Raw genomic sequence first — 57671 nt, 5'->3', positions numbered from 1 at the left:
AAAGCATAACGAATTGAGCGATGAATACCCGCTTTAGGGTCAGTTAAAGTCCCATCTAAATCAATCAGAATATTTTTGATCGTCATTCGTTCAATCTCTTAAAGCCTTACATAACATAGTCGAGAGTTTCTCGAAACTCCCATATACTAGCTTAAATGAGAGAATAAAAGGAAATGGCTGTGCGTCCTAGCGTACTATGTTTTTCAGGTTTAGATCCATCAGGCGGTGCTGGCTTACAAGCAGATATTGAGGCAATTGGGCAAAGTGGCGCACATGCAGCAATTGCCTGCACAGCATTGACCATTCAAAACTCGCAACAAGTGTTTGGTTTTGAAGCCACTTCAAAAGAGTTACTACTTGCTCAAGCAAATGCAGTAGTGGGTGATTTACCGATTAAATGTGTAAAATCAGGCATGCTGGGCACAACCGATAATATTGCTGCATTAGCTGAGTTTTTACGTCAACATCCAGATTATCAATATGTACTCGATCCGGTATTAGTCGCGAATAGTGGGGGTTCACTCGGTGATCAAGCAACATTAGTTAAAGCATTTGTTGAGTTAATCCCTTTAGCTACAGTCATTACCCCAAATACAGTTGAATTAAGAGCCTTAACAGGTATTGATGATATTGAACAAGCCACTCAAAAATTATTTGAGATGGGCGCAAAAGCTGTACTAGTGAAAGGTGGACATGAAGATACACCTGATCATATTCGTAATGTACTTTATGCTGACGGCAAAATGATTGCTGAAAGTCATTGCCCTCGTTTAGACGGACAATATCATGGTTCTGGCTGTTCTTTGGCAAGTTTTATTGCAGGGCGTTTAGCCTTAGGTGATTCACTTAAAATTGCTGTCCAACATGCTGAAACGTGGTTATTTGGTGTATTAAAACAAGCTGAGACACCTGTACCCAATGGGCAAAAGATTCCAAAGCGGTTTTAAGACTTAAATAATAATGAATAGAAATACATATATTTCTATTCATTTATTCAACATGATCTAACGACAATTCACACCATTATTCAAATCAAATACCTCACCACTTAAACAATTTGGAGCTGCTTGCGCCAGCCAAAAAGCTGTTTCTGCAATTTCTTGTGTTTGGCAGAATTGCTGATTTAAAGTCGCTTCTTTTAACCGCTTTTGTCTTTCAATAGGAATCTTTTGCATCATCTGTGTTTCAACAGGGCCAGGTGCGAGACTAAAGATTTGAATATTATGCTGAGCATGGCTACGAGCCAAACTACGCATCCCATTGATCACACCCGCTTTTGAGATGCCATACCAGATATCAGGATGACCAATTTGTCCAGCAATAGATGCCATACTAATAATGCGTCCAGATTTTTGTTTTTTAAAAATATTTTCCGCCACATCAATACTCAACTGCATCGTATGAATCAGATTTACATGCATAATTTTTTGCATTTCTTCCCACGAATATGAAGCGGCTGTAAGTGTATTCATATAGCCTGCATTATTAATCAGCACATCAAACTGCCCAATCTGCTGAATCACCTTCTCAATTTGATCATAATGCACCATATCCGCTTGCCAATGATGCAAATGAAGATGTGAATATTGTGGAGTATGTCGAGAAATATTATGTACCTCATAATTCTCATTCAGGAATTTTTGGGCAATCGCTTGCCCAATTCCTTGACTGCCTCCAGTAATCAATACTTTTTTCATGCCTAACCTATTATTCATCTAATTCAATAAAACGAGGCAATTGTTGAAAACGTGTTAACCAAGCCTGAACATATGGATATGGGTCTAATTCTATTTTTCCTTGATGCGCTAAAGCGATGTAAGGATAACAAGCAATATCTGCAATCGTGGCTGATTCACCAACCAACCAATTTCTTGTTTTCAAATGTTGATTTACAACTGCTAATGATGCATGTGACATTGCAGTCGCATTTTCGATATCAATATTTGGTTTTTTAATCAGATGAAATGCTCGTGCTGCCGATAAAGTAGAAGCAATTCTTTGATTGGCAAAAAACAACCACTCTAGAACATGCGTCATTGCAATTGTTTCTTGAGGAAACCAAAGCTGATGAGCATCATATGTTCTAGCGAGATAGCACAAGATTGCTTGAGAATCATGAATATGCCTCCCCTGATCTTCTAGCACAGGAATCTGCCCTAAAGGATTCAGTTTTAAAAAATGCTCTGTCTTTTGCTCTTGGTCAGCTAAATTTATAGAGACTTTTTCGTAGTCTAAATTCAGAAATGAAAGTAATAATCTGATTTTGTAACAATTTCCTGAGATTACAGTATTATAAAGTTTCATTGTCATCTTCTTTTGTGGTTATATAATTTTAATGTACCGAACGATCGGTACAAAATCAAGTGATATGAGTAATTTTTATGGATAAACCGACTTTAATTCGATCTTTATTAAGTATTTTCAGAGAATATGGTTATGAAGGCGCTTCTTTATCCAAAATTTCTGAACGGACAGGTTTAGGTAAAGCCAGTTTGTATCATCACTTTCCAAATGGAAAACAACAAATGGCACAAGATGTTTTGAGCTATTTAGAACAATGGCGCGAAAATCATATTTTTATTCACCTACAAAGTAACGCATCACCTATTGAACGTTTAGAAGCTTTGACCTATTCATTAAAGCAAGTTTATGAAAATGGCCATGTAGCGTGTATTTTGGCAGTTTTAACCTTAAGTGAAGCGCACCAAACCTTTTTGCCTCAAATTCAACCCGTATTTACAAGACTGATTGAAAGTATCTCTGTCGTTTTACAAGATGCGGGAATATCAGAAGAACAAGCTTTCGAGCGAGCACAAGATACTGTGATACGTATTCAAGGATCTTTAATCCTATCTAGAGCATTACAAAGTCCAAAACCTTTTTTACAATTAATGGATAAGCTGCCTAAACAATTATTATCTTAAGATTATTTACCACCATTACTTGCATTTAAGCTTAATGTTGTTTTGACATTTTTTAATTGATTATGTGGTTGTAAATTAACAACTTCAATCAGATGAAGATCTTGAGATAAAGAAATCCAGCCAATACTTCTGTAACTTTTATTTTTACCATCATGTCCTGTTGAACATAAAGACTGAAATTGCTGATTAAAAACAATTTCATGATTTTTTGATTTTCTTACAAGAACTTGTAAGGTTATTGGTTGACCTAATTCTTTTCTCTTCTCTACAGGAATGTTGCTATATTTTATAGTCCCATCACAATATTGGTTAAAAATATTTCCAACAACAAGATCATCAACTCGCTTTTGTGCTGATTCAAACTCAACGGTTAGGCTTAAGTGGTAAGACTTTGGTACATTTACCTTAAATTCAGTAGTTGCTAATACGCCTGTATGAGTTAAATCAATCGGCAGATTTGAAAATAATGGAGGAAATACACAAAGACCTGTCATCCACATTGCCACACTTAAAATGGGCTTTTGACATAAAGCATAAGTAAATGAATTCATTTTTTTAATATTTTAGTAATTCCAATTTTATAGATTTTATCTTTTATTTTTAAATAAAAAAGGCGCAATACGCGCCTCTTCTGTCACATTACAATTTATTCAGGGATACGTAAAACTTGTCCAGGAAAAATATCATCCGCATTTTTGAGTAATGGTCTATTCGCTTCAAAAATTTTATTGTATTGGTTTGGATCGCCATAATATTCTTTAGAAATCTTAGATAAATTATCACCTGATTTTACGGTATAGAATTTACTTTCTGGTTCAGGTACCTCAACCGTCATCTGATCATCGACCTGAGCAACGTGATCAATATTACCAACGGCAAGAACGATCTTTTCTTTATCTGCTTGGCTTTTGACTTGCCCTTTAATGATGGCTGTATCGGTATTTCCATTGTAGGTTACTGATAAACCTTCAATACCAAGACCTAAACTTTTAATCAAACCTAATAATTTATTGGCAATCTCTTGAGCTGAAGGCTCAACAGGTGTAGCTGGAGCAGGCTGAGGTTCTGCTGGTGCTGTATTTTTTTTACCGATGCCTTTAACAAAATCAAAAAGACCCATTTTTTATTTCCTCTGTAATTATTGATTAAGCATAGTCAAAACAGACTTACAATTAGTTATACCGAAAAAATAAAGCATGCGAGTTTCAATTTAACGAGGTCTTGTAAATATATGTATATGCAATAAAACTAATTTTAAGGTTTCACATTTATATATTTTTAAATATAAAAAGCCACCTTACGGCGGCTTTCAATTCGTTCAAAACTTGAAGCAATTTAAGCATTTTCTCCCACAATATTGGTCATATAATCAATTGCAGATTGAACGGTAACAATTTTCTCAGCCTCTTCGTAAGGAATTTGAATACCAAACTCTCCTTCCAAAGCCATAATAAGTTCAACTACAGCCAATGAATCAGCGCCTAAATCATCTGTAAAGGATGCATTTGGTAAAACATCTTCTTCATTTACACGAAGTTGCTCAATAATGATCTCTTTAATACGGTTTGCTATATTCATAAAATTCCCTTTTGTTGTTATGGTTTAATAAATTATTTTAAATAGCATAAACTTTATACACTCAAATAAATTATTTGCATATTTATAGTTTATTTTTTCTTGTAAAAATATTTATATAGCTATTCAAATCAAGAAGTTCTACATATAAAAAACTAACTTCCGATGACTTTTCAATCATGTAAATGATTAACCTTTATTAGTGACATAATCAACCAGTGATTGAAATGTATCTATTTTTTCCATTTCTTCATCTTGTACTTCAAAACCAAATTCCTCTTCAAGCGCCATACTAAGATCTAAGGTATCTTGACTATCAAAATGCAAATCTTCAACAAAACGAGTGCTAGGTTTCATCTCTACACCAAGACCAAACTTCTCCTCAATTACTGACCTAAGACGCTCTTCTATTGTTTTTTCAGAATTCATAGGGTTTTCCTTATATTTTAATTTTTAATATAACTATATTACTCTCTGTAATTATCAATTCATGAAATATCATCTTTCGATAAACTAAAAGTATGATGGAATTTACGTATTACCTCCTACATTCATCTCAATATAATTAATAGCATCACGCACTGTAAGAAGTTTCTCTGCATCTTCATCTGGAATTTCAATTCCAAATTCTTCTTCAAAAGCCATAATTAGTTCAACTACATCCAAAGAATCAGCACCTAAATCATCTACAAACGATGCATTAGCTACTACCTCTCCCTCGTCTACACCGAGTTGTTCAACAATAATTTGCTTAACTCGCATTTCGATACTCATAATATTTCCTTTTATTGTTATGATTTAATAAATTATTTTAAATAGCATAGATTTTATACACTTAAATATAATCATTTCATATTCAGAGTTTATTTTTTCTTGTAAAAATATGTATAAATCCACTCAATTAAAATTAAACATATAAAAAAGCCACCTTGCGGTGGCTTTTCAATCATGCAAAATGATTAACCAAGTTTTTTGGTTACATAATCAATTGCAGATTGAACAGTCGTGATTTCATTAGAATCTTCGTCTGGAATCGTGATGTCAAAATCATTTTCGAAAGACATTACAAGTTCAACCAAATCTAAAGAGTCAGCACCTAAGTCATCCATGAAAGATGCTTCGTTTTTAATCTCTTCGGCACGCATACCTAATTGTTCAGCTACAGCTTGTTTGATGCGTTGTTCGATATCGCTCACAGGAATTCTCCTCATTGCTTGTGGCGTTTTAATTTGCCACTAGTTTAATTGAATATAAAAACTTTTAAAAGTTTATACATCGCCAGTTAGGCCATGTATAGACCACCATTTACGTGTAAAACTGTACCAGTAATGTAACTAGCCTTATCGCTAGCCAGGAAACTCACTGCATCAGCAATATCTTGAGGTTCACCTAGACGACTTAAAGCTACTTGATCAGTCATTTTTTTACGAATATCTTCGCTTAACTGATCAGTCATTTCAGTGGCAATGAAACCAGGTGCAACACTGTTCACTGTAATCTGACGACTCCCCATCTCTTTGGCTAAGCTACGACTGAATGCTTCAATCCCTGCTTTTGCTGCTGAGTAGTTCGCTTGTCCAGGATTCGCAAAATGTGCAACCACTGAACTAATGTTAATAATGCGGCCAAAACGTGCTTTGGTCATACCTTTCAATACGCGCTTTGACAAGCGATATACGGCTTTCAGATGTATAGTGAGAATATCGTCCCAATCATCTTCCGACATACGAAGCAACAAGTTATCTTTGGTAATGCCTGCGTTGTTCACCAAGACCAGTACTGAACCATATTTTTGTTCAATATCTGATACAAGTGCATCAATCGCTGCACCATCACGAACATCGAGTACAGTACCTGCTCCATGTTCAGCAAAGCTTTCTGTCAGTTTTTGCGCGCCTGATTCAGAAGTTGCTGTGCCTACCACAAAATAACCGTCTTGAATGAGTTGCTGTGCAATTGCTGCGCCAATACCACGGCTTGCTCCTGTCACTAACGCAACTTTTCGTTGTTGTGTCATGCAATTTTTCCTTCTGCCACTAACACTGCGTTTAGGGCATCTTCCATACGTGCTTTGCTATCAATCGCAAATGCTTTTTCTATGTTGGGTAATCGCTTGGCAAGATTGCTGAGTACTGTACCTGGTCCACATTCAACCACATACTGTACACCTTCATCTTGAAGATATTGCATGGTACGTGTCCATTGAACTGACTGATATAACTGAGCCGTTAATGCCTGACGTAATTGAGCAACATCTGTCGCGATTTCCGCGTTGACATTTTGTATTACAGGAAGGTGGGGTAGCTCAATGGCAGTTTGTTCCAAAGCTTCAGCAAACTTTTCTGCTGCTGGTTTCATCAAGGTACAATGTGACGGAACAGAAACAGGCAATGCAATCGCTTTACCAGATTGCTCTTTTGCTTCAGCCATGACCTGCTGAACCAAAGCTGTACTGCCTGCAATCACCACCTGACCTTGCGCATTATAATTCGCCGCTTCAACCGAACCTTGACCAGCCTCAGTTGCATTCACTTTTTGGCAAAGCTCGATCACTTTCTCATCGGCTAAACCAAGAATTGCCGCCATTGCGCCTGTACCTTGAGGAACAGCACTCTGCATCAATTTTCCGCGTAAATGAACTAATTTAACCGCGTCAGCTAGAGTCATTGCCTCTGCTGCAACAAGCGCACTATATTCTCCCAAAGAATGTCCAGCCAAGTATTTCGGTGCTATACCACCTAACTCTAACCATACACGCCATAAGGCAATACTTGCCGTTAGCAAAACTGGTTGAGTATTTTCAGTTTGATCTAAACCCTCACCACTTTGGGCAATCTGCCAAAGATCAAAACCAAGTGCTGCTGATGCTTCTGCAAAGGTATCTCGAACGACACTAAACTGCTCTGCAAGCTCAGCCAGTATCCCTACTTTTTGTGAACCCTGTCCAGGAAAAACAAATGCTGTTTTTGTTGCTTGAGCAGCCTGCTCAAGTCGCTTAGTCGACATATAAAAATCCTTAAAATGGTCTATCGCCAGTTTTATCAACACTCATGATTCTACATGAGAATGACAACAGACTCTTTTCCGATGCGGCAATTTACCATTGATTAAATCGTTTTTTAATTGCGAAAAACAACAAAAAAGGGAGCTTTCGCTCCCATTTTTTTTATACTTTAAGCTAACGCTTAATGCATATAACTCAATTATTCAGCATCAGCTGCTTTAGCGAATAATTGACGACCACGGTAAATACCGTCTTTAGTCACGTGGTGACGACGATGAGTTTCACCAGTAGTTTGGTCTACAGATAATGCATTCTCGGTTAAAGCGTCATGTGAACGGCGCATGTCACGGCGAGAGCGACTTTTACGGTTTTGCTGAACGGCCATGATGGCTCCTTACAAAGATCGAAAAATGGATCAGAACAAATTCAGTTGTCTTAACTCAACATGATAACACAAATTGTGTTATGAGTTAAGTTTGCCTTTCAAACTTGCCAAAACATCAAACGGATTATCCCGCTTTTCTTCGACAACGTCCTGAACGACAGGTTGATGTTTATGCTCACAAACATCATGTTTGGGAGACAAAGGCATCAACAATAACAATTCATCTTCTAGTAATGCGAGTAAATCAATCGAAGCAGGTGTATCAATACTCCCTTTTTTCGACGATTCACTTTCACCTAAAACGATGAAATCAGCATCCTCATCCAATCGCTCTATCAGTGACTCATCATCAATTAAAGCTAAATGAAATTCTGAGACTAATTCAATTTCAACAGATCCCAAACAACGTTGGCATTCCATTGGAACTTTAGTATCAATATGTCCATCTAACCATACAATGCGATGATAGGCATCCATTGATAGCTTACAGTCTATGTTGATCAATTGATCATCAATTGAACCAACAGCTTCTCGAGCAATACGAGCAAAGCGAGACAATGGCAGTGTTCCTGACCATGTATAGCCCTGTTCAGCCCATTTAAATGGCTCGATTTGGCTTGGAAAAGTATTTGCTGACATAATTAAGGCGGCAATTCTACAAATTCATCGGTACTCTGTCAAAGATTAAGATACAATTTTGCACTTCTTTAGACAGAACTCGTGGTAACACAGCAATGCATCTGTTGCAGCCGCAACTTGAAGTAACAACTTCATCACTTGTTAGCCCCCATTCAATCACTGCTCCTATGTTAACACCAGATCAAGTGCAACGCTCATCTTGGCAAAAGTTAACAACAGAACTAGAACAGGTTGATTGGCTTATTTTACACTTTAATGATTGGTTTTCCCACCATAATGTCACGCTTGTTAAAGGTGATTTTGAACCAGAATATTTCCCAGCAATAAATCAACAGCCTGCAAAAATCCAATTTGCACATGGTTTCTTTAACAGTGCCTTACATGAAATTAGTCATTGGAGTATTTCAGGTGAAAAACGTCGCCTTTTACCTGATTTAGGTTATTGGTATGCACCCGATGGTCGTACTGCAGAACAGCAAGCTTTATTTGAACAAGTTGAAATTAAGCCTCAAGCCATTGAATGGTTATTTGCAACAGCATTTGGTCGAAAGTTTCGTGTCTCTTTAGATAACTTAACGGGTGATAGCGGCAATGGGACACAATTTAAAGATAATGTTTTTGCTCAAGTACAACGTTATTTTTCAGGTGAAGCCACTTTGCCACGAGATGCTGCACTTTTTATTCACTATATCTGTGTTTGTACCCGTAATGGCTTACCATTACAACTAAATGAATTTAAACGTGAATTACTTGATTGAATGACAAAATTAACACATCTAAGACTTGCATCTTTACTAGAACAAGTTTCATACTTAATTCAGCCATAAAGATCAGGGAGTTACAATAATAATGTTACATTTACATATTCATCCTGAAAATCCACAGGCTCGCTTAATCACACAAGCCGTTGAACGTATTCGTGCGGGTGATGTGGTGGTTTATCCAACTGATGCAGCCTATGCGATTGGTTGTCAGATTGGGAATAAAAGTGCGATGGAGCGAATAGCTCAAATTCGTGGCTTAGGTCCTAAACATCAATATGCAATTATGTGTTGTGATTTATCTGATATTGCAACTTATGCAAAAGTCGATAATGCGATGTACAGACTGCTAAAAGCCAATACCCCTGCTATTACCACATTTATTTTACCTGCTACTAGTGAAGTGCCAAAGCGCTTAATGCATCCAAAGAAAAAAACAATTGGTCTACGCATTCCAAGTAATCCTGTTGCACAAGCTTTATTACAAGAACTTGGTGAACCGTTGTTAACCAGTACATTGATCTTACCTGATCAAAAAGATCCGCTTGATGATCCTTATGATATTGAAAACCAACTAGGTAAACGTATTGATGTGTTTATTGATAGTGGTTTTGGGACTTTATCAACCACCAGTATCGTGGATTTATCTGGAGAAAATCCTGAAATTATCCGTCGTGGTGTTGGTGATGTCAGCGCTTTTGAATAAGTGCTGACATCTTACATCATTAGATATGGGGAAAGTTGGGGCATTCAGCGAGAACTTGACTCGCACTTTGTATTTTTTGATTAAAAGAATTAAAAACCGAAAATTGAACTAAAACCTTATCTTCACTTAAAAGACCATAAATTGTAGGTTTTTCTCTTTCTCTCATAGTTTGAAGAAGGTCAATAAGCTTGCAGCTTTGATATTTAAGCTGTGTTTTACTTACACCGTCATTTCCTTCATAACTTAGTAATTTCATCTCTATGATAATTTTAGGATATTGATCCATCGCATAAATATCTGCTCCCAATTTCGCAGCAGCGGGTCTGCCATCGTTATTTATACCATTCACAATCAATGAGCCCAAGTACAGTCTTAATAATTCTTTTTTCAGTGATGGATTATGCCAGATGACGAAGCCTCCAATTATGATCATAGTAACTATGAGTAATAGCCCTACAATTATTTTTCCTTTCATTCGATCTTAATTCCGCAATATCTTTTCACTTAAAAGCCCCTATTATTCATCATTCAGCTCAATTATAAATTCAAATCAGAAAGCCGTTGTTTCTGAAAACCGTGTTCATCAAAATTATCAGGACTCAGCCATTGCTGATAAGCATTTTTTAATTCCGGCCACTCATCATCAACAATCGAAAACCATGCAGTATTTCGATTTCGTCCTTTTATGATCCGATCTTGGCGAAATAAGCCTTCATACTGAAAACCGAAGCGTAAAGCGGCAGCTTTAGAAGGCGCATTACAATCATCACATTTCCATTCAATACGTCTAAAACCATGTGCAAAACATTGTTCTAGCAGTAAGAAAATTGTTTCAGTTGACGCCTTTGATTTTTTCATTTTATGTGAAAAATAAACATTACCAATCTCAATCACGCCATGCCCAAGCCTCGGATTTAATAATGCAACCCAACCTTGTATCTCTTCAGCAACTTGAATTAGAAAGTGAGTGGAATCTTTAAAGCCGAATAAGTTGTCTAATGAATCTTTTAAACTATGTTGGCTATGTGGGGCAGAATATGGCAGATAAGTCCAGCATTGCTCATCGGGTTCTATGGATACAGCTTCCCATAACTGTTCTGCGACCTGATTCGTAATTCCATCTGCCACATCAATCAACTGAACGTATTGTCCAAATAATTTTCCCTGCACGGGTGAAGCTGTCACATTTTCTTCAAGCGAAAAGCCTATCGTTTGTCCGAACTGATTCTGTTGAGTTTTTAAATAATTTTTCATAGTGACTTATTAGTTTAGAAATATGATGTTTAATGGCCGATTTAAGCATAAGATTTTTATATCATCCATATTCGCTTGTATAAGTATAGAAAATACCCTGAGAACTTTAAGGTTTTTGTAAGTGAGTAATTTATTAAATGAAGGATTTCGATTAGAATAGGCTTGCTTGTAGCATGTGTCACTTTCTTGAACACAAAAAAATCATCCTTTCATGCTTTTGAAAATTCGCGTGGCTTATAAACGGTAATGAATCAAATTCTTCCTTCGACCTTGGAATTAATTCCTTCCATTCGCGTGCTTGACGAGTGGCAAGAAGTCATACCTGAAGATTTGTACATTCCACCTGCCGCATTTGAAATTTTACTGGAGCAGTTTGAAGGACCATTAGACTTTCTGATTTATTTGATTCAGAAAAATGGCTTTGATCTTTTACAACTCGATATCTCTCCAATCGCAACACAGTATCTATCCTACATGGATAGTATGAAGTCTTTGAATATCGAATTAACTGCAGATTATATGGTTATGGCAGCACTACTCGCTGATTTGAAATCGCGGTTATTGCTTCCAAAACCAACTATAGTTGATCAATTTGAAAAAGATCCTAAACAAGAATTGATTGATCGTTTAGAAACATACCTCCGTATTAAGCAAGCAGCTGAACGATTGGGGCAAATGCCAATCTTTGAAAGAGATACTTTTAGTGCAAATGTAAGTATTGGACATATTGCTCCAATTTATGAAGGTTATGATGTCGATGCCTTACGTGACGCACTATTTTGTGTGTTTAATCGTCCAGAACCGATCACACATATTGTTGCGCAGGAACCAGTACTGCTCGAAGAACGTATAGCATTTATTCAAAGCCAACTTGTATCAGGTCAAGCATTAAGCTTTATGGAATTATTAAATCCTATGCAAGGTCGTATGGGGATGGTGGTGACTTTTATGGCAGTGCTTGAACTCACACGCCAGCAAAAAATTCAAATCATCCATACAGGTATTGAAGCTCCTTTAACAGTTCAAGGTATTGCAGCATGAGTTTAGATCCATTTGACACCAATGAAGGAATGTCACTTGAAGATATTCATCACGATGTCTTATTACAGATTGAAGCAATTTTGTTCGCTAGTGACTCACCAGTTTCACTTGCACGACTAAAAGAAGCATTTCAAAACCAATATAATAAACAACAATTACGTCATTTTTTGCAGCAACTTGCGATGTTGCAACATGGCCGTTCAATTGAGTTAATTGAGACGGCTCAAGGGTTCCGTTTTCAGGTGCGAGCAAAGTATCGCAATATTATTGCGCAGGTTTGGCCAGAACGCCCAACTAAATTATCGCCCTCGCTACTCGAAACAGTCGCAGTGATTGCGTACCATCAGCCTGTTACACGTGCTGATATTGAACAGATTCGTGGTGTATCGAATAATAGTCATATCTTGAGAAACTTATTTGACTGGAACTGGATCAAAGAATCTGGTTTTAGAGATTTACCTGGAAGACCTGCGTTGTTAGTCACAACGCCCCAATTTTTAAATGCATTTGGTTTAGCTTCGCTAGGTCAATTGCCTCCCCTGCAGAACGCCAAGGAAGCATTCATGACACTCGATGCACATGCACCGAAGTCCTGAGAGGTGAACTGTTGATCATTATGTCTAAGGTTGTGCTGTCATGAGTGAAAAATTACAAAAGGTTTTAGCGAGAGTCGGGTTAGGCTCACGTCGCTATATGGAGGAAGTCATTGCTGCTGGTCGCGTCAGTATCAATGGGAAAATTGCTCAAGTGGGTGAACGTATTGAACCTACAGATGAACTCCGTATCGATGGCCGTAAAGTTCAGTTTCAGGTTGAAGATGAAATTCGCCGCCGTGTTCTCATTTACTATAAACCAGAGGGTGAAATTTGCTCACGCAATGATCCTGAGAAACGTCCAACTGTATTTGATCATTTGCCTCAAATCGCAAATGACCGTTGGGTAATGGTAGGGCGTCTGGATATTAACAGTACTGGTTTATTGTTATTCACGAATGATGGTGAACTTGCTAACCGTTTAATGCACCCTTCAAACGAAGTTGAGCGTGAATATGCGGTACGTGTGATGGGTGAAGTCACGCCACAAATTCGCAATAACATGCTGAAAGGTGTTGAGCTTGAAGATGGTCCAGCCAAATTCGAATCATTCTCTGAAATTGGCGGTGAAGGTATCAACCGTTGGTATCAAGTTGTGGTTAAAGAAGGTCGTAACCGCGAAGTACGTCGTATCTTTGAATCACAAAGCTTAAAAGTAAGTCGCTTATTACGTACCCGTTATGGCACGGTAATTCTACCACGTGAGTTACGTACAGGCCGTTGGATGGAATTGGATAAAACAGATATCGACAATTTAGCGAAATCAGTTGAATTAAAACCACGTCAAGGTACTGGCTTATTCGGTATGGCGAAACGTCGTACAGAAAAAATGGCAGAAAAACCATTGGCTGCACGTCGTGGTGGTTATTTACGTCAGCAACGTCGTGATGATGAACAAGATCAACCACAGCAACAGCAACGCCCAAGCAGTAATGGCAACAATAACAATGGTCGTAAAACCATTGGTTTTAATAAAGGCTTTAAGAAGTTCTAATTCTTGGCTTTAAAGTAAAAAAACGCTCTAATTAGAGCGTTTTTTTATTGGCTTCAAGCTTGCTGAACAATGCCTTTCGGGATCGCATTCAGCAGTTTCTTGGTATATTCATGTTGTGGATGTAAATACAACTCATCCGAATTGGCAATTTCAACCAATTCCCCATGATTCATCACCATCACTTGGTCTGAAATATATTTCACTACGGATAAATCATGCGAAATAAAGATATAACTCAGACCAAATTCATCCTGTAGATCCTGCAATAAATTCAATACTTGCGCCTGCACCGAAACATCTAAGGCAGAAACGGATTCATCACAAATCAAAATCTCTGGTTTTAAAGTCAAGCAACGTGCAATCGCAATCCGTTGTCGCTGCCCACCTGAAAACTCATGCGGATAACGATCATAAGCTTGTATTGGTAAGCTCACCCTTTCCAATAGCTCGAGTGCAATTTTCTTGCGTTCAGCATCATTCTGTCCAATGCCATGAATTCGCATCGGCTCTAATAAAATCTGCCCGATGGTAAAGCGCGGATTGAGTGAAGCGTATGGATTCTGGAAAATAATTTGAATCTTACGCTGATACCGTGAAAATTCTTTCTCAGTCATGGCAAGAATATCTTTGCCACCAATCAAAGCTTGCCCACCTGTCGCCTCATGCAAACGCATTAACAATAGACCAATGGTGGTTTTCCCAGAACCAGACTCTCCAACCAAACCTAAAGTCTTGCCTTTAGCCAATTGGAAGGACACGCCTTTTACGGCCTGAAATTCATCCCGGCCCCATAGTCCTTTACGACTATAAAACGATTTTTTCAGATTTTTGACTTCTAAAACAATGGCTTCTTCACCAGTGAGTCCTCGCGACCGTTGTTTCAGATTTAATTCGGACAAATTGGTTGCTTCAATCAGTTGTCCATTTTCGTCCTGCTTCATAAAATCACTGGTCACAGGTAAACGGTATGGACGTGTTGAAAGCTGCGGACGACAATGCAGCAAGGCACGGGTGTACACATCTTTCGGTTGTTCCAGCACTTGCTCAACAGCGCCAGATTCACGGATTTCACCATAGCGCATCACAATCACTTCATCAGAAATTTCGCCAACCAGTGCTAAATCATGGGTAATGAACAGCATCGACATTTCATGGCGTTGTCGTAGTGATTCCAACAAATCAATGATTTGCTTTTGAATGGTGACATCTAAAGCCGTGGTTGGTTCATCCGCAATCAATAATTTTGGTTCACAGGCGATTGCCATGGCAATCATAACCCGTTGCTGCTGACCACCAGAAAGCTCACTTGGATAAGCATCTATTTTTGTTTCAGGTGCAGGAATACCGACTTCTCGAAGTAACTCAAGCACTCGTACTCTGGCCTGCTTGCGTCCCATACCTAAATGAATGCACAGCACTTCGGCAATCTGATCACCCACGGTAAATACAGGGTTCAATGAAGACATCGGCTCTTGGAAAATCATGGCAATTTCCTTACCACAGATTTTCCGAATCTCTTTTGCAGATAAATTCAGTAAATCCTTACCCTCAAAAGTAATACGACTTTGCGTTGCAATTTGACTTTGTTCTTTCGGTAATAAACCCATCACCGCCAAGGAAGTGACAGATTTACCACTGCCTGACTCACCGACCAAAGCCACGGTTTTATTTTTAGGAATTGAAAATGAAATTCCTTTAACCGTTTCGATCCATTGTTTATTTTCGCCTTTAAAGCTGACCCGAAGATCTTCTACTTGTAATAGCGGTGTTTCATTTTGATGTTGCATATTTTCTCTCCGCTATTTCAACTTAGGATCTAAGGCATCACGCAATGCATCGGTAAACATGGAAAATGCTGTGACCAAAATAGCCATGGCGATTGATGCCGCTGCCAATTGCCACCATTTGCCCAAAATCAATTCACTTTGCGCCTCATTCAGCATACTGCCCCATGACACCACCCCAACAGGAACACCAAAACCAAGGAAGCTTAGAATGACTTCCGATTTGATAAATGACACCACCAAAATTGAAATTTGAACTAGCGCGATATGACTGACATTCGGGAAAATATGTACAAACATTCGACGTAAATGACTGACACCAATCGCCTTCGCTGCAAGTACATATTCACGCGATTTATGTTTCATGTATTCGGCACGAATCAAACGGAATACCCCAGTCCAACCGGTTAAACCTAAAATCAAGACAATCGACAGAATCCCTTTTTGTTGTAGTACTGCAGCAATGGCCAATACCAATAACAGATAAGGAATCGAGGTAAAAATGTTATAGAACCAGTTTAGAACATCATCAACCCAACCACCGAAATAACCCGCAATTGCACCTAAGAAAGTACCAATCACTACAGCCAATAAAGCGGATAACAAACCGACCAGAATTGAGGTTTCAGCACCTTTAATGGTTTTGAGCAGGACATCTTGCCCCCACTTATCTGCCCCAAAAGGCAACGTGGTTTTTAACTCTTGTTTTTGATCAAGTAGATGCCCACCAAGCTGTTGATCGATTTGCTGCATATCCTCTGCCAAAGGATCAACCACACCATAATTATCAATGACTGAGCCACCTTGTTGTTCAGCCTGAATTTCGGTATTGAGCTGTTGAATCACATCTTTCAATGGATCAACTGGATTTGCAGGTAATGCCTCTATCTTCTGGCTACTTTCTTTAATTTGATCTGACGCAGTATCAGCCCCTAAAAATGTCGGTGGCGCGTAGCTGACTGCAACTTCTTTATTCCAATTAGAAGCAATCACGCCTGTCATCGATAACGCGAGCAGTATGAAATAAAACAGAACCACCAAGAAAGAAACCACGGCGATTCGATCTGATTTCAATCGATTCAAGGCCAAATGCCAGAGTCCTGTTGACGCAGATGATTCATTTGAGAAGGTTTTGCCTTTAAAAATTGTACTTAGCATCGTCATCCCCCCTACTTCAACTGTATGCGAGGATCGAGGAGCTTATAAATCAGATCGGCGATCAAGTTAAAAATCATGGTCACAGCAGCGATATATACCGTGATGGCCTTAATTACAGGGAAGTCACTACGCTCAACCGCAATAATAATTTCACGCCCGATGCCTGGGATACCAAAGAATCGCTCAATCAAAAATGCCCCAATCAATAAAGCAGGTAAGCTGGCCATAACTTCGGTCACAATTGGAATCGAGGCATTACGCAAAACATGCACCCCGAGTACCCGAGACTCACCCACACCTTTGGCACGGGCAGTTCTGACATAATCCTGATTAATTTCATCCAGTACAAAACTACGATACAAACGTAAAGTTGGGGCAATACTCACTACCAACATGATTAAGATCGGCAGCAATGCATAATGGAATAAATTTTGGCTAAAACTATCACTCCAGCCCTGTACAGGGAACCAACTGAGTTGGTATGCCAACACATACTGGAACACGATGATATACACCAAAATACTGATCGACATGCCAATGGTACATAACATCATCACCATACGATCTGTCAGTGATCCACGAACTGAAGCAACCGCTAAAGCAAGGATAATTGAAATCACTGTTTGTAAAATCGTGAGCGGAATCAATAAAGTCAGTGAAGGCCCTAAACGGGTCAGGATAATCTGTGATACAGGCTCTCCCGTACTCCAACTCGCACCATAATCGAAAGTCAGGATCTGTTTAATAAAAATCCACAGCTGCACATAGTAGGGCTGATCAACGCCCAATTGTTTACGGATGTTTTCGATTTGCTCTGGGCTAGACATTTTCCCTGCCAAAATATATGCAGGATCGCCCCCCACCCAGTTAAACAAGAAGAAAATCAGCAGAATGACGCCCAACATGGTCGGGATCATTTGCCATAATCTACGCACGACATAAGCAAGCATAATGGCAAATCCTTATTTGACCCGTTGACCTGTAATTTCACTAAAGAAAGCTTTGTTATCTGGTTCTCTGCCTAAGAAATCTTTGACCAGTTGTGCCGCATTTTTTTGACTGCCTTGTGACAGAATGGTTCGGCGGTAGCGTTGCCCCACCTCTGAGTTATTTAAATTATCACCAAAAGCAGACAACATATCGAGCGCCAAAACTTCAGACCACATATAGCCATAATAGCCTGCTTGATAACCCATCAAATGCCCAAACTGACCAGGGAATTCAGTATTAGGCACATAGCCCAGAGCGGTTGCCGATTCCATTTTTTTCCACACATCCATTGGCTGTACACTTAGTGCATCAGCGCCATGCAATGCCATATCATATTGTGCATAAAGCGTTTGGCGTGCATACCCCAATCCACGTCCATAATTATGCACAGCTTTTAATCGTCCAATCAGTGCATCATCCACTCTCGGACAAGCAGGATCACAATAGTCAGCGACTTTAGATAAAGTTTCTTTACGGCGCGCCCATTCTTCATACATTTGCGATGGTGCTTCAACAAAATCACGCTCTACAGATGTTCCTGACTGACCCGAATAGCGGGTTTTTGACAAAATTCCATGTAAAGCATGCCCAAACTCATGCACAAAAGTTTCAAGCTCATTGCTGTTTAAACCTTTACGATTAAAATTGGTCACTAATACTGAAATTGGTTTACGTTTACTCAGCGTACTGCCACCATATACGCCCCATACTGCAGCATGCCCATACTTACCTTCACGTGGGAACTTATCCATATATAAGCTACCCAATATCTCACCTGTTTTTTGGTCTACAACATCGTAATATTCGACTTCTTGTTGCCATGTATCCACTTTGGCAGCTTTAAACTGAATACCATACAAATTCTCAGAAATTGCAAACAACCATTTCTGTGCGGCGAGTGTTGGGAAATAATCACGCAGTTTTTCTTGGTCAATCTGGTACTTATATTTGCGTAGTTTTTCGCTCCAATACCCCACATTCCAACGATTAATTTCAGCTTTATCTAAAGAGGTATTTAAAGTTTTTGCTTTAAATGCACGTAACTCCTGCACCTCTTTTTGCTCTAAAGGTGCCACGACTTTATGAACATCTGCTAAGAAGTTATTCACTGTTTTTGGCGTTTTCGCCATACGTTTCTTTAGAGCCCAATCAGCATAGCTAGGCTGACCAAATAGCTGTGCTAATTCATAACGTAAGTCGATAATCTGTTTAAGAAGGACTAAATTCTTTTCTGTACCACGACGTGTAAATGCCGTTTGATAACGTTTTCTTGCATCATCACTGTCTGAAAGTTCCATAAAAGGTTGATATTCAGGATATTCAAAACCTAATAAATAATTGCCTTTATCATTTTTCTTTAAGCCTGAAATATAACTTTCAGGTAGTCCCTTTAATTCGGCTGGTGTGAATTCTAATTTTTCAGGATTGTCGCGGACATTACGAGAGAACTCTTGCGAAAGTTTGGTGAGCTCATCCAATATATGTTTTAAACGTGCTCGTTTTTCAGGTACAAGCTGCACGCCTGTATCTTCAAATTGATCAAGAATATCTTGACGATATTTACGATCAATTGAATCTGTTGTTTTAGTATTTTTAATCCGTTGATACAATTTTGGGTTCTGATAAATTTCAGTCTGCAACTGATTGATTTTTACTTCACAATCATCAGCAGCCTTACGAAATTTCGCATCGGGGTCCACATTGCTATATAAGCTAATTGGTCCTGCGAAGTCTTCAAAACTCGCCATCAATTGATCCCATTCAGCTAGAATAGGTGCAGCTGTAGATTGTGGTTGAATAGATTGTTTTTCTAATTGAGAAATACGCTGTTGTAACTTTTGTAAATTAGCATCACACCATTCTGCACTATCATTCAGTTTGAAAAGAGGTAGAGTCGCATTTGTATTCTCTGCCCATACACCTTGGCTCATCCCTGTCATTACCATAGATAACAGACCCAGCGTCGATTGTTTCAACATGTTCTTCGCCATTATTATTTCTCTCCAATTTAATTTCATTCATATATTGTTTAGGTTTCTCACGAACCTTCTTTCGACACTATGGTTTGTTTTGTTGAATATCGATGTACATCCACTCTGCGGGCAGAATTGGGTGTTTTTTATAGCCAATCACTCGAGGTTGTGCCACGACAGTACGGTAACGAGTCGACATGAATTGTACAGGGGCATAAAACTCGAGCAATCGTGACATTTTGCGATAGAGCAAATCACGTTCAGGGCCATCAGCGAGTTTTAATGACTGTTCATATAAACGATCATATTCTGGCAATTTAAAACAAGTATGGTTGGTGGCATGAATATTGTTGCCATAAAACAACTGTACAAAATTGTCTGCATCAGGATAATCTGCAATCCAAGCAGAAGCTTTAAACATGGTTTTACATTGTTTTTCAGCCTTTAAACCTTCTGCAAAAGGCACAGGTTTAGAAACCATATTGACTTTAATATTGGCTAATTCTTTCTTTAGGAGTTCAGCCATCTGCATGCTTCGCGCACTGCTACTCGATGGCATAAACTCAATCACCAATGGCTTGCCATTCGGTAGCATCCGCCAACCATCTTTACCCACTGTGTAGTTATAACGATCAAGTAATAGATTTGCTGCTTTGACGGAATACGGAATGCTGCTTTTATAAGTGTGATCATGCCCCGCGACACCATAAGGAATCGGCGATTCTAACTTTTTGGCGTTCCCTTTGGCTAAAATGCTGATAAATTTCTCTTTGGAAATTGCCATTGCCATTGCACGGCGCAAAGCAATTTTCTCTTTACTCACGCCACCGACCACAGGGTTTTGTATATTCCAATACAAATAATCAATTGAAGGGTCAGCAATACGTGAAAGTTGAATCCCTTTTTTTGCCAACTCTGGCTTCAACTGACCGTCTTTTAAAGCTTGTGCAGGTAATTCACCATCTAAAGTAAATATATCTAGCCCATCTTTTTGGAAAGATAACCATCCTGACTGTGATTCTTCAATCACCTGAATATCGACCACACCAATCTGCGGCATTTTTTTGCCTTGCATTTGCTGTACGATTTTCTGATCTTCAGGATTGGTCGCTTTAAAATTCCATGTATAACCGCGATAATCAGAATTTGCTTTCAAAATAATCCGCGAACCTGGTGTCCATTGTGCGAGAACATAAGGACCTGTCCCCACAGGATGTCCCATCGCATAGCCTGCTTTATCACGATAATGTTCAATCACTTCACGCGCGACTGCCCCCGTTGGCTGATGTGCAAGTAACATTGGAAAATTATAATTTGGCTCTTTTAATCGAATTACCAAGGTATAACGATCAGGTGTTTGCAAGCCAATGATTGACTGATCATAGTTAAATTTTCCATTTTTAGCCGCTTGCTGGATGGCGCTATCCATTCCTGAGATACGTCCCTCAAATAACCAACTGCTGGGTGAATGTAAATTTGGATCAAGCAATCGTTTAAAAGAATAGGCATAGTCTGCTGCGGTTAATTCTCTCGCTTTACCTTTAAATACAGGGTCGGGAGTGAAATAAATTCCTTTTTTTATTCGAATGGTATAAGTCAAACCATCGGCACTTACTTCTGGTAAAGCCACCGCCGTATTTGGAACGAGTTTTGCGGGTGAAGCTAAATAGTCATACGTATATAACGTTTCAAACACTGAATACAAAATATGCGCTGAATATAAATCTTGTATAGCAACAGGATCAAATCCAGTCTCAGCCACAGGAAAAGCATAACGTAACACTTTATTCGGATTAGCTGGGCTTTTTGCTTGTGTATAAGATGCACCTAAACTTAATGTTGTGCCCAATACCAGAGCTAGAACATGACTTGGCATCGAATATTTAAAATTTTGCTTCATCCTGAACTCGTTATTTATTTTGCTGTGAGGGTACAATATCTAAATATTGCCAATTGGTATTCATAATGGGATGCGCTTTAAATCCCTGCACCTCTGGTTGAATCACCCAGTTTCTAATGCGTGTATCTTGCAAAATCCAAGGATTATCAGCTTCAACTTGTCGACTCATTTTTCCATAGAATGGCATGCGTTGGTCAGGCGCTAATTTCATCGCTTGCTGATATAAGCCATCATAAGCAGCCGATTTATAGCATGATTGATTTCCACGACCAATATTTGCGCCGTACAATAACTGAGTAAAATTTTCGCCCTCAGGATAGTCTGCATGCCATGCACCACTCCACATCATATATTGACACTGAGTTGCTGCTTTTAAGTTATCGGCAAAATTACTCACTTTAAACTCAGCTCGTATCCCTATCGCATCTAAATTTTTCTTCCAAAGTTCAGAATACATTACTGAAGAAGAGCCACTTTCCGTATTGATTTTTAGAGTTAAAGCCTTACCATTTGGAAAACGACGATAGCCATCCATTCCTTTTTTATAGCCAAAATGATCAAGCAATTTATTGGCTAAAACAGGGTTATAACCAACACTACTGCGATAATTCGAGTTATGTCCATTCACACCTGCAGGCACTAACATTTCAGCCCGAACAGCCTGCCCTTTTCTTAGAATTCGAATATATTCATTCAGATTAAAAGACATCGCAATTGCACGTCTTAACGCGACCTTATCTAAGCTATTTCCGCCAACGACACGATCACGCATATTGAACATGGTATAAGTGACTTCTGCCTCTTTGTTGGCATAAAGGCGAATCCCTTTTTGTTGCATCGCAGCATTCAATTGATTGTTTTGATCTAACGCTTTAGGGATAGCGCTTGAAGTTAAAGTATCGAAATCCAATTGTTTCGATTGAAATGCTAACCAGCGTGATTGTTCTTCTTCAATAATACTAATATTCACTTTGCCAATTTGCGGCATACGCGTACCACTCATTTGCTTGACGAGTTGGTTATCCCATGCTGTACCTGTCGATTTAAAATTCCAAACAAAACCTCGATAATCTGGATTGGCAATCAGTTCAATCTTGCTACGTGGGACATATCGACTCAGCATATAAGGTCCTGTTCCAACAGGATGCATGCCTAACTGATCTTTATAATATTCAACTACTTCTCTAGCCGTCGCTCCAAATGTGCTATAGGCAAGAATATAAGGAAAATTATAATCAGGTTGGGTCAATTTGAATTGAATTGTATATTTATCTAAGGCTTTTACACCTTCAATCTTAGCATCATAGTCAAAGCGACCTGTTTTATTGGCTTGCTCAACGAGGGTATTCGCTCCGACCAATTTATTATCAATAAAAGAAAAAGAAGGCGCATGATTTTTAGGGTCTAAAATGCGCTTAATCGAGTAAACATAGTCTTCTGCAACCAACTCCCGACGCTTTCCTTTGAAGGCTGGATCATCGGTAAAGTAAATGCCTGACTTTATTTTAAAAGTATAAACTTGCCCATTTTTTTCAATAATCGGTAAGCTCTGAGCAGTTGCAGGAACTAATTTCACTGGATTTGCTAAATAATCATATTGAACTAAGCGTTCGAAAATCACATCAGCAACATTGCCGCTGTAGAAATTAAAGGTTTTGACCATATCAAAACCATCATCAGGTGCAGGGAAAGCAACACGAAGTACTTTTTCCGCTTGAGCAGGTGTTTTTGCAAATCCAATCGGCATCGCAGCAACAATAGTTGATACCAATGCAACCCTAAAAAATATTGACTTCAACTCACGGCTCACATTATTGTTTTTTAATAAATACTCGACTTTTAGATTGTATTCAACTTTATAAATAAACTTACTTTAACTATTTAATAATTCAGTATTTTTATCAAATCATTATTTCTTCTAAAAAATTTAACAAGCAATCAAAACATACTCTTGTTTTATCTATTTTATTTCATTAATTACAATTGGAATCAGTTTACTGCTTACCTTATAGCCTTGTGGTTTGTTATTACATGCATCTCCGGTTACTGTAGTTCGAATCACATAAGGCGAATAAGGCATGACATTTAAATAACCCGAATTATCTCGACCAGTACGACAATCTTCTTCTCCTAGCTTTTCATCATAGCGACCGTTATAAGAAGATTCTTCCACTTCAGTAATCAGCTTAGTACTCCATTGGTTGAAATAAACCAAGCTTTTACTCGATTCGACTGTACCTTGTCCTGAGCCAGCACTTTCAATTTCGATCAGTTGAATCGGTTTGCCTTTATAAACGGTTGGATGCTCTTTAAAGCTATTCGATTGACCACCAAACTCCTTTAAAATTCGAGATTGTTTTAATTTTGGACGAGTTAATACATAACCAGCCCAAAAATTACGTCCTGCATTTTCAAAACTCACACCCGATAGATAAGCTTTTTCTCCCGAGATCAATTTCACTGCTTCGGTAGAATCGATCTGAATCGCTTGCGGTGGATTGGCATTTGAATCTTGTAAGTTGGTGATCCAACTGATGATGGTTTTATCTGTTGGTACGGCAGCGTGAGATACTGAAACTGTTATGAAGAACCCACATAAAATGGATAAAGCTAATTTCTTATTCTTGTTCATTCTTGACCTTGCTTTTATACAATCGAAACTCTCACATGAAATATGATACTCGGAAACGTCATCCACAACCTGCGTGAATTTTGCAATATATTGTTTCTGCGAAATAATAAAAACAAGAACAGAAAGAGAACAGGTTTTGTGGATGACAATGCCTTTGCCTACTTTGGGCGAAACCAAAGTAGGGCAAACCGCAGGTTTATCCCTAACTTTAGCTTGAACTCGGTGAGATTCCGTGAAGAGTTACTATTTTTTTCTAATCAAAGCTTAATTTAATTAAACTTTTCCAACTCAATCCATTGAGCATCAGGAAAATGCTTTGCCAAATAAGCTTTTAAATAATCTGCGGTATCTTTCGAAATAAGTGGATCTTTCGACTCATCCTTTAAGTTATACACCAAAGTATGCAAACTCAAACCACGCTGCTTTAAAGCCTCTAAACTCAACAAAGTATGGTTAATACTTCCCAAACGCCCAGAAGTCACTAAAATCACAGGAAATTGATGCTGAGCAATATAATCAATGGTTAACAACTCTGTGGTTAAAGGCACCATCAAACCACCCGCACCTTCTAACAACACCACATCAAAACGCTGGGCAAGTTGTTTAGTCGCAGCTTCAATCTTGGCAAAATCTAAATCTCGCTCATCTAAACGCGTTGCCAAATGTGGTGAAGCTGGATAAGTAAAAATTTCAGGCATGGTCAGTTTGTCATGGTCTTCCTGAAACCAGCCACTACCCATAATTTCACGGTGTTTTTCAATATCTTCCGAAACATCTACATTACCTGTTTGAACTAACTTTTGGGTAATAACACGCTGCCCTTGTTCGGTCCAAAGTTTGGCGAGATAACCTGTGGCATAAGTTTTACCAATTTCAGTATCAATACCGCTGACAAAATAAATTGCTGCATTCATACTATTCTCCGTGCAATCACATAAATTGGATGATAAGTCAGAAGAAAACCCTGCTCATCCTGAAACTGTTGATAATCTGAATAAAACTGCTGCAAGGATTGCTTGGTCCAACGATGTGATTTAGCTGTTGCTGTCACGCCTGTCGCTTTTAAATGCTGCAATACCGATTTTGGATGATCAAAATAAATCTGCTTCACTTCTTGCTCAATGAACAGCACTTCAAAGTTCTGCTGCTCAAGCTGTCGTTTTAAAGATTGTAAATCAATATAATTTAAGCCTTGTCCTGTCAACTGCTTAATTTCAGTTAGATTATCTGACCCAAAAGTAGAAAAACCGAAATATGCATTGGGTTTTAAAGCATCATGAATTCGGTGCAATAACGTAGGTAGATCAGTCATCCACTGTAATGCTGAACTAGAAATCACTGCATCTAAGGACTGCGGTAAATTCAGTTGCTCAATATCTCCGATCAGCCAATTTACATGTTTAAAATTGAGAAAATGCTGATCCACATCTACATATAAATCATTTAAAAACAGTTGCTCAATTTGAAAGTGGGATTGGAGTAAGTGGGTGAGATTGCCCGAACCACAGCCAATCTCAAGCACAGAGGCTAAGTTCTGCGGACAATACACTTTAAGGTATTCAAATAACTGTACACTAATCTGTTTCTGTACCACAGCATGCTCAACATAGCTTTGCCCTGCTTTGGCAAACCGTTGCGCAACCAGTGCTTTATTGATGCTCACAAACACTCCACCAATTGTTCCAATTCATTTTTTTGCACCAAAGAGGTTAATGAAATACGTAAGCGTGAACTATTCTGTGGCACTGTTGGTGGGCGTACTGGCATGGCATAAAACCCTTGTTGTTGTACATAGCGTGCTTTTTCAATCGCCGCTTGGCTTTCACCCAAGATAATTGGAATGATATGACTGCTGGATGGGCTTGAAAAACCTTTTGCAATTACCGCTTGCTGTAAATACTGACTGTTCTCGGCCAAGTGCTGACGCTGTTGCTGCATGCTCAACACTTTGTTAAAAATAAAATCTGACCATGCCATCGAAATCGGTGGCAATGCGGTACTAAAAATCAATGGACGCATCTTATTGATGAGATAGTCACGGATAATCGAGTCACAAATGATATAGCCGCCTACCGAGGCAATTGCTTTGCCAAAGGTTCCAACCAAAAAGTCAATCTGATCCAATACGCCATATTGTTCAGCACAACCCAGACCTTGCTCGCCCCTGACACCAATCGCATGTGCTTCATCGACATACAACATGGTTTTGGCAAAGCGTTGCTTTAACTGCGCCAAGGCTGCTAAATCAGTCTCGTCGCCATCCATACTAAAAATACTTTCAGTCACCACAATAATACGTTGAATTTGCTCATCATGATGATACTTTTGCAATAACTGTTCCAGATGCTGCAAATCATTATGACGATAACGTACATATTGAGTAGTCGAAAGTCGAATGCCATCAATGATACTAGCATGTACCAGTTTATCGGCCAGAATCATGGTTTTGCTATCACACAAGGCTGGTAAAATACCGATATTCATATGGTAGCCGCTATTAAAGAGTAAGGCAGCACGACCAAAGGCTTTGCTTAGGCTATTTTCAAATTGTTCATATTCTGCAAAATTACCGGTGAGCAAGCGTGAAGAAGATGAACTAAAGAGCGCTCGTTCAATTTTTAGCGTATCCAGAAATTCTTCTCTTAAACTTAAATCAGCGGCCAAGCCTAAATAATCATTGGATGCTAGATTCAACATGCTTCGATCTTGAATGGTAATCCATCGTCCAGATTGCTGATTTGCAGTGAATTGACGGAAATTACCCTGTTGCTTAAGTAAGTCAAGCTGCTCGGCATAATGATCAAGCAAGGACATTGGCATTTACTCCTTGCATATTTTTTACCACTTCACTCATCTGTGTTAATAAATAATGGAGTTCATCATCGCTAATCACATACGGCGGCATCACGTAGACCAATTTTCCAAATGGTCGTACCCAAATCCCCCGTTCAACAAACTGTTGCTGTAAGGTTTTCATATCAATATTGGTGGTTAACTCCACCACCCCAATCGCCCCTAAAACCCGTACATCCGCAACATGATCAAGCTGTGCTAAATCGGTTAATTGTTCAGCCAGAATCTTTTCAATTCGTTGAATATTGGCTTGCCAATCCTGTTCTACCAATAATTGGGTGCTTCTTAAAGCAACCGCACAAGCCAGTGGATTCGCCATAAAGGTTGGGCCATGCATAAATACGCCTGCTTCACCACGACTAATGCTTTCAGCCACTTGCTTGGTGGTCAAGGTCGCAGACAGTGTCATATAACCACCTGTTAAGCCCTTACCAATACACATAATATCGGGTTCGACCTGCGCGTGTTCCCATGCAAACATTTTGCCTGTACGTCCAAAACCCGTTGCAATCTCATCAAAGATCAGCAATAAATTGTATTGCTCACATAAAGCTTTGGCCTGACGTAAATATTCAGGATGATAAAAACGCATCCCTCCCGCACCTTGTACAATCGGCTCGATAATCAGTGCGGCAATACTGTGATGATGTTGTTCAATCTGCTGTTTGAGTTGCTCAATATCTTGCGGATTCCATTCGCCATCAAAACGGCTTTGTGGCGCGGGTACAAAAATTCGATTCGGTAAACTTATACCAAAAATTTGATGCATTCCTGTGACTGGGTCACAGACAGACATCGCATTCCAGGTATCGCCATGATAGCCAGAACGCGTGGTAATAAAGTTGGTTTTCGCTGGTTGATTCAGTGCTGTCCAGTATTGCACTGCCATTTTTAAAGCCACTTCTACTGAAACCGAGCCTGAGTCAGCATAGAAAATCTTATCCAAACTCGGTGGCGTAATTTTTAATAATAGTTTGCCTAATTCAATCGCAGGTTCATGGGTCAGACCGCCAAACATGATATGCGCCATGTTCTGCAATTGATCTGTAACCGCTTGGTTTAGTTCAGGGTGGTTATAGCCATGAATCGCACACCACCATGACGACATGCCATCAACCAAAGTTCGCCCATCTTCTAATTCAATGGTTGCGCCATAAGCACGTTTGACTTTAAAGGTTGGCAATGGATTTAACATGGAAGTATAGGGATGCCATATATGTTCTAAATCAAATGGGTCTGTCATCCGTTATTTACTCTTCATCCTAAGCCAATTAAATTCATGGCAGTACCTACGATAATGGAGGCGGCATGGATGCCGCCTGTTAAGCTGTGGTATCAAGGATGTACCATCAGCTTAACAAGTGCCTTTGCTTACTTTGGGCGAAACCAAAGTAAGTCTAGCTGAAAGCTTATCCTGAAATTAAATTAACACTCAGCACGACTCCGCCCTAACAGATTTAAAATTTGTATGCACAATCTTAAACTTGTCAAAATCTAAAATAAATTGCGAGAACTCTCAATTCAAGCAAGATTAAACCGTCTACTGAATAAAATCTTCAATTATTTGCACAGTCTGCTCCACCATAAAGCATGGAAAACCATGTGAAGCACCCTCAACAGAAACGATAGATGAATTTTTTGTAGCTAAATATTCAGTTTTTTGGATAACTTGGTAAGGAACTAAAGCATCATGCTCTGCAAAGACATGCAACTGTTTACCCTGATAGTTTTCATAAAACTCAACCAGATTTAATTGCTCCAGCAACTTTAACCCTTGTCTAAGCAATGCAATCGGTTGTGGACGAATCAATTTTTGCATGGCTACGAAGTCTTTTTTTGCCGAACTTGCACCTTGACAGACCAACAAACCAAAACGCTTTAAAGTACTAATCGCGTCCTGTTCAAAGGAGTGTTTAAACTGCATAAAGGTTTCAACAGGCATTGCAGTCGTCCAATCTGCTTGGGCAACAAAACAGGGATTCGACGCTAAAGTGATTAAAACTTTCTGTTCAGCATATTGATGTTGGATTTGATCGACCAGTAATGTTGCCAATTGTCCACCAAGCGACCATCCCACAATCACATCAAATTTCACTGCGAGTTCAACTTGCTGTTGCAAGATGTCATCATTTAGCGCATTAAAGATATTAAGCCGTTCAACATTATGTCCCTTTTGTTCTAAAGCCTCATGTAAGGGCTTTAATAATTCGGCACCACCGCCCCATCCCGTGATGAGTAGAATCCTATAAGTCACGCGTTTGCTCAATTCCAAAAACTTGAATACAGTATACTCTCCGATTTATACGAGTCATTATTTTCCTAATCAATCCCTTTCATTATGCTTTGCTCAAAAGACGCCATAAAACGGATCAAAATTCTTTAAAGAATTTTCTAAACCATATGATTTCGAAATTTGCTAAAGTAGAGTTTATTACACTTTGAGATCAACATGATGAATACGATAAAGTCCAAAGTTATTATTTTATGCAGTTCGTTTTTTTTACTTGGTATCCCTAGCCTTGGTACAGCACAAACTTCTATTTTTTCTAAGCAAAATACAGCTCAAAAAGAATGGGTGGGACAGTCTGCACCAGATTTTAAACTGCAAGATCAAAGTGGCAAATGGCACACTTTGAACCAATATAAAGGCAAGTGGATTGTACTTTATTTCTACCCTAAAGATGACACTGCGGGATGTACTCAAGAAGCGAATCAATTTAAATCACTTTATCCTCAATTCTTAAAGTCGAATGCAGTAGTTTTAGGTGTTAGCTTAGATGATGTTGCATCACACCAAAAATTTTCACAAAAGCTCGGTTTACCGTTCCCAATCTTGGCAGATGAAAAAGGCGAACTTGCTGGAAAATTTGGAATTGTTAGAAACCTCGGGATTACAAAAATTGCCAAACGTGAGAGTTTCTTGATTAATCCTCAAGGTGCAATTATGTATCACTACACGAGTGTGAATACGCAAACGCATGCGGATCAAGTATTAAAAGATTTAAAAGATGCTCAGAATAAATAAATTTGAATTAAGTCATATTGAATTTTAAGGGGAATAAAATTGCAGTTAGAACAAGATGAAAGTTTATTAATAAAAACTATACCGTTTAGCTCTTTATCGAGTCTTATATATATCATCATTGGAACGCCGATTTGCCTATTTTTATTTAAAGATCCTGTTTTCTTATGGCTCTTATTTTTTCTGCCAGTTTTTTTGACGAATCGCTTAATCATTACCAACAAACGTATTTCTCTGAGAATGTTATTTAAAACACGCACTATAAAAATAAATGAATTACATCAAAAATCTTATTTAATAATAGACCCATATGTATTTAAAAAGTATGAATGGCAGCGTAAGCTATTAGGTCAAGATTTTCAAAAATTTTGGCATTACCGAACTAATATTTATTTTTCACAGGATGAAAATCGCCATAAATTAAGCCAACTTAGACTCTCACTGTTTTCCAAGAGACAAACAGATAAAATTTTGGCAATCCTCACTCAGGCATGGAATCTAGATTCGAATATTAAACAGCCAGATTAAGTTCTAGAATTAGAATTTTTCATCCAAATAGAAAGCCAACTTCTCAGTTGGCTTTCTCATTTTTGACTAGATCTGCGATTGAATATAATTTTGTAAACCAATTAATTCAATTAAACGCAATTGTTTTTCTAACCAATACGTATGATCTTCTTCTGTGTCCGAAAGCTGCTGACGCAACATATCACGACTAATGTAATCACCTTTATCTTCACAAAGCTTAATGCCTGTCGCTAGTTTTTCACGCACATGATATTCAAGTGCTAAATCAGCTTTTAAACAACTTACGACATCTGTACCCACATTGATGTCTTCACGATTCATATTAGGTTGAGCACCCAAAAATAAAACACGGCGAATGATTGAATCAGCATGTGAAGCTTCTTCTTGCATTTCATGATCAATACGCTCGTAAATTTTACTTAAGCCCCAATCTTCGTACATTCTTGAATGAATTAAATATTGATCACGAGCAGCCAATTCACCGCCAATGAGCATATTTAAATAGTCGATGACTTCTGGATTGCCACGCATAATACTTACTCCTATCGAATAATAATATTATGGTGAACTTAAATCATATTTGCAAAATTAAATTGTGTAAGTTTATGATTTTTATAAAATTAAAATGAGAAACATACGCATTTACAGTTTTAATTCGCCTAATTTATCTAAATAAAAGAAGCATTTGCATATCATTTTAACCTTTTAAAATAGATAATCTTATTGAAAATCATTTGTTTGATTTTTTGTAACGATTAGCAATGCTTCTTATTCCGAATATATTTTGATCAAAAAATCATAAAAAATGACAGCTCGGCTGTTGTTTGTTTGAACAAAATTCGGTAAATAACAGCAATCACAAAAACATAATGCGGAAATAACAATGGATAAAAGTAAGCCAATCTTGGTCACTGGTGCTACGGGTTATATTGCAGGCTGGATTATTGAACGACTGCTGAAGCAGGGTTACAACGTACATGCCACGGTTCGAGATCCATCTAAGAAAAATAAAATTCAGCACCTGTATGATCTAGCAGATAAATCATCAGGACAAATCCAGTTTTACCAAGCAGATTTACTCGAACCAAATTCCTTTGATGAAGCTATGCAAGGTTGTGAAGTTGTTATTCATACTGCATCACCTTTTGTGGTTACTAACTATAAAGATGCCGTCAAAGACATTATTGAACCTGCAGTTAAAGGCACAGAAAATGTCTTAGATAGTGTAAATCGTACAGAATCAGTCAAACGTGTGGTTCTCACTTCAAGTATTGCATCAACCTATGGCGATGCGATTGAGATCCAAAGTACAGCAAATAACGAGTTTGATGAAAGTCACTGGAACAATACTAGTAGTGAAACGCACCAACCCTATCCATATTCAAAAGTCGCGGCTGAACGTAAAGCTTGGGAAATGGCCGAGCAACAAAATCGTTGGAGCCTAGTCTGTATTAACCCAGCGTTAGTAATGGGGCCATCACTCACTGATGCCAGTCAATCAGGCAGTATCGAAGTATTACAACAATTCGGTAATGGTACGACCTTATTTGGTGTGCCGCCGATGTGGAATGGAATCGTAGATGTCCGTGATGTTGCAGATGCGCATGTTGCTGCGGCACTAAATCCTAAAGCACAAGGTCGCTATATCATTTGTGGTGGAACATTAAGTCTGCTCGACATGGGCAAAGCCTTAACGCAAAAATTCGGTTATAGATACCCATTCCCACATTTCACTGTACCTAAAACAGCTTTTTCTTTAGTTGCACCCGTATTTGGTCATTCACGCCAATTTGTAAAACTCAATATGGGTTATCCAATCTACTTTAATTCAAAGCGTAGTGTGAATGAGCTAGGTATTCAATATCGTGATATTCGGGAAAGTGTCTGTGAGCATTTCCAGCAGTTACTTGATGATGGCATTGTTAAAAAACGTGCTTAAAACCAAGAACCGTTCAAGTTTAATCGCTTGAACGGTTCTTATAGTCTTTAGGATCAGTGATATTTAACAGCAGATTAATTTCTTTAAGAACTCAAGTTGATACTCGATATTTTGTTGAAAAATTGGTTCAAAATATGGCTCAAAATGATTCGCATCCAATAACTGATATTCAATATATGGATTATTTATTTTGTTGATTTTCTCGGGATCAAAAGGTGCAACAGAATCTCGAGTCGCACCAATCAATAAAGTCGGTATTTTAATGGTTTTTAAATGGCGAATCGGTCGATACATGCCAATTGTCAGCACTGAACGTGCAGTGACACGGTTATCATAATCATCAATAGACTTTCCTGCATCATTATAATTTTTCATAAAAAACGCATAAGCCTGATCACGATTCATCGTGGCAAATTGATGTTCGGGTGCGATCACAGGGATATAAGTCCTTGACTGAAATGGTAAATAATCCTGAACCACTTTTAAGCCAATTTTCAACATATCTTTAACAGGATTGGCAAGAACGGCTTGCACTCCATCTAACATTGGAACATGGGCAATTGCACCTAAGAGATGAGGATATTTTGCTGCGAGATCAATCGCATGCCCACCACCAAAAGAAGTCCCCCAAACCACGATTTTATCTGCATCAATCTTTTCTAAATTCTGTAAATATTGAATCGCTTGCTCCGCTTCACGAACACGTAGCCACGGGGAAATTTGATTTCGAGGCATCCCCTCACTTTTACCCCAAGTCGAGTAATCAAAAGTCATGACGGCGTAATCGATTTGCATAAATGCTCGAACAAAAGGCAAAGTCAATAAATCTTGTGTTCCACCCCAACCATGCACCATCAAAATGACTGGATGTTTTTGTGCAGTCTGGACATTTGGATAATATATTTTTGCAGCACATTTATTGCCATTAGTTGAATAAAAGCTTGCCTCTACACTTTGATCAAGCACATCTTGAAATGTTCCCATTAACTTATTTCCAAACTTATCTTAAATACCGTTCAAGAAATATACGCAAATCTTAAATACTATTCAAGATAAGAATAAAATTATTTGCAAATTTTTAAAAATGATCGAATCGCTGTAAAATCAGTTCTGAAATATTTTGAGTCCACACAATGGCGCGCAATAAACGTATTATTCAAAACACGGATGAGAAGAAAGCAGAAATTATTGCCGCTGCACGGATGTTATTTCTTGAGATTGGCTACGATGCAACATCGATGTCCAAATTAGCGGCAACAGCAAAGATTACTCCCAATACGATTTATTGGTACTTTAAAGATAAAGATGAAGTGTTAACACAAGTTCTTAGTTCAGAACTGATTGAGCGCCTAAATGAATATCACAATCAATCTTTTGCTAACCATACTCAGCGCTTATTGTGGGTCATTCAACAACTGGAAAGTGTCAAACACCTGATTACGACGGTACATAACCGTTTAAATTATTCTGAGGAAATTCGAGTATTACATGAAAACTTTCATAAAATTGTCGAAAGTCTATTGTGTATAGAATTGCAAAAAATGGGCTTATCTGCAGCAAAAATAGATGCAACCACTCAAATCATCATTTTTACTATAGAAGGTATTTTGTCTCATCAGCTAACAGATGAAGCTAAATATCAAATCTGTGAACTTCTGATGTAAAAATTCATCCAGAAGTCCACACTATTGATTTCATCACACTGGATATTGCGCCAAAAAGTCTAAAAACTCTTGTTCATTCATTACTCGAATTTCTAATTTTTGTGCTTTATCCAATTTGCTTCCTGCTTTTTCACCTGCAACGACACATTTGGTTTTACTGGACACACTACCACTGACACGCGCACCCAAAGCTTGTAACTTCTGTGTCGCCTCATCACGCCCCATAGTTTCAAGTGTGCCTGTTACCACCCAGCTTTCACCATTCAATGGTTGACGTGTTGGTGCAGTCGGTGCATCCCAATGAATTCCTGCTGCCAATAAACGATCGAGTACTTCAATGTTATGTGGTGCTTGGAAAAAGTCAGCAATCCACTCTGCTGTAATATCACCGACATCTGGCGTTTTCTTAAGTGCTTCAACATCGGCTGCTTTCAAAGCATCCAAAGTTTGGAAAGTATTGGCTAACATGCGGGCCGTGGTTTCACCTACACCACGAATACCTAAGCCATAAATAAAACGTGCCAAGGTGGTTTTCTTACTGGCTTCGATGGCATCAATCAGATTTTGAACAGATTTCTCACCCATTTTCTCGATGGTCAATAAGGTGTCACGATGTTCATGCAAATGATAAATATCAGCGACATCTTTAAGTAAATCGAGATGTAATAACGACTCTACCCAACGATCACCTAAGCCTTCAATATCCAAGGCTTTACGCGAAACAAAGTGACGAATGGCTTCAATCCGTTGCGCTGCACAATATAAGCCACCCGAACAACGTGCCAATGCCTCACCTTCTGGCATCACCACTGGTGATTCACAGACTGGACAATTCGTCGGGAGATGGACGATCTCCGCATCCGCAGGACGAAACTCCGCCCAGACTTTCTCAACTTTTGGAATCACATCGCCAGTACGATAGACGCTGACAGTATCGCCTACACGCACATCTAAACGATGAATTTCACCAATATTATGTAGAGTCACATTGGATACGGTAACGCCTCCCACAAACACAGGAGCTAAACGTGCAACTGGGGTAAGTGTTCCAGTACGTCCCACTTGCCAGTCAATATTTTCGACTTTAGTGAGCGCAGCCTGTGCTGGGAATTTATAAGCTGTTGCCCAACGCGGTTCACGACTTAAAAAGCCCAATTGTTGTTGCTGTTTAAGGCTGTCCACCTTAATGACCATACCATCAATTTCAACTTTAAGATCTGGACGTTCTTGTTGGATTTGTTCATAGCGTTGCTGTACCTCCTCAATCGAGGCACAGAGAAATTGACGTTCCGCGATTTCAAAACCAAATTTGGTTAACCAGTGCAGGCTGTCATGCATAGTCTCAAGACCATGATTTGGCTGACACTGAGCAATACCGTAAGCATAGAACGCCAAAGGACGTGAGGCTGCAATGTTTGGATCAAGCTGTCTTAAACTACCCGCTGCCGCATTCCGCGGATTAGCAAAGGTCTTATCACCTTTGGCTTCCTGATCAGCATTCAGTTTTTCAAAGCCTTGCTTCGGCATCAACACTTCGCCACGCACTTCCAAGAAATCTGGAATCGCTTGATGCTGACTCGATAAAACTTTTGGCAAGTTGCGAATGGTTTTGACATTCTGGGTAATATCTTCGCCTGTTTCGCCATCGCCACGAGTGACACCACGAACCAACACACCATTTTCATACCACAGTGAAATCGCTAAACCATCCAGTTTCAGCTCTACTTCATACTGGACCTTCTGGTTCGGTAAACGTTCATCAATACGACGGGCAAAAGCAAACAGGTCTTCCTGATTAAAAACATTGCCTAATGACAACATTGGCACTGCATGAGTGACACTTTCAAATTTTGACAAAGCTTGACCACCCACTTTATTGGTCGGGGTATCCGCTTGAATACAGTCTGGATATTGTTGTTCTAAAGCTTTCAGCTGATGAAATAAATGGTCATATTCACTATCTGAAATGGAAGGTTGATCCATCACATAATAAGCATGATTATGTTTTGCAATCAGTTGAATTAACTGACGCATTTGCTCAATAACTGAGTTGTGTTCCATTTAAATTTCACCATATAAAAGGGCGGAAAAACCGCCCTATAATTTTTACTAAATTTATTATAAAAGATTCATTAGACGGTTGCTTGATTTGGACGATAATCAATCACATGATGACGCCAATGCTCTTTCAACTGCGGCGTAAATTCTAAATTATTTTCATCATAGACTTTGCCATCAACTTCACGTGCAATTAAGCCCGCAATACTGGTCATCATGTCATAGCCTGTCACAGCTTTACTATTTGGTAAGGCAAGGAAGAAAGCTAATCCCTGTACTTGTTCTCCCGACAAACTTTCCAAATCAAAACCAGCAGGTCCATTATCTGTGACACGTAATACAGAGAACATCAATGGGCTTGGCTCATCGGTATTTTCATAACGATGGAAGCAAGACATCTCTCCAAAACGCAGACCGTATTTCAACAATACTTTGAGAGCTTTATCACCAGACAAAGCACGGCGTGGGTTTGGATAAACATTCAAAGCAATAATTTGCTCTGCTGTTGCCAAAGCACTTTCATCATCATAGCGTTGCTGTTCATGCAAATGCACATCTAAAATATTACTTTCGCCATCGAATTCTTCAATGGCAACAGTTTCAATATTGGGGTTTAAGCTGAGCTCTGTTTCAGCTTTCTCATCCTCAGCTTTTTCTGACGTTGCTAAAAGCGCTTCAACTTCGTCTTGAGACTGCGATTCAAGAATTGTCTCTTGTTCATTTGAAATTGGAGTTAACCCGACGACTGGCTCAGGTTCAATCACAACATCAATTTCAGTCGCTTTTACAATATTTTCCGCAGCAGCTGTTTCAACTGACGTTTTTGCTTCTATCGGTGCCGTGTTAAAACTTGGTTCAACGCGTTCAACTGTAGCGGCGACATTGCTTTGTAGAAGTTGATCTCGCACATGACGAGGAATCACAGGTTGCTGACTTTCAGGGTTAACATGAAGATCTGCTTCTAATGAAGGCTCAACTGGTTTTGGTTTTCTTAAAATCATGATCAAACCAACGAGCATAATCACAACGGCGATAACAATGCCTATTATTGTATTCATTTCCATATTAGGACTCCGCAACTAACCCGTATTCTTTTGCCTGTTCTAAATCGACAGTCACTAATTTTGATGTGCCCGGCTCTGGCATGGTCACTCCCAGTAAATCAGTTGCCATTGTCATCGCCAATTTATTATGTGTAATGTAAATGAATTGCACTTGTTCAGAAAGCTCTTTTACCAAATTACAATACCGCTGTACGTTGGCATCATCAAGTGGTGCATCAACTTCATCCAATACGCAGAAAGGTGCTGGATTTAACCTAAAGATAGCAAATACTAAAGCCAGAGCGGTTAACGTCTTTTCACCACCAGATAATAGTGCCAAAGAACTATTACGTTTGCCAGGTGGACGTGCCATCAGTTTCACTCCAGACTGCCAATCATCTTCAAGGCTTAAAGTCGCTTCACCACCACCAAATACCTTTGGAAACAACAGTTGCAGTTCTTGATTGACCTGATCAAAAGTAGTCATAAATAACTTACGCGTTTCCTGATCAATGCTTTTCATCGCGTCTTTAAGCTGATCAACGGTATTTTGTAGATCCTGCATCTGATGACTCAGCTCATCAAAACGCTGTGACACTTCTTCGTATTCTTGTGAAGCAGCCAAATTCACTGCACCAATTTTTTCGAATTGCTGCTGAGCTTTTTCAAGTTTCTGCTGATGATCTTTCATTTCTATCGACACATCAGATAAAACTTCCGAATTGAGTTCTTTCAACTGTTCCAGATAATGTTCACGATCTGATTTTGCAGCCTGCCATGCTAAACGCTTTTGTTCCAACTGCTCACGCACCTGCTCGTCTTTCTGTTGAGCTTGATGACGTTGTTCTGTGAGTTGCTGCTGTTTCTCTTGTACTTGATTCAGTTCAAGCTGCCATTCATTCCATGTTTTCTGTAGCTTTTCTGTTTGCTGGAATTGCTCGTGGAATTGCGACTCTAAATTCGGTAGCTCAAGCTGAATCGGATCAGCAAACTTCTTGGCCTGTTCGATTTGTTCAATGATTTGACGATATTGTGTTTTCAGGAACGAGATATCTTTTTCCAATAACTCAATTTGCTGATTGGCTTGCGAGGTCTGGCGACGCAAAGCTTCACGTTGCTGTTGTTGTTGAGTCAACTGCTGTTGTTGCTCATCCAACTGCTCATTCAAGTTTTCCACCTGAAACTGTAGCGTCTTATAGTTCGGCAACACGGCTTCTAATTTCAATACAAGCGCATGTAGATCAATCTCCAGATCATCACGCTGCATGGCATCTTCTTCAAGCTGTAGATCAAGCTGTTTTAGTTGATCTGCCAATTGCTGTTGCTGCAACATAAAGGCCTGTGCGGTACTTTGCAGTTTGGCAATTTGTACATCCAGCTGTTGCAGTTCTTTTTGCTTTTGCTTCAGATTTTGTTGTTGTTGCTGCAAGCGCTGTTGCTGCTGTTGTAAAGCCTGTTGCTGTTGCGAAAACTGATGTTCCAGATCAAGCAGTTTCGGTTGCTTCTGTACAAGTTGCTGTTCAATTTCCTCTAAACGCACTTGATGACTGAGCATGCTCTGCGCAATTTGGCTGTCTTCATCATAGTGCAACGCAATAACCCAATCGGCACCGACATGATAACCATCCAGCGTTAAAATCGATTGTGCTTGCTGGAGATCCACTTGATATCGCAAAGCTGTGGCTAAATCTTCTGCAACGGCGACATTAGCCCAAAGCGAAGATTGTGGCTCTTCGATCCAATCACTTAAACAAGCGAGTCCTGCAACTTGAACAGGCGGCCGTTGTAATGATTTTAACTGTCGTGCGATACCTTCTTGAAAGGCTTGCTCATTCTCAATCAACTGCGCTTGCAACCACTTGGCTAAGAACTTCTCAATAATGCATGCATGCGCTTTAGCTTGAGCGCTTAAACGTAGGCTTTGCATCAATCGAACTGCATGTTGATCATGCTTCGGGCTTTGTTTTGCGACAAGCTGATTTAAGTTCTTTTGTTCAGCCAATAAAACCTGAATCTCAGTTTTGAGGCTCTGTACATCAGCCTTGTGCAACTGTTGTTGATCTTGCTTAGTCTGAACATGCTGCTGTAATTGCTCAATCGCAGTTTCTAATGCAATAATTTCCTGTTGCAGTTGCTGCTGCAATTGTTCTAACTGCGCCTGTTCATCATCCTGAACCTGAGCACGAATCTGAGTGGTTTGTGTTTGCAGGGTCTGCTTTTGCTGCTCAATCCGCAGCACGTTCTTACCGAGCTGTTCAATTTGCGCAGCCATCTGCAACTTTTTTTGTTGTTGCTGATCGACTTGGGTTTTCAGTTGTTCAAATTGCTGCTGTGCTTGCTTATGTTGGGCTTGAACATCGCTAAAATTTTGCTCAGCAGTTTGTGTCTGCTGCTCTAAGGCAAGTAAGCTTTCGTTTTGCTCATCAAATTGAGTTGTTAAAGTTTCGACCTGTAACTCTGATAATTGTAAACGCTCTTTGGTTTGTAATTTTTGCTGTTCAAGTTGAACCAAACTACTGCTGTTTTGCTGGAATAAACTCTGTTTTTGTTCCAAGGTCATTTTTAATTCAGACAGCTTTTTCTCGGCCTGTTGCCATTCATGCTGCAACGGTGAAGACTGCTGAATTAAGCGCTGGAATAAAGCACTGGTGGCTTCAAGATCGTGCTCAATGGTCTGTGACTCAGAACGAACCAGTTTAAAGTTTTCACCCAGTGCCGTCATTTCAACAGTATATTCTTGCTGTAATTTCTGACTTTGATTAGCTTGGAACGAAAGGATTTCAATTTTTAAAGTTCGAATCTGCCCTTCTAAGGTCTTATATTGAATTGCGGCTTCAGACTGGCGCTTCAAGCTGCGGAGTTGAGATTTTAGTTCAGCCGCAATATCGTCTAAACGTGCTAGATTTTGTTCTGTATGCTCTAAATGCTGTAAGGTTTCACGGCGACGTGCTTGATAACGAGATACCCCTGCGGCTTCCTCAATAAACACGCGCATTTCTTCAGGCTTGGCATCGACCAAACGGTTAATCATGCCCTGTTCAATCACCGCATAAGAACGTGGCCCTAGACCTGTCCCCAAGAAAATATCGGTGATATCACGACGACGGCAACGCGTGCCATTCAGAAAGTATTCAGATTTACCTTCACGCGTGACTTGGCGACGGACTGCCAGTTCGCTATAGGCATTATAAGACCCACCTAATTTACCGTAGGTATTATCAAAACGAAGTTCGACACTGGCAACCCCGACAGGTTTACGTTTGGCTGTCCCGGTAAAAATGACATCCTGCATGCTACCACCGCGCAACTGACGTGCATTGGATTCACCCATCACCCAACGAATAGCATCGATGACATTTGATTTACCGCAACCGTTCGGTCCAACCACCGCAGTACGGTTTGCTTTGAAATGTAATGTAGTACTATCGGCAAAAGATTTAAAGCCTGAAAGTTTTAAACTGCTTAAACGCATACTGCCCTAACTAGCGGCGTGAGCGTCTAGCCCAAGCCAATTCAATCTGTTTCATACGTGTCAGAGATTCCAACACAAGGTTACGTAAGTGTCGACAAAAATCTTCCATAAATAAAGCAGCTTGTTGTGATTTTCGGATCAAAATAGCATCAATCACTAACTTAAACAGGGTAAAAGATTCCTGCAATTCACGACGTGAAGTATTTAAGGTTAAAAAGTAGCTACGACGTAACGAAGGCAACAGTTCTTTATAAAACTGCATTAAATAGGGATTCGCCACCATATCATGCTGATCTGCTAAATATTTAAAAATCGAATCGTAGAATTTTTCAATATCCCCGGCACGTACAAATTCAACCAGTTGATCTAATAAGGTCTGTAGTTGTTCAGCCTCGTTAACTCTCCAAGTCTCACTAATTCGTTGCACAATATGCCCAAGTACCATGACATTGGTATCAAACAAAGCTTTAACTTGTTGAGCTGACATTTCAGAAACAATTGCACCACGTCGTGGGAAAATTTCAATTAAATAAGTACGTTCTAGTAGTAGCAAAGCTTCACGAACAGAACCTCGACTCACATCTAATTCTTTCGCAATACGTAGCTCTTGAATACGCTCTCCCTCAACCAGCTCACCACTAATAATTTGTTCACTAATATATTTTGCAATCTGTTCAGAAAGACTATCAGCCTCTTCGAGATTCATGATCCCCTCGCTATCGTTGTTATACGCATATTCCAATGCTATTTGCGCTTTTTTGTTTTAACTGATCTCACTGCATAAATTCTATATCATTGTCTAACAATTTTATTGCTTTTTAAGTCAATCGAAAGATAAAAACAATATTTTAAGGAAATATTTGATTAAAAATTTAAATTCCTTATCTTTAAGATCAATGAGTTAAGCTTACGAAATTGCGCTAACCGAATATCTGAAAATTAGTTTATTTACCAAAAATTTATTGATATAAATCACATAAAATAATATTTTTACCAATATAAGCACATTTTTATTAATTTTACTGAATTGCTCAGTAATTATGAGTAGCATTATGAGTGTTCATCAAGCTGTTAATATCGCAATTTTTGGGCTCAGTCTCAGAACATTGAATGAATTAAAAGAACATGTACAAACTGCTATTCCTAGTCATATCCAAGTCAATTGGAGCAATATTGCTGAACCGCAGCTCGATATTTTGATGATCAATCATGTCTTTTTTGATTCACCGAATATCAAAAGCTTAATCAAAAATAACCATATTAATGTTCTACAAATTGCCAATGATGCAGATAAAAATAGTTCAATCGAAGATGATATTCTATATCTACCATTGAATCATCTTCACTCTCTACATCAATGGCTAAATGAGCGCTTATCTAAAAATGCTGCGATAGAGAAAATATCCCCACCTCAAGCAACTAATACTACAATTCATCGGAAACAAATCAGGGAAGTTCTACAAGAAATCCTAAATCCTAAAAATGGGAAAATTCAGTTATTTGATAACAATGGTTTAATTGCAATTGCAGACCCTCGTAACGAATGGGTTTGGCAAAATCCGATGCTACAAACATTACATACAGATCCAAGCTTGAATTACACCTACGCCACACAAAATGACCAACTTTGGATCACAGAGACTCCGCAACAAGATTTAAAACAATGGTTATGGAATTTACTTTGGGCATCAAAAGATTTTAATGAACTTTGCCCCCCATCTGCATCAAGTTTTTATTTAGAAATTTGGCCACAACCGATAAATAAAATTCAGCGCCAAGATATTTTACGTATGGCTGCTTGTTTTGCTAAAGGGGCTGAAATTTCAGTTGTAGCCAGCCAATTAAAATTACCTGAACAGCGCGTCAAGCAATTTGTCGCAGCAAGTTTAGGTGCAAATTACGGCAAAATTATCAAAGATCATCAAGCCAATTATCATCCGCAAAATAGTCAAAATATGACTGAACAAAATTTTATGAAAAAACTGTTTGGTCGATTACGTAACCGTTTAGGCTTCTAACCTAGGATAATTCTATGATTTTACAACAATATAAAATTGTCTTTGGTGGAACCATGGGGTCAGGTAAATCCACGGCGATAAATGCTCTCTCGGAAATTGATGTGCTCAGCACCGAGGCTTTAAATACTGATATTGAATCGCATGAAAAAATGCTCACCACTGTCGGTATCGATTATGGTGAGATTACTTTAGATGATGGCGTCAAAGTCGGATTATACGGGACGCCTGGACAAGAACGTTTTGAGTTTATTTGGGCTGTGATTTGTAAAGGTGCAATTGGTACGATTGTCATGATTGACCATGCTGCTGAAAATCCACTACTCGATCTAGCTCAATATGTAGAAGCATTCAAACCATTTGGCAATAATATTGTGATTGCAATTACTCATATTGACCGAAAACCAGAAAGAACGCTTTCGATGTACCGAGATTGGCTTGCAACACAAGGCGTTAATTACCCTCTGTTTTTCGTCGATGCACGTCAACAAGATGATGTTTTGCTATTGGTCGAAACCTTAATCGCAACAATTGAAGTACATTATGGGCTGATAACTTAAATTAAACCTTTATAAATAAAGTAGCAGCCAACAACAACTAATAAGCCTGCAAAACATTTTTTTAACATCGCAGCTGACAAGCGATGTGCTACTTTTGCTCCGAGTTTAGCTGTAATAAAGCTCATTGCACTAATACCAAGAAAAGCATAAATATGAACATAACCAATCGTATTTGGCACATTAATTTGCTCTTTTGCACCAAACCACATAAATCCGATTGCACCAGCAATTGCAATCGGCAGTCCACACGCCGCTGAAGTAGCCACTGCTTTCTGCATCACCACGCCATGACGGTTCAAATAAGGTACCGTTAGGCTACCACCACCGATCCCAAAAATCGCAGATGCCACTCCAATTCCACCACCAGCAATAAACTGTAATGGTGCAGATGGTAAGTGGCGATTTGGATCAATAACAGCATGCGCTGCGCTAAACATTTTGTACGACATCCACACTGCAAATACACCAATAATTAACTGTAAATGCTGCCCAGAGAGTAAATCAGCCACACCTGCACCTAAAAAAGACCCTAAAACTAAACCTGGTGCTAAATGACGAAATACATTCCACAAGACAGCACCTTTTTTATGGTGGGCAGTCACAGAACTAATTGATGTTACAATAATTGTAGCTAAAGATGTCCCCACTGCTATATGCATGATCACATTCGGGTCATAATGCATTTGAGTAAAGACAATATATAAAATTGGTACAATAATTAATCCACCGCCAACACCAAACAAACCTGCAGTAAATCCAGCAATTGCGCCAATCAGCAAATATATGATTAACTCCATAAACACATGACCACTCTACTTATAAAACAATGGAAGATTTAGCAACTCGCCAGCTTCAGCAATTACTTAATGCAAAAAATCAATTTCCTGAAATAGTCTTGCTCAAAACGACGACAACATCGACAAATGATGATATGCGTGAAATTGCACAAAAAGGCATTAGCTCAGGATTAGTTTGCAGTGCACAGCAAACACAAGGTCGAGGTCAGCACCAACGGCAATGGTCTTCTCCTGAAGGTAATATTTATTTAAGCACACTGATTCAAACCAAAACAGCTTTAGATGGTCGTCTTGCACTGGAAGTTGCTTTAAATATCCTACAAATGCCAAGCTTACAAGGTCTAAATTTACAAATTAAATGGCCAAATGATTTATATAGCGCTCAAGGAAAATGGGGAGGTATTCTGGTTGAACCACTTTCCCCTCATCAAGCGATTGTTGGCGTAGGCATTAACTTAAACACGCCCCCTGTAGAGAATGCGGATCAGCCAATTACCTCTCTGGCGATGCTTGGTTTAACTCATACTGATCGTTTAACGCTGATTGCTGAACTCTACACTGCAATTCAACAGGCTTCTCAATGGTTTGAACATGGCAGTTATAATTTAGCTGAACGCTTTAACCATCATGCAATATGGCTCAATCAACAAGTTGAGTTTGAACATGCGCAAGGTAAGCTTCAAGGGCGTTTTCAAGGCATCTCCAATGATGGTGCTGTACTAATTAAAACAGATCATGTTCAACCCTTTTATCAAGGCCGTTTACGCCTCGCACCAATTTAAGGAATGATCATTTTATGAAAAGTCTATGGTTGGATATTGGTAATACCCGTTTAAAATATTGGATTACCGAAAATGATCAAGTGCTTGAGCATGCTGCAGAATTACACTTACAGTCACCTGCCGATTTGCTATTAGGTTTAATTCAACATTTTAGACATCAAAATTTAAGTCAGGTTGGAATTTCATCTGTTTTAGATACAGAAAATAATCAACGTATTCAAATGATCCTCGATATTTTGGAAATTCCAATTATCTTCGCTCAGGTACATGCTAATTATGCAGGGCTTCGTTGTGGTTATGATGTTCCAAGTCAACTCGGAATTGATCGTTGGTTACAGGTCTTAGCAATTTCAAAACCTGATCAAAACTTTTGTGTGATTGGCTGTGGTACAGCGCTGACCATCGATTTAGTTGAAGGGTTACAACATTTAGGCGGTTATATTCTGCCAAATTTATATTTGCAACGAGATTCACTTATTCAAAATACCAAAGGTATTAAAATTCCTGACTCTGCATTCGATAATCTGAAACCAGGACACAATACCGTTGATGCTGTGCATCACGGTATCTTGCTAGGTCTAATTAGTACCATTAATCAAATTATGCAACAATCACCTAAACACCTCATTTTAACAGGTGGAGATGCGGAGATATTTGCCAAATTTCTGCAACATCATCGACCTTTGATTGAATCTGATCTCTTACTTAAAGGACTAAAAAATTACGTTCAACTTAAGTCAGCATTAATCAATGTTTGAAGTATCTGGAACAACTGAGGAAACATCGTATATCCATCTTCAATACGAAAATGCCCTGCCTGAACAGCTTCAATCAGTTGGGCATTCAGTAAATTTGAAAATTTAAAAGTCAAAGGCACTGGGACAATAGGATCGTTCGTAGAAAAGAAAACGAGGCGTCTTTTAACATTGGCTCGGATTACGGCGCTCGTAAAATTTGAATGCTTGATAAATTCATCATATTCAGGAAATTTAGGTATAGGCTCATTAAAAGCAGCAATAAATAGGCATGCTTTCAACTGAGTTTGTTGCAGACGCTTTGCTAGAAAGTGAGCCACAGCAATACAAGACAATCCATGGGCAACAACAATACTCTGTTCATTTAAATCTTGTAGTTGTGTTTCTAAACAAGTTTGCCAAATTTCAGCTTCTGGGTGATTCGAATCCGCAAGGAATATTCGTTCAGCGGCAATTCCTTCAGATTTTAATTGTTGTTCTAACCATAAATACCAATGCTGCTCTGGATTTGCATTTTCACAATGTAGTATAAATACCTTACCGTTCGAATTATGTGACATATATAACACTTTATAAATATAAAACAAATACTTAAAATTATTGTGCCCCTTATTAGTTTATTTTTATATTGATTTTCTGTATTAAATTTATACTTAGATGCACACATAAGATTTAACAAAAAAGGCGCAATTTGCGCCTTTTCTAGATAGCTTTAGGTTATTTTTTTGGTTCATTACTACCAAATAAAGGTCCCATGTTACCGCCACCAAATTGTTTTTGCATATTACCTAGTGACTTCAACATTTTGCTCATTCCTGACGGATTCGCAAATTTCTTCATCATTTTCGCCATTTGAGCTTGTTGCTTAATTAATTTATTCACTTCAGCAACGTCCATACCACAACCCGCAGCAATACGTTTTTTACGGCTTGGATTCATCAAATCTGGGTTACGGCGTTCTTTAATGGTCATCGATTGAATAATCGCTTCCATTTTTTTCACTTGCTTTTCAGGATTCGCTTGTGCAATCGCATCTTGAATACCAGAGTTACTCATGCCAGGCAACTTATCCAAGAAGCCCATCATACCGCCCATCTTGCTCATTTGCTCAAATTGCATCAGCATATCTTCAAAGTTGAAGGTTCCGCCTTTCTGCAATTTCTTCGCCATTTTTTCGGCTTTTTCTTTATCGATTTTGCGTTCAACTTCTTCGACTAAAGAAAGTACGTCACCCATACCTAAGATACGTTGTGCAACACGATCTGGATGGAATGGCTCAAGTGCATCTAGTTTTTCACCGATACCCAAGAACTTGATCGGTTTACCTGTAATCGCACGAACAGAAAGTGCAGCACCACCACGTGCATCACCATCCGTTTTAGTGAGGATAACACCTGTCAAAGCCAGAGCATCGTTAAACGCTTTTGCTGTATTAGCAGCATCCTGACCTGTCATCGCATCGACAACAAACAGAGTCTCTGTTGGCTTAACTGCAGCGTGTAATTCTTTAATCTCATCCATCATGTCTTCATCGACATGCAGACGTCCTGCGGTATCGACAATTAAAACATCAGCAAACTGGATTTTAGCTTGTTCAATCGCACGATTAACAATATCAATTGGCTTTTCAGATGCTTCTGATGGAATGAAACCCACGCCAACTTCATTCGATACTGTTTCTAACTGCTTGATTGCGGCTGGACGATAGACGTCAGCAGAAACAGTCATTACTTTTTTCTTTTGACGCTCTTTCAGAAAACGCGCTAATTTTGCGGCAGTTGTTGTTTTACCCGCACCTTGCAAACCTGCAAGTAAAACCACGACAGGTGGCTTTGCGCTTAAATCTAGAGTCTCATTTGCCTCACCCATCATTTTGGTGAGTTCATCATAGACAATTTTTACAAATGCCTGACCTGGAGAAAGCTGAGTCATGACTTCTTGACCGAGAGCTTCTTCCTTAACCTTCGCGATAAATTCACGAGTTACAGGTAATGCCACATCGGCTTCAAGAAGTGCCATACGTACTTCACGTAAGGTATCTTTAATATTGTCTTCGGTCAGCTGCCCTGAGCCAGTAACATTTCTTAAACTCTGTGTGAGTCGTTCTGTTAAGGTATCAAACATTGCGAAATCCGCTTAAAATGGCTAGTTGCAAAAAAATCTTTCTTAAAATAGAAAATTTATGCGTAAGATGCTATAGGATACTGTAGTTCGAAGCGAATTTACATCTTATATAGTGAATATTATTCAACCCCCTGAAAAAGGTTTGACATGATCAGTCTCCCCTTGGTTTACACAATTTTGGCACTTGTAGCCTATACCAGTTCTTTTTGGTATTTGTTTATACGTTTGATGTCAAAACGTACTCCAAATCTTTGGTGTTATTCGATTATGATTGGTCTAGGGCTACTACTGCATAGTACTGTGCTCTATCAAGATATGATGACACCAATTGGCGTGAATTATGATGTATTTAACCTGATGTCATTCACTTCGGGTCTGATGCTAGCACTTAGTTTAATTTTAAGTTTAATTCGACCAATCTTACCATTAAATTTAATTGGTACTCCTGTTGCCGCAATTGGTTTAATTTTAGGATATGCTTTTAGTCAACCAAACCAAGTCATTGAACAACATAGCTTAGGTTTAGATCTTCATATCATCCTCTCTTTATCAGCTTATGCTGTTTTACTGATGGCAACTATTCATTCCGTATTGCTTTGGTTTCAAGATAGAGAACTTAAGAAGAAACAAAAAAGACGAATTTGGGTTAACTTACTTCCACCATTCCAAGTGATGGAATCGGTACTCTTTGATTTAATTATCACAGGTTTTGGGTTACTCACTGCTGCACTTCTCTTTGGCTTTTTTACAATTGATAACTTCTTTGCTCAACATCTTGCTCATAAAACCGCTTTTAGTATTATTTCATGGTTTTTATATGGTGCGCTTTTAATTGGGCATTACAAATTTGGTTGGCGCGGACGTAAAGCGATTCGCTTTACCATTACAGGTTTTATCTTACTTGCAATTGGTTTTATCGGTAGTAAGTTTGTTTTAGAAATGATTTTGGGACGTTAATTTGTAGCTTCATAATAAACTAGACAGCCTATCTGAAAATGCGTATAACGCTGTATTCTTTTAATTAGGTAATAATAATCGTGAAACTTGTACTCGCCCCAATGGAAGGTCTAACTGATCCGATCATGCGTGATGTGCTCACTCATGTTGGCAGTTTTGATTGGTGCGTAACCGAGTTTATTCGTATTACCGATAGTATTCTTCCAGATCATATTTATTATAGTTTTTGTCCCGAACTCAAAAACTCAGGTAAAACTGCGGCTGGTACACCAGTTCATGTTCAATTTCTTGGCAATAATCCAGAAATGTTAGCAGCAAATGCAGCGAAAGTTGTTGAACTCGGTGCTCCAGCAATTGATCTTAACTTTGGCTGCCCCGCTAAAACTGTTAATCGTCATCGTGGCGGTTCTGTTCTATTGGATGAACCTGAAACCGTACACCTCTTAGTTAAAGCAGTTCGTGATGCTGTACCTGCACATATACCCGTTTCAGCTAAAATGCGTCTGGGCTATCTAGATGAAAACCACACTTTAGATAATGCACATGCGATAGAAGATGCTGGCGCAAATTGGCTTACCGTACATGCACGTACTAAAGCAGATGGCTATACCCCACCTGCCTATTGGGAAAAAATTCAGCCAATCGTCGAAGCTTTAGACATCAATGTGATTGCGAACGGTGAGATTTGGAATAATACTGATGCCAAAGCTTGTATAGCGCAGTCAGATTGCCATGATATTATGATTGGTCGCGGGGCTGTTACTACACCTGATTTGACCTTATGTATCCGTGAAAATAATGATAATCCCATCCTTTCTTGGCCAGATTTAGTGCAACTCCAGCAACGTTTTTTAAGTGGCCAGTACAAAACTGAAATTGGAATGATCGGACGTTATAAGCAATGGTTAGGTATGATGACCAAAGCCTATCCTGAAGCTCAAGAGCTTTGGGCTAAAGTAAAAAAAGAGAAACAACTAGATGAGATTATTAACTACTTGGAGCAGAGCTGATCTTTTTTTAATAACAGTATATTAATAAAAAAAGCGACTGAGGTCGCTTTAATAAAATGACTAATATACTGTCACAATCTTATTACATCCCACTAACTTTCATCTTTAAGTTAGTAACTGATGCGCCTACAGCACCTATACTTCCAATTGAAGCATTTGGCAATCCATTAAAAGTGCTTGATGGATATGTCGTAGACGGACTTCCAGACTGCCCTAAAATTACGTTATTTAAACTCAAGTTAAATTTGTCTGAAACTCCTGAATTCCCAAAAACTAACCCACCAGAATCTGTGCCATTTTTACCCTCAATACCCGCATAAAAACCAGTCAGCCCGAAAGGTGAATTATTATAACCCGTAAATTGAAAATCAAAACCAATACCATATGGATTATTGCTTCCATCATAGTCAGAAACAGCAACTATATTACAACCACTACCTGAACCACAAATTGAATTTATTGCACCTCCAAACATAATCATATGTCCTTGTGGTGCTGCACCTAATTGGATATTTACTGTTGGTTTATTAGCGGCAAAAACGATATCTATCCCACTTGCACCACCAACTCTTACAATTTCTTTTACTAAACCTGCTTTAGGTTTTAATGTAGAACTATCATAGATTGTATTTTTAGTGTATGAATTACTAATGATATCAGAGAGAGTACTTTCACTAGCAGCATATACAGAAAAAGGAGAAATACGAATTCCTGTGATATTACTGTTAAAAGATAAAGCAATATTTGTGAAAGCGCCTTTATTTAAAACAGTTCCAACATCTGAGTCAATTACAGCATTGAATCCAAGAATAGTTTCACTAGAACCATTTAGGCCTACAACTCGAACAGGGCTAGAAGAAGTTTGCCCTCCAATCACTAAACCAGCCCTTTTAGTATAATCAGGCGATGTATACAATGAAGAACCACTACCGTATGATAAACCATCATTATCTATCATAGATAACTGCTTAAACTCAACATTTGCTTGTGCTTGAATAGTCAGGCCATCTTGCCCTGTCATTGTAGCAAGACTCTGGTCATCCATAGGTTGCATCGCTATAGAGTATGGACTTAATAGCAGTAACGATAGACATCCTAGCTTTTTATTTTTTTTCATTGCCCTGATCCGTAGACAAATGTTTAAAATACATCCAATAGATTAACATAGCTTATCATCTATTCAATCTATTTCAGACCAAATAGATGATGCACTTTAATTACGTGGCATAATACCAAATTGGCTAGTTAATCTACCGCCAGTGATTGCTAATTCACCTAAACGAGCGCCAGAACCAGTATTAGGTGGATATAGATTTATATCTCTCGCACGAAAAACACCATCAGTAGTACGATCTGGGTTCAATGTAAAAGACGAATTAAAACTAACCATGCCTTCAGCACCATTCTGGTTCGCTTTTGGGGCAATTACAATTGCATTATTAAATGCCATTTTACCCGTTAAATTATCTAAACCGAGTGTAGAGCCATCAAGAGGATCACTAATTTGAATTGTATTACCTTGTTTTGGGTCTAAAGTAAAATCACCGACAATATTTAAACTACTCCCAGTTCCATCAGACTTATACTCACTATTTGGTATAAGTGAAAAATCCATGCTACCGCCAGCGCGTAACTTAATACCAAATAGCACATCATTTGATGTAGCAAAATTATTTAATGCTACTTTATTATTAGCTGGAACAGAGCTACTACATCCGGCATTTGATGTAGACAATACACAAGTTTGGTAAGTTGTCCCAGGTAGATATCCAGCAGCAACTTGCGCTGCAGCCACAATAAGTAAATCTTTTAAACTAACGTTTAAGCTACCCTTTTCAACACCAATATTACCAGTGCCTTTGAGTAGTAAATCAATATTACGCAACCCCATATAATAATCAACAGGTTGATTATTAGCACCTATTTTCTTACCATCAATTACTAAAATTGATGTTGTTTTACTTCCATCAGAACTTACACCCTCAGTACTCATGGCCAGTGAAAAACCTAGACGTGGTGTTAAACCTGCGCCAACAACAACTTTATTCGTAGGTGATTTATTATAGCCTTTATAATCAGACGTATATGCATAAGCAGTAGATGCATCAACATTGGTACCAAAAATCGCCATGTTGGCATTTAAATTATAAAAAGGTAATGCTAGTCCCCATTCATTAGTACCATTATGCTCTGCAATATTTGGAACTGCTGCGCCAGTTGCATCATTTGTTCGAGCACTATTGGTAAAACGACCTCGACGAGATATAGCTTGGAATTCAGCACCTCGAACCGCTACTAGTAAACTATAAGGATTTTGATTTGCAGCGATACCATTTGGAGTATCTGTATAGATATATTGAACATAATCATTATTACTAGTTAAAAAATTACCATTACCAAATCGACTGGTTTGGAAAAGTTTATTTGCAGGTAATAAAACTGTTCGAGTATCAGCTAGATTCACATATACATTGCCACTATCAAATGAACCACGATCAGTCGCTACTAATCCGGTTAAATTTCCAAATTCAAAACCATAAGTATTTAGACCTGCATTACCAATTTCTAGCGTAGTTGCCTTACCATCACTTCCCAACATTGGATCATTATCTTTAGTAAATTCAGCAGCCATACGGAAAGCAATACCTGTACTCCCCATAATATTATTTCCAGTTGTTGTAGTAATAGGATTATTTGCTGCTAATGATAAATCAGTGCTTAAGTTGTTAGTTCTACCAACAATATTACTTTGATCTGATTTACCATAATTTACTCCAGTATAATCTGGATTATTCTTATTTGTTGTATTCAGGCCTCTCAACTGTAAATAACCATTTACCATTCGACCACTTGCGCCAACACGTATTAATCCCTTGGCATTACTTGGACTATTAGTCCCATCAAGAACATAAGGTGAAGTTTGGCTTACACCTTTATTCAGTAAAAATTCTAAATTTAAACCTGAGTTTGTTGTATCACCACCAGCACCGACTACACCATTACCATAACTGCCAGTATTTCTTAAATTACTAGATGCAGAATCTGTAGTTCTTCTAAAATCAACATATCCATGTGTTGCATCTGGTTGAGTACTTGATGCTAAATTTATTGTGCCATTAGAATTATATGCAATTGTTGCTTTACCAACACCATCGGCATTAGTTTGTAATTTAAAGCCACCAACGGCATCTACAAACATAACTCCTTTACCTAAAAAGTTAAAATTAAAGTTCTTAAGTATGAGTTGATTCAGTTCATTATTAACATCTTTTTGCCCTAAATAGATATTCGCATTTTTCAATCCTAAATCTAAAGTTGCTTGCTTATCCTTACTAAAGAGTCCATCACGAGTCTTAAAATTAATATCAATAACTGAACTTGTTTGAATTGCCATATTCCCAATTGAGGCGCTGCAACGCTGAGTAGACTCAGTGTCACATATTTTAAATTGATCAATCGTAATTAAAGAGGGATTTGTAGAAATAGCTAAATCTAGTCCAGTTCTACCAGCATCACTACCGCTACCACTCCCTATATTTATTTTATAATCTGTTCCTGGAGTCCGATTTGAAATAGGTAAGTTTGAAACATTAGCATTGGTTGACTGAATCTTAAAATTTTCAGCTGTCGCTTGTAAATTACTATTTGTTCTACTCGAAGTTCCTATTCCAGCATTATCTTGCCAGTAAAGCTTATCAACATTAATTTCATCATAAGAGGTTGAAATATGAACTCCATCTTGACCATTAACATTACGCAATGCACTATCATCTAAGCTTTGTAACGCATGCGCAGAATTTATTAATAGCATACTTGTTGCTAAAGTATTTAATGCAAACCATGCTGTATTGTGATTTTGGTTATTTTTTTTCATCACTTCAATCCTTGATAATCTCTAGCTCTAGCAACGTGGATGACTGCTATCACAACCAAACATCATGATCTTACCTTGTATAGCAAGATTACCGTTCATTCTCATACCAACAAACCCAGTTTCCTTACCTTGATCATATAACGATGTTGGAGCATTCGTTGCATTGTAGGTTGTTGCTTTTAAATATCCATATCCACTAGTTGGTGGGGTACTAGCAGAACCTTCAACCACTTTGCCATTTGAATCGATATAACTTGTAAAATCATCTTGTTCAATCGCAAGTGCATTAAAACCAAAATTTCTAATTAAAATAGGCATACTAGCATCAAGACTAAGTTGCATAGAAGGTTTAATCTGATCAATTCCACCGTCATTCTTATATACTAAATCAACGCCATCTAAACCGAGTTTTTGAATATCAACAGTTCCTTGGATTCCCTTGAACACTAACCATAATTTTCTTGCTGGGTTTGCTAAAGTTGGATCACTTTCTGGTACATCCCAAAAAGTATTAGCTCCTTGAACTCTACTACTGACAAATCGCTTATTTACCGAAAGTCCTAAATGGCAATAACCTAAACCAGTATTACTATTCGCTGTCTTATCGCAAACTCCACCAACACCATCATCAAATTGATAAGTACTGGTATGATTTAATGAAAATTTCAATGACAAATCTGCTCCAGCTTGCCCCTCAACATCTCTCAAAGCTTGGCTATCCAAAGTTTTTAATTCAGCATGTACTATACTTGTGCTGAATAGGAGCAAAATCATCATTTTCTTCATTATAATATCCTTTACTTGTAGCATCAGAACTAGCTATTGATTACTAACCCACCATTTTCTTCCCGAAAATAGCTATTAACAAGACTGCAAGCCTCCCCAACAGTTAGGTGCAAAATTTTGATTTGTTAATTTAAGGTTACTAATATTTAAGTTTAACGCACTATTTTTTAAATCGATATTCCCGATATTCACTGATAAATCTCCACCAGTTAACAATCCGCCAAGATCACTTGTATTTGCCTCATTACCACCACCACGGCGTAAATAGTAAGAAACAGCACTTGCAATCTGAGGGAAAAGTGGAGAAATATCAATAGGATCTTGCGGTATTACATAGCCAATATTTACAGGATCAGCAAATGACATCCACCATCCTTTCTGTGCCACATCATCTGTTTTTGCTCCTGGCCACTGCAACGCTTGTTGTTGTAAAGATAAAGAAAATGGCGAGTTAATCGGTAAATTATGAATTAAACCTAAAGACTGATTTAAATTTAAATTTGCAGTAATATTTGAAATCTGTCCGTTCATATAAACATTTTGGAATACATCTCCCTCTTGCGCGATAAGGCAAGAAATCCCATAGCATTTTGTTACTGTTGCTTCAACTCGACCACCTTGTGTATAAATACCTGTAGGCTCTTGGTATGCCGGATCATGAGGACCGCTTGCATTATATTGCACAGTACCGTTGACAGGATAACTTGCATTATTAGGCCCACCAACATAGATATTAGGAACTTTTACAGGAGCTGATAAAATTTTTGATTTCGCTCTAGTTTCATTAACCAAAATTGCTGGAATTTCAAAATAGTTATTATTAATCTGAGGAATATTAAAACCACCAGCAGAGGTTTTAAAATCAGCTCCATTTAAACCTAATGCTTTTAGGGCACCTGTAATCACCAAATCATTTGGATTTAAATAGGTACCATAAAGATTATCTCTCGTTGCTGCTGTCGTTGCGTACCCTTTTATGATACCCGAACTATCAGACTGTACTTTCATATAGCCAGAAATGGTATTAATACCATTTGCAACTCCAGTATTTTCTGTTCCAGCTGTTAATAATCCTAGCGCTTTTTCTGCACTTAAACGGAATCCAACAACTTGGCGCATAGAAGCAGACTCAGGATTTTTAACTGCAAATTCGATAAATGGATTCGTTAGTTTTGCCGAAGAAGCAGCTCTTTCCTCATTAGTCATTGCAAGAGGTTTACCATTACTATCAACCTTTAAACCACTTAAACTTAAATTATCAATATCAATATCACAGTCACCAATACCATTTACACCACCACAGCCTAACTGTAGTTTTTTAATATTTGCGTTTAATTCAATTTCTGCTTCCATTCCTAATTTATAGAAACCGATATCTTTAGTACTTCCTGTGCGAGTTGATTCTAAATTTTTTGTATCAACAGGAGAGATATAAGATAGGCTCATTAAAGCCTGTCCTTGTACTTTTGATAATTCATCATCAGTTAAGTCAACCATTGTTGATGCATATATACCTTGACTAAGTAAAATACTGACGATACTAAAGCCTAAAATACTAAATCTAAACATAGTGATTCCTTTCTTACTTATAATCCCTTGGTGGTTATTTTCATATGCTGTATTAATAAACCGTCAATTACAGCCGAACCAAAATTATTTAGTGCTGATGGATTCACCCCACCTGTTATTGCTGTTGGCACAATATCTGAAGTGATTGCAGTAGAAGATCCCAAACCTGAGCCATATGCAACAGCTTCCTGTCCACCAGCAACTCTAAACCAAGGTGCATTTGCACGTGTCCCATATGTCCAATTGGTATTATTCACATGAGTTGGAGTAGGCGTATTAGAGGTCCCGCCATTATTTACCGCGCTTAAACGTGACAATCCATATAACCCACCAACTGTTGTGCTACCTGAACTACCATTACATGCGCCACCTGACTCGCCAGGCCAACAATCATCCGCACCACGCTGACCACTTCCAGGGTTAGCCATGCTACCGCCAATGATTTGATTTACATTGGTAACAGCTGCAGGATAACCATTCCCTGTACCACTAGCACCTAATGCTGCTCCATTGTACCAAGTTAAACAATCTGTTGTGGTATTCGTACAATAACGAGCATAAGTACCATCGTCATTGCCAAAGATCTTGTTACCACTTGCATCAACATTAGTTAAATAAACCCAATCAACATGATTACCAGAAGTATTGTACCAACGATCAACTGAATTCGAACAACCTTGTCCGAAAAGACCTCCAGTATAATTACAAGAAATAGAAGGTCGACCATATGGATCTTCTCTAGTCGCAGTACCCCCACCACCAAATAACCCACCTGCACCATTAGAAACCGTCAATCTATAACGATCAGTCACAATATAACTAGTATCAACACGTTGCTGCCGTTGTTGATATTGAGCTTCCCTAAAAATTTGCGTCCCTGAAATATTCGTTCTATTTTGTGGTGTGCCAAAAAATATCCCTAATGCTTCAACACTACTATCAGCAACTAGAGTTTGCCCACCATCATTACTTTTCACAGTACCAAAACTAATACTACTATGCGTCGCAAGCTTTTTACCTGCTAAAGCTGTAGATGAATAATCATTTAAGGCAGATCCACCTTGGTAGCCAGCAACAGTCGAACTACCACATTGGTAAACGTTACAGGTAGAACCATAATACGTGACCCCAGCATCACCTGTATCACCAGCATACCGAGTATAAATTTTTGTGTAAATTTCCTGTTTATTTGGAATCCGAGCTATTTCTAAACTAAAGTTTTTACCATCGGAACCTAAAACAACTGGTTGATAGAGTGAGCCTAATACTAAATTAATATTTGGATTATAAATAAATATTCCATCATCTGCTGCAAATGTAGGTGCATTCCCACCACTCAAAGCAGGTGTCGAAACCAAACCTGTATTCGACGTTTCCCTGGTACTCAATCTTAAAACATTACTACCATTTGGATCAGGTGCAGTCCAAGATGCACCAGAAACACTATCTTTTACAGCACGATCTCTATAACGGAATTGACAAGCAACAGAACCGAATTGAACACCACCAGCATTACATCCACCAGCAGAGCCATTATCGCCACCTAAAAT

58 protein-coding genes (2 of these 58 cut by a window edge) are annotated in these 57671 nt (G+C 38.6%); 17 read left to right on the top strand and 41 right to left on the bottom strand.

Annotated features, from left to right (window positions below; genetic code table 11):
* Nucleotides 1-86, bottom strand: the 5' end (the start) of a protein-coding gene (locus AAV96_RS16655; protein WP_004663534.1) for an HAD-IA family hydrolase. It extends 589 nt beyond the left edge of the window; only the first 86 of its 675 coding nucleotides appear in the window; the start codon lies at nt 84-86; its stop codon lies off the left edge, out of view.
* A 93-nt stretch (nt 87-179) separates the two neighbouring features.
* Between AAV96_RS16655 and AAV96_RS16650 the strand changes: the two genes are divergently transcribed.
* Nucleotides 180-947, top strand: coding sequence for a hydroxymethylpyrimidine/phosphomethylpyrimidine kinase (locus AAV96_RS16650; protein ID WP_046740135.1), 768 nt, complete (start codon nt 180-182; stop codon nt 945-947).
* Between the two features lie 57 nt (nt 948-1004).
* Here the strand turns inward: AAV96_RS16650 and AAV96_RS16645 are convergent, their stop codons facing one another.
* Nucleotides 1005-1697 carry an SDR family oxidoreductase gene (locus AAV96_RS16645; protein ID WP_046740117.1) on the bottom strand — a complete coding sequence of 231 codons (693 nt, stop codon included), beginning with the start codon at nt 1695-1697 and terminating at the stop codon, nt 1005-1007.
* Nucleotides 1698-1707: 10 nt separating this feature from the next.
* The gene (locus AAV96_RS16640; RefSeq protein WP_046740116.1) at nt 1708-2304 is read right to left on the bottom strand and encodes a glutathione S-transferase family protein; all 597 of its coding nucleotides are present in this window, start codon (nt 2302-2304) and stop codon (nt 1708-1710) included.
* A gap of 77 nt (nt 2305-2381) precedes the next feature.
* Here AAV96_RS16640 and AAV96_RS16635 point away from each other — a divergent pair, with 77 nt between their 5' ends.
* Complete coding sequence (locus AAV96_RS16635) at nt 2382-2924, top strand: TetR/AcrR family transcriptional regulator (protein WP_046740115.1); 543 nt, start codon at nt 2382-2384, stop codon at nt 2922-2924.
* A gap of 2 nt (nt 2925-2926) precedes the next feature.
* Here the strand turns inward: AAV96_RS16635 and AAV96_RS16630 are convergent, their stop codons facing one another.
* The 10 genes from AAV96_RS16630 to AAV96_RS16585 form a co-directional block, all read right to left on the bottom strand.
* Nucleotides 2927-3475: a DUF5625 family protein gene (locus tag AAV96_RS16630; RefSeq protein ID WP_046740114.1), complete on the bottom strand. Its 549-nt coding sequence runs from the start codon at nt 3473-3475 to the stop codon at nt 2927-2929.
* A gap of 95 nt (nt 3476-3570) precedes the next feature.
* Nucleotides 3571-4044: a peptidoglycan-binding protein LysM gene (gene lysM / locus AAV96_RS16625; RefSeq protein ID WP_004676490.1), complete on the bottom strand. Its 474-nt coding sequence runs from the start codon at nt 4042-4044 to the stop codon at nt 3571-3573.
* Nucleotides 4045-4259: 215 nt separating this feature from the next.
* Nucleotides 4260-4502, bottom strand: a complete 243-nt coding sequence (gene acpP / locus AAV96_RS16620) for an acyl carrier protein (RefSeq protein ID WP_046740113.1) — start codon at nt 4500-4502, stop codon at nt 4260-4262.
* 186 nt (nt 4503-4688) lie between these two features.
* Complete coding sequence (locus tag AAV96_RS16615) at nt 4689-4928, bottom strand: acyl carrier protein (protein ID WP_046740112.1); 240 nt, start codon at nt 4926-4928, stop codon at nt 4689-4691.
* Between the two features lie 102 nt (nt 4929-5030).
* Nucleotides 5031-5273 (bottom strand): acyl carrier protein, encoded by a 243-nt coding sequence (gene acpP, locus AAV96_RS16610; RefSeq protein ID WP_046740111.1) that lies wholly within the window; start codon nt 5271-5273, stop codon nt 5031-5033.
* A gap of 185 nt (nt 5274-5458) precedes the next feature.
* Nucleotides 5459-5695 carry an acyl carrier protein gene (gene acpP / locus AAV96_RS16605; protein ID WP_004655272.1) on the bottom strand — a complete coding sequence of 79 codons (237 nt, stop codon included), beginning with the start codon at nt 5693-5695 and terminating at the stop codon, nt 5459-5461.
* A gap of 86 nt (nt 5696-5781) precedes the next feature.
* Entirely contained in the window at nt 5782-6516 is a 735-nt protein-coding gene (fabG, locus tag AAV96_RS16600) for a 3-oxoacyl-ACP reductase FabG (protein WP_046740110.1), read from the bottom strand.
* The gene (gene fabD / locus AAV96_RS16595; protein ID WP_046740109.1) at nt 6513-7505 is read right to left on the bottom strand and encodes an ACP S-malonyltransferase; all 993 of its coding nucleotides are present in this window, start codon (nt 7503-7505) and stop codon (nt 6513-6515) included. The genes fabG and fabD overlap by 4 nt, the downstream gene beginning before the upstream one ends.
* Nucleotides 7506-7702: 197 nt before the next feature.
* Nucleotides 7703-7888, bottom strand: a complete 186-nt coding sequence (gene rpmF, locus AAV96_RS16590) for a 50S ribosomal protein L32 (protein WP_004638135.1) — start codon at nt 7886-7888, stop codon at nt 7703-7705.
* Between the two features lie 78 nt (nt 7889-7966).
* Nucleotides 7967-8527 carry a YceD family protein gene (locus AAV96_RS16585; protein WP_004663562.1) on the bottom strand — a complete coding sequence of 187 codons (561 nt, stop codon included), beginning with the start codon at nt 8525-8527 and terminating at the stop codon, nt 7967-7969.
* Between the two features lie 95 nt (nt 8528-8622).
* Here AAV96_RS16585 and AAV96_RS16580 point away from each other — a divergent pair, with 95 nt between their 5' ends.
* On the top strand, nt 8623-9285 hold the full coding sequence (locus AAV96_RS16580) for an elongation factor P hydroxylase (RefSeq protein WP_046740108.1): 663 nt from the start codon (nt 8623-8625) through the stop codon (nt 9283-9285).
* Between the two features lie 91 nt (nt 9286-9376).
* On the top strand, nt 9377-9994 hold the full coding sequence (locus AAV96_RS16575; protein WP_005217965.1) for an L-threonylcarbamoyladenylate synthase: 618 nt from the start codon (nt 9377-9379) through the stop codon (nt 9992-9994).
* A gap of 19 nt (nt 9995-10013) precedes the next feature.
* Here AAV96_RS16575 and AAV96_RS17810 read toward each other — a convergent pair whose 3' ends face one another.
* Both AAV96_RS17810 and AAV96_RS16565 read right to left on the bottom strand, forming a co-directional pair.
* Nucleotides 10014-10469: a hypothetical protein gene (locus AAV96_RS17810; protein WP_052750605.1), complete on the bottom strand. Its 456-nt coding sequence runs from the start codon at nt 10467-10469 to the stop codon at nt 10014-10016.
* A gap of 62 nt (nt 10470-10531) precedes the next feature.
* Entirely contained in the window at nt 10532-11248 is a 717-nt protein-coding gene (locus AAV96_RS16565) for a GNAT family N-acetyltransferase (RefSeq protein WP_046740107.1), read from the bottom strand.
* Between the two features lie 246 nt (nt 11249-11494).
* Between AAV96_RS16565 and AAV96_RS16560 the strand changes: the two genes are divergently transcribed.
* From AAV96_RS16560 to rluB, 3 genes are read left to right on the top strand one after another with little or no spacing between them, the layout of a single operon-like run.
* Nucleotides 11495-12289, top strand: coding sequence for a segregation and condensation protein A (locus AAV96_RS16560; RefSeq protein WP_046740106.1), 795 nt, complete (start codon nt 11495-11497; stop codon nt 12287-12289).
* A complete protein-coding gene (gene scpB, locus AAV96_RS16555) occupies nt 12286-12885 on the top strand; it encodes an SMC-Scp complex subunit ScpB (protein ID WP_046740105.1) in 600 nt (199 codons plus the stop codon). Before AAV96_RS16560 ends, scpB begins: the two co-directional genes overlap by 4 nt.
* Nucleotides 12886-12925: 40 nt before the next feature.
* The gene (gene rluB / locus AAV96_RS16550; protein WP_046740104.1) at nt 12926-13876 is read left to right on the top strand and encodes a 23S rRNA pseudouridine(2605) synthase RluB; all 951 of its coding nucleotides are present in this window, start codon (nt 12926-12928) and stop codon (nt 13874-13876) included.
* A 53-nt stretch (nt 13877-13929) separates the two neighbouring features.
* Here rluB and AAV96_RS16545 read toward each other — a convergent pair whose 3' ends face one another.
* The 12 genes from AAV96_RS16545 to AAV96_RS16490 all read right to left on the bottom strand — a co-directional run bounded on the left by AAV96_RS16545 (nt 13930) and on the right by AAV96_RS16490 (nt 29420).
* Nucleotides 13930-15663, bottom strand: a complete 1734-nt coding sequence (locus AAV96_RS16545; protein WP_046740103.1) for an ABC transporter ATP-binding protein — start codon at nt 15661-15663, stop codon at nt 13930-13932.
* Nucleotides 15664-15675: 12 nt separating this feature from the next.
* Complete coding sequence (locus AAV96_RS16540) at nt 15676-16818, bottom strand: ABC transporter permease (protein WP_046740102.1); 1143 nt, start codon at nt 16816-16818, stop codon at nt 15676-15678.
* Between the two features lie 11 nt (nt 16819-16829).
* The gene (locus AAV96_RS16535; protein ID WP_046740101.1) at nt 16830-17768 is read right to left on the bottom strand and encodes an ABC transporter permease; all 939 of its coding nucleotides are present in this window, start codon (nt 17766-17768) and stop codon (nt 16830-16832) included.
* Between the two features lie 12 nt (nt 17769-17780).
* Complete coding sequence (locus AAV96_RS16530; protein WP_046740100.1) at nt 17781-19799, bottom strand: M3 family metallopeptidase; 2019 nt, start codon at nt 19797-19799, stop codon at nt 17781-17783.
* Nucleotides 19800-19866: 67 nt separating this feature from the next.
* Nucleotides 19867-21681, bottom strand: a complete 1815-nt coding sequence (locus tag AAV96_RS16525) for an ABC transporter substrate-binding protein (protein WP_046740099.1) — start codon at nt 21679-21681, stop codon at nt 19867-19869.
* Between the two features lie 10 nt (nt 21682-21691).
* Nucleotides 21692-23479: an ABC transporter substrate-binding protein gene (locus AAV96_RS16520; protein ID WP_046740098.1), complete on the bottom strand. Its 1788-nt coding sequence runs from the start codon at nt 23477-23479 to the stop codon at nt 21692-21694.
* Nucleotides 23480-23641: 162 nt separating this feature from the next.
* Nucleotides 23642-24313 (bottom strand): hypothetical protein, encoded by a 672-nt coding sequence (locus tag AAV96_RS16515; RefSeq protein ID WP_046740097.1) that lies wholly within the window; start codon nt 24311-24313, stop codon nt 23642-23644.
* Nucleotides 24314-24582: 269 nt separating this feature from the next.
* Nucleotides 24583-25227 carry a dethiobiotin synthase gene (gene bioD / locus AAV96_RS16510; RefSeq protein ID WP_046740096.1) on the bottom strand — a complete coding sequence of 215 codons (645 nt, stop codon included), beginning with the start codon at nt 25225-25227 and terminating at the stop codon, nt 24583-24585.
* On the bottom strand, nt 25224-25976 hold the full coding sequence (gene bioC / locus AAV96_RS16505) for a malonyl-ACP O-methyltransferase BioC (protein ID WP_046740133.1): 753 nt from the start codon (nt 25974-25976) through the stop codon (nt 25224-25226). The genes bioD and bioC overlap by 4 nt, the downstream gene beginning before the upstream one ends.
* Nucleotides 25973-27127, bottom strand: coding sequence for an 8-amino-7-oxononanoate synthase (locus AAV96_RS16500; protein ID WP_046740095.1), 1155 nt, complete (start codon nt 27125-27127; stop codon nt 25973-25975). Before AAV96_RS16500 ends, bioC begins: the two co-directional genes overlap by 4 nt.
* Nucleotides 27114-28409 carry an adenosylmethionine--8-amino-7-oxononanoate transaminase gene (gene bioA, locus AAV96_RS16495; RefSeq protein WP_046740094.1) on the bottom strand — a complete coding sequence of 432 codons (1296 nt, stop codon included), beginning with the start codon at nt 28407-28409 and terminating at the stop codon, nt 27114-27116. The genes AAV96_RS16500 and bioA overlap by 14 nt, the downstream gene beginning before the upstream one ends.
* Nucleotides 28410-28706: 297 nt before the next feature.
* Entirely contained in the window at nt 28707-29420 is a 714-nt protein-coding gene (locus AAV96_RS16490; protein ID WP_046740093.1) for a hydrolase, read from the bottom strand.
* Between the two features lie 195 nt (nt 29421-29615).
* On the opposite strand from AAV96_RS16490, the gene AAV96_RS16485 reads away from it, so the two are divergent.
* Both AAV96_RS16485 and AAV96_RS16480 read left to right on the top strand, forming a co-directional pair.
* Nucleotides 29616-30191: a peroxiredoxin gene (locus AAV96_RS16485; protein ID WP_046740092.1), complete on the top strand. Its 576-nt coding sequence runs from the start codon at nt 29616-29618 to the stop codon at nt 30189-30191.
* A 39-nt stretch (nt 30192-30230) separates the two neighbouring features.
* The gene (locus AAV96_RS16480; RefSeq protein WP_046740091.1) at nt 30231-30716 is read left to right on the top strand and encodes a hypothetical protein; all 486 of its coding nucleotides are present in this window, start codon (nt 30231-30233) and stop codon (nt 30714-30716) included.
* A 66-nt stretch (nt 30717-30782) separates the two neighbouring features.
* Here AAV96_RS16480 and ftn read toward each other — a convergent pair whose 3' ends face one another.
* A complete protein-coding gene (gene ftn, locus AAV96_RS16475; RefSeq protein ID WP_004663600.1) occupies nt 30783-31247 on the bottom strand; it encodes a heteropolymeric bacterioferritin subunit Ftn in 465 nt (154 codons plus the stop codon).
* A 352-nt stretch (nt 31248-31599) separates the two neighbouring features.
* On the opposite strand from ftn, the gene AAV96_RS16470 reads away from it, so the two are divergent.
* Nucleotides 31600-32655 carry an SDR family oxidoreductase gene (locus AAV96_RS16470; protein ID WP_004663601.1) on the top strand — a complete coding sequence of 352 codons (1056 nt, stop codon included), beginning with the start codon at nt 31600-31602 and terminating at the stop codon, nt 32653-32655.
* Nucleotides 32656-32718: 63 nt separating this feature from the next.
* Here the strand turns inward: AAV96_RS16470 and AAV96_RS16465 are convergent, their stop codons facing one another.
* Nucleotides 32719-33639 (bottom strand): alpha/beta hydrolase, encoded by a 921-nt coding sequence (locus AAV96_RS16465; protein WP_046740090.1) that lies wholly within the window; start codon nt 33637-33639, stop codon nt 32719-32721.
* Nucleotides 33640-33788: 149 nt separating this feature from the next.
* On the opposite strand from AAV96_RS16465, the gene AAV96_RS16460 reads away from it, so the two are divergent.
* Complete coding sequence (locus AAV96_RS16460; RefSeq protein ID WP_005217993.1) at nt 33789-34319, top strand: TetR/AcrR family transcriptional regulator; 531 nt, start codon at nt 33789-33791, stop codon at nt 34317-34319.
* Between the two features lie 33 nt (nt 34320-34352).
* Here the strand turns inward: AAV96_RS16460 and ligA are convergent, their stop codons facing one another.
* The 4 genes from ligA to AAV96_RS16440 form a co-directional block, all read right to left on the bottom strand.
* Nucleotides 34353-36380, bottom strand: a complete 2028-nt coding sequence (ligA, locus tag AAV96_RS16455; protein WP_046740089.1) for an NAD-dependent DNA ligase LigA — start codon at nt 36378-36380, stop codon at nt 34353-34355.
* Nucleotides 36381-36451: 71 nt separating this feature from the next.
* A complete protein-coding gene (locus AAV96_RS16450) occupies nt 36452-37441 on the bottom strand; it encodes a cell division protein ZipA C-terminal FtsZ-binding domain-containing protein (RefSeq protein ID WP_046740088.1) in 990 nt (329 codons plus the stop codon).
* Nucleotide 37442: 1 nt separating this feature from the next.
* A complete protein-coding gene (gene smc, locus AAV96_RS16445; protein WP_046740087.1) occupies nt 37443-40892 on the bottom strand; it encodes a chromosome segregation protein SMC in 3450 nt (1149 codons plus the stop codon).
* A gap of 10 nt (nt 40893-40902) precedes the next feature.
* Nucleotides 40903-41598, bottom strand: a complete 696-nt coding sequence (locus AAV96_RS16440; protein ID WP_004663651.1) for a GntR family transcriptional regulator — start codon at nt 41596-41598, stop codon at nt 40903-40905.
* 346 nt (nt 41599-41944) lie between these two features.
* On the opposite strand from AAV96_RS16440, the gene AAV96_RS16435 reads away from it, so the two are divergent.
* Nucleotides 41945-42910 carry a hypothetical protein gene (locus tag AAV96_RS16435; protein WP_046740086.1) on the top strand — a complete coding sequence of 322 codons (966 nt, stop codon included), beginning with the start codon at nt 41945-41947 and terminating at the stop codon, nt 42908-42910.
* A 14-nt stretch (nt 42911-42924) separates the two neighbouring features.
* Nucleotides 42925-43467: a GTP-binding protein gene (locus tag AAV96_RS16430; RefSeq protein WP_004663656.1), complete on the top strand. Its 543-nt coding sequence runs from the start codon at nt 42925-42927 to the stop codon at nt 43465-43467.
* On the opposite strand, the gene AAV96_RS16425 is transcribed toward AAV96_RS16430, so the two are convergent.
* Entirely contained in the window at nt 43464-44264 is an 801-nt protein-coding gene (locus AAV96_RS16425) for a sulfite exporter TauE/SafE family protein (RefSeq protein WP_046740085.1), read from the bottom strand. The two genes, AAV96_RS16430 and AAV96_RS16425, sit on opposite strands and share 4 nt — an antisense overlap.
* Before the next feature lie 29 nt (nt 44265-44293).
* Here AAV96_RS16425 and AAV96_RS16420 point away from each other — a divergent pair, with 29 nt between their 5' ends.
* On the top strand, nt 44294-45046 hold the full coding sequence (locus AAV96_RS16420) for a biotin--[acetyl-CoA-carboxylase] ligase (RefSeq protein WP_046740084.1): 753 nt from the start codon (nt 44294-44296) through the stop codon (nt 45044-45046).
* A gap of 14 nt (nt 45047-45060) precedes the next feature.
* Nucleotides 45061-45804, top strand: a complete 744-nt coding sequence (locus AAV96_RS16415; protein ID WP_046740083.1) for a pantothenate kinase — start codon at nt 45061-45063, stop codon at nt 45802-45804.
* Here AAV96_RS16415 and AAV96_RS16410 read toward each other — a convergent pair.
* Nucleotides 45774-46361, bottom strand: a complete 588-nt coding sequence (locus AAV96_RS16410; RefSeq protein ID WP_046740132.1) for an RBBP9/YdeN family alpha/beta hydrolase — start codon at nt 46359-46361, stop codon at nt 45774-45776. The genes AAV96_RS16415 and AAV96_RS16410 overlap by 31 nt on opposite strands.
* A 157-nt stretch (nt 46362-46518) precedes the next feature.
* Entirely contained in the window at nt 46519-47925 is a 1407-nt protein-coding gene (ffh, locus tag AAV96_RS16405) for a signal recognition particle protein (protein ID WP_004663664.1), read from the bottom strand.
* A 147-nt stretch (nt 47926-48072) separates the two neighbouring features.
* On the opposite strand from ffh, the gene AAV96_RS16400 reads away from it, so the two are divergent.
* Together AAV96_RS16400 and AAV96_RS16395 are read left to right on the top strand one after the other, a co-directional pair.
* The gene (locus AAV96_RS16400; protein ID WP_046740082.1) at nt 48073-48882 is read left to right on the top strand and encodes an inner membrane protein YpjD; all 810 of its coding nucleotides are present in this window, start codon (nt 48073-48075) and stop codon (nt 48880-48882) included.
* An 80-nt stretch (nt 48883-48962) separates the two neighbouring features.
* Nucleotides 48963-49892, top strand: a complete 930-nt coding sequence (locus AAV96_RS16395; protein WP_046740081.1) for a tRNA-dihydrouridine synthase — start codon at nt 48963-48965, stop codon at nt 49890-49892.
* An 82-nt stretch (nt 49893-49974) separates the two neighbouring features.
* Here AAV96_RS16395 and AAV96_RS16390 read toward each other — a convergent pair whose 3' ends face one another.
* From AAV96_RS16390 to AAV96_RS16370, 5 genes are all read right to left on the bottom strand, one after another.
* Nucleotides 49975-51009, bottom strand: coding sequence for a DUF6160 family protein (locus AAV96_RS16390; RefSeq protein ID WP_046740080.1), 1035 nt, complete (start codon nt 51007-51009; stop codon nt 49975-49977).
* Between the two features lie 96 nt (nt 51010-51105).
* Nucleotides 51106-53766: a DUF6160 family protein gene (locus AAV96_RS16385; protein ID WP_046740079.1), complete on the bottom strand. Its 2661-nt coding sequence runs from the start codon at nt 53764-53766 to the stop codon at nt 51106-51108.
* 27 nt (nt 53767-53793) lie between these two features.
* Entirely contained in the window at nt 53794-54552 is a 759-nt protein-coding gene (locus AAV96_RS16380) for a hypothetical protein (protein ID WP_046740078.1), read from the bottom strand.
* Between the two features lie 75 nt (nt 54553-54627).
* Nucleotides 54628-56121 carry a hypothetical protein gene (locus AAV96_RS16375; RefSeq protein ID WP_046740077.1) on the bottom strand — a complete coding sequence of 498 codons (1494 nt, stop codon included), beginning with the start codon at nt 56119-56121 and terminating at the stop codon, nt 54628-54630.
* A 17-nt stretch (nt 56122-56138) separates the two neighbouring features.
* On the bottom strand, nt 56139-57671 hold the 3' portion of the coding sequence (locus AAV96_RS16370; protein ID WP_046740076.1) for a hypothetical protein. It continues 1041 nt past the right edge of the window; only the last 1533 of its 2574 coding nucleotides appear in the window; its start codon lies off the right edge, out of view — the gene reads right to left on this strand; the stop codon is at nt 56139-56141.

Origin of the sequence: Acinetobacter sp. AG1 (genome assembly GCF_001005525.1) — a bacterium.
Taxonomy (GTDB): domain Bacteria; phylum Pseudomonadota; class Gammaproteobacteria; order Pseudomonadales; family Moraxellaceae; genus Acinetobacter; species Acinetobacter modestus.
This window is presented reverse-complemented; position numbering and strand designations above follow the sequence as displayed.

Bases quoted from the DNA above. Each gene is read 5' to 3' on its own strand.
- AAV96_RS17810 (WP_052750605.1), bottom strand. From the start codon at position 10,469: ATGAAAGGAAAAATAATTGTAGGGCTATTACTCATAGTTACTATGATC.
- AAV96_RS16420 (WP_046740084.1), top strand. From the start codon at position 44,294: ATGGAAGATTTAGCAACTCGCCAGCTTCAGCAATTACTTAATGCAAAA.
- AAV96_RS16580 (WP_046740108.1), top strand. From the start codon at position 8,623: ATGCATCTGTTGCAGCCGCAACTTGAAGTAACAACTTCATCACTTGTT.
- AAV96_RS16500 (WP_046740095.1), bottom strand. From the start codon at position 27,127: ATGTCCTTGCTTGATCATTATGCCGAGCAGCTTGACTTACTTAAGCAA.
- AAV96_RS16535 (WP_046740101.1), bottom strand. From the start codon at position 17,768: ATGCTTGCTTATGTCGTGCGTAGATTATGGCAAATGATCCCGACCATG.
- AAV96_RS16435 (WP_046740086.1), top strand. From the start codon at position 41,945: ATGAGTGTTCATCAAGCTGTTAATATCGCAATTTTTGGGCTCAGTCTC.
- AAV96_RS16390 (WP_046740080.1), bottom strand. From the start codon at position 51,009: ATGAAAAAAAATAAAAAGCTAGGATGTCTATCGTTACTGCTATTAAGT.
- AAV96_RS16385 (WP_046740079.1), bottom strand. From the start codon at position 53,766: ATGAAAAAAAATAACCAAAATCACAATACAGCATGGTTTGCATTAAAT.
- ligA (WP_046740089.1), bottom strand. From the start codon at position 36,380: ATGGAACACAACTCAGTTATTGAGCAAATGCGTCAGTTAATTCAACTG.
- AAV96_RS16450 (WP_046740088.1), bottom strand. From the start codon at position 37,441: ATGGAAATGAATACAATAATAGGCATTGTTATCGCCGTTGTGATTATG.
- AAV96_RS16540 (WP_046740102.1), bottom strand. From the start codon at position 16,818: ATGCTAAGTACAATTTTTAAAGGCAAAACCTTCTCAAATGAATCATCT.
- ffh (WP_004663664.1), bottom strand. From the start codon at position 47,925: ATGTTTGATACCTTAACAGAACGACTCACACAGAGTTTAAGAAATGTT.
- AAV96_RS16640 (WP_046740116.1), bottom strand. From the start codon at position 2,304: ATGAAACTTTATAATACTGTAATCTCAGGAAATTGTTACAAAATCAGA.
- AAV96_RS16630 (WP_046740114.1), bottom strand. From the start codon at position 3,475: ATGAATTCATTTACTTATGCTTTATGTCAAAAGCCCATTTTAAGTGTG.
- AAV96_RS16645 (WP_046740117.1), bottom strand. From the start codon at position 1,697: ATGAAAAAAGTATTGATTACTGGAGGCAGTCAAGGAATTGGGCAAGCG.
- acpP (WP_046740113.1), bottom strand. From the start codon at position 4,502: ATGAATATAGCAAACCGTATTAAAGAGATCATTATTGAGCAACTTCGT.
- AAV96_RS16565 (WP_046740107.1), bottom strand. From the start codon at position 11,248: ATGAAAAATTATTTAAAAACTCAACAGAATCAGTTCGGACAAACGATA.
- AAV96_RS16545 (WP_046740103.1), bottom strand. From the start codon at position 15,663: ATGCAACATCAAAATGAAACACCGCTATTACAAGTAGAAGATCTTCGG.
- scpB (WP_046740105.1), top strand. From the start codon at position 12,286: ATGAGTTTAGATCCATTTGACACCAATGAAGGAATGTCACTTGAAGAT.
- AAV96_RS16615 (WP_046740112.1), bottom strand. From the start codon at position 4,928: ATGAATTCTGAAAAAACAATAGAAGAGCGTCTTAGGTCAGTAATTGAG.
- AAV96_RS16485 (WP_046740092.1), top strand. From the start codon at position 29,616: ATGATGAATACGATAAAGTCCAAAGTTATTATTTTATGCAGTTCGTTT.
- AAV96_RS16430 (WP_004663656.1), top strand. From the start codon at position 42,925: ATGATTTTACAACAATATAAAATTGTCTTTGGTGGAACCATGGGGTCA.
- AAV96_RS16460 (WP_005217993.1), top strand. From the start codon at position 33,789: ATGGCGCGCAATAAACGTATTATTCAAAACACGGATGAGAAGAAAGCA.
- AAV96_RS16635 (WP_046740115.1), top strand. From the start codon at position 2,382: ATGGATAAACCGACTTTAATTCGATCTTTATTAAGTATTTTCAGAGAA.
- rluB (WP_046740104.1), top strand. From the start codon at position 12,926: ATGAGTGAAAAATTACAAAAGGTTTTAGCGAGAGTCGGGTTAGGCTCA.
- AAV96_RS16465 (WP_046740090.1), bottom strand. From the start codon at position 33,639: ATGGGAACATTTCAAGATGTGCTTGATCAAAGTGTAGAGGCAAGCTTT.
- AAV96_RS16400 (WP_046740082.1), top strand. From the start codon at position 48,073: ATGATCAGTCTCCCCTTGGTTTACACAATTTTGGCACTTGTAGCCTAT.
- AAV96_RS16440 (WP_004663651.1), bottom strand. From the start codon at position 41,598: ATGAATCTCGAAGAGGCTGATAGTCTTTCTGAACAGATTGCAAAATAT.
- rpmF (WP_004638135.1), bottom strand. From the start codon at position 7,888: ATGGCCGTTCAGCAAAACCGTAAAAGTCGCTCTCGCCGTGACATGCGC.
- AAV96_RS16380 (WP_046740078.1), bottom strand. From the start codon at position 54,552: ATGAAGAAAATGATGATTTTGCTCCTATTCAGCACAAGTATAGTACAT.
- fabD (WP_046740109.1), bottom strand. From the start codon at position 7,505: ATGTCGACTAAGCGACTTGAGCAGGCTGCTCAAGCAACAAAAACAGCA.
- bioA (WP_046740094.1), bottom strand. From the start codon at position 28,409: ATGACAGACCCATTTGATTTAGAACATATATGGCATCCCTATACTTCC.
- lysM (WP_004676490.1), bottom strand. From the start codon at position 4,044: ATGGGTCTTTTTGATTTTGTTAAAGGCATCGGTAAAAAAAATACAGCA.
- AAV96_RS16585 (WP_004663562.1), bottom strand. From the start codon at position 8,527: ATGTCAGCAAATACTTTTCCAAGCCAAATCGAGCCATTTAAATGGGCT.
- AAV96_RS16515 (WP_046740097.1), bottom strand. From the start codon at position 24,313: ATGAACAAGAATAAGAAATTAGCTTTATCCATTTTATGTGGGTTCTTC.
- smc (WP_046740087.1), bottom strand. From the start codon at position 40,892: ATGCGTTTAAGCAGTTTAAAACTTTCAGGCTTTAAATCTTTTGCCGAT.
- AAV96_RS16425 (WP_046740085.1), bottom strand. From the start codon at position 44,264: ATGGAGTTAATCATATATTTGCTGATTGGCGCAATTGCTGGATTTACT.
- AAV96_RS16470 (WP_004663601.1), top strand. From the start codon at position 31,600: ATGGATAAAAGTAAGCCAATCTTGGTCACTGGTGCTACGGGTTATATT.
- AAV96_RS16530 (WP_046740100.1), bottom strand. From the start codon at position 19,799: ATGGCGAAGAACATGTTGAAACAATCGACGCTGGGTCTGTTATCTATG.
- AAV96_RS16375 (WP_046740077.1), bottom strand. From the start codon at position 56,121: ATGTTTAGATTTAGTATTTTAGGCTTTAGTATCGTCAGTATTTTACTT.
- AAV96_RS16525 (WP_046740099.1), bottom strand. From the start codon at position 21,681: ATGAAGCAAAATTTTAAATATTCGATGCCAAGTCATGTTCTAGCTCTG.
- AAV96_RS16575 (WP_005217965.1), top strand. From the start codon at position 9,377: ATGTTACATTTACATATTCATCCTGAAAATCCACAGGCTCGCTTAATC.
- AAV96_RS16410 (WP_046740132.1), bottom strand. From the start codon at position 46,361: ATGTCACATAATTCGAACGGTAAGGTATTTATACTACATTGTGAAAAT.
- AAV96_RS16415 (WP_046740083.1), top strand. From the start codon at position 45,061: ATGAAAAGTCTATGGTTGGATATTGGTAATACCCGTTTAAAATATTGG.
- AAV96_RS16560 (WP_046740106.1), top strand. From the start codon at position 11,495: ATGAATCAAATTCTTCCTTCGACCTTGGAATTAATTCCTTCCATTCGC.
- bioD (WP_046740096.1), bottom strand. From the start codon at position 25,227: ATGAATGCAGCAATTTATTTTGTCAGCGGTATTGATACTGAAATTGGT.
- ftn (WP_004663600.1), bottom strand. From the start codon at position 31,247: ATGCGTGGCAATCCAGAAGTCATCGACTATTTAAATATGCTCATTGGC.
- acpP (WP_046740111.1), bottom strand. From the start codon at position 5,273: ATGAGTATCGAAATGCGAGTTAAGCAAATTATTGTTGAACAACTCGGT.
- fabG (WP_046740110.1), bottom strand. From the start codon at position 6,516: ATGACACAACAACGAAAAGTTGCGTTAGTGACAGGAGCAAGCCGTGGT.